The organism is Sphingomonas sp. (assembly GCF_023266535.1).
GTDB lineage: Bacteria > Pseudomonadota > Alphaproteobacteria > Sphingomonadales > Sphingomonadaceae > Sphingomicrobium.
Genome location: NZ_JAHFPY010000012.1, coordinates 1 through 40,889 on the forward strand (window position 1 = coordinate 1; position 40,889 = coordinate 40,889).

Annotated in this window: 38 protein-coding genes, 1 pseudogene and 1 riboswitch; of the genes and pseudogenes, 15 read left to right on the forward strand and 24 right to left on the reverse strand. The window is 65.2% G+C overall.

What is annotated here, in order from left to right; genetic code table 11:
- The 3 genes and pseudogenes from Q0C64_RS02980 to Q0C64_RS02990 form a co-directional block, all read right to left on the reverse strand.
- A pseudogene (locus Q0C64_RS02980) lies at window positions 1-1,656 on the reverse strand (hypothetical protein); the annotation flags it as partial.
- The gene (locus tag Q0C64_RS02985; RefSeq protein ID WP_294120704.1) at window positions 1,619-2,128 is read right to left on the reverse strand and encodes a hypothetical protein; all 510 of its coding nucleotides are present in this window, start codon (window positions 2,126-2,128) and stop codon (window positions 1,619-1,621) included. The gene Q0C64_RS02985 and the pseudogene Q0C64_RS02980, both read right to left, overlap by 38 nt.
- A gap of 38 nt (window positions 2,129-2,166) precedes the next feature.
- A complete protein-coding gene (locus Q0C64_RS02990; RefSeq protein WP_294120705.1) occupies window positions 2,167-4,314 on the reverse strand; it encodes a toll/interleukin-1 receptor domain-containing protein in 2,148 nt (715 codons plus the stop codon).
- A gap of 111 nt (window positions 4,315-4,425) precedes the next feature.
- On the opposite strand from Q0C64_RS02990, the gene ispG reads away from it, so the two are divergent.
- From ispG to Q0C64_RS03005, 3 genes are read left to right on the forward strand one after another with little or no spacing between them, the layout of a single operon-like run.
- The gene (ispG, locus tag Q0C64_RS02995) at window positions 4,426-5,553 is read left to right on the forward strand and encodes a flavodoxin-dependent (E)-4-hydroxy-3-methylbut-2-enyl-diphosphate synthase (RefSeq protein WP_294120707.1); all 1,128 of its coding nucleotides are present in this window, start codon (window positions 4,426-4,428) and stop codon (window positions 5,551-5,553) included.
- Window positions 5,554-5,604: 51 nt separating this feature from the next.
- On the forward strand, window positions 5,605-6,120 hold the full coding sequence (locus Q0C64_RS03000; protein WP_294120709.1) for a TIGR02281 family clan AA aspartic protease: 516 nt from the start codon (window positions 5,605-5,607) through the stop codon (window positions 6,118-6,120).
- A 51-nt stretch (window positions 6,121-6,171) separates the two neighbouring features.
- The gene (locus Q0C64_RS03005) at window positions 6,172-7,071 is read left to right on the forward strand and encodes a DMT family transporter (RefSeq protein ID WP_294120711.1); all 900 of its coding nucleotides are present in this window, start codon (window positions 6,172-6,174) and stop codon (window positions 7,069-7,071) included.
- A gap of 1 nt (window position 7,072) precedes the next feature.
- Here the strand turns inward: Q0C64_RS03005 and Q0C64_RS03010 are convergent, their stop codons facing one another.
- Entirely contained in the window at window positions 7,073-7,717 is a 645-nt protein-coding gene (locus Q0C64_RS03010) for a DUF1345 domain-containing protein (protein ID WP_294120713.1), read from the reverse strand.
- A gap of 60 nt (window positions 7,718-7,777) precedes the next feature.
- Here Q0C64_RS03010 and Q0C64_RS03015 point away from each other — a divergent pair, with 60 nt between their 5' ends.
- Window positions 7,778-8,092, forward strand: coding sequence for a multidrug efflux SMR transporter (locus tag Q0C64_RS03015; RefSeq protein ID WP_294120715.1), 315 nt, complete (start codon window positions 7,778-7,780; stop codon window positions 8,090-8,092).
- Here the strand turns inward: Q0C64_RS03015 and Q0C64_RS03020 are convergent.
- Window positions 8,082-9,584: an amidase gene (locus Q0C64_RS03020; protein WP_294120717.1), complete on the reverse strand. Its 1,503-nt coding sequence runs from the start codon at window positions 9,582-9,584 to the stop codon at window positions 8,082-8,084. The two genes, Q0C64_RS03015 and Q0C64_RS03020, sit on opposite strands and share 11 nt — an antisense overlap.
- Before the next feature lie 286 nt (window positions 9,585-9,870).
- On the opposite strand from Q0C64_RS03020, the gene Q0C64_RS03025 reads away from it, so the two are divergent.
- Window positions 9,871-10,620, forward strand: a complete 750-nt coding sequence (locus Q0C64_RS03025; protein WP_294120719.1) for a transglutaminase-like cysteine peptidase — start codon at window positions 9,871-9,873, stop codon at window positions 10,618-10,620.
- A 24-nt stretch (window positions 10,621-10,644) separates the two neighbouring features.
- The gene (locus Q0C64_RS03030) at window positions 10,645-11,043 is read left to right on the forward strand and encodes a DUF1810 domain-containing protein (RefSeq protein ID WP_294120721.1); all 399 of its coding nucleotides are present in this window, start codon (window positions 10,645-10,647) and stop codon (window positions 11,041-11,043) included.
- Between the two features lie 257 nt (window positions 11,044-11,300).
- Here Q0C64_RS03030 and Q0C64_RS03035 read toward each other — a convergent pair whose 3' ends face one another.
- The 3 genes from Q0C64_RS03035 to Q0C64_RS03045 are packed head-to-tail and all read right to left on the reverse strand — an operon-like array spanning window position 11,301 to window position 12,365.
- On the reverse strand, window positions 11,301-11,657 hold the full coding sequence (locus tag Q0C64_RS03035; protein ID WP_294120723.1) for a gamma-glutamylcyclotransferase family protein: 357 nt from the start codon (window positions 11,655-11,657) through the stop codon (window positions 11,301-11,303).
- A complete protein-coding gene (locus Q0C64_RS03040) occupies window positions 11,644-12,057 on the reverse strand; it encodes a GFA family protein (protein WP_294120725.1) in 414 nt (137 codons plus the stop codon). The genes Q0C64_RS03035 and Q0C64_RS03040 overlap by 14 nt, the downstream gene beginning before the upstream one ends.
- Window positions 12,054-12,365, reverse strand: a complete 312-nt coding sequence (locus Q0C64_RS03045; RefSeq protein WP_294120727.1) for a YciI-like protein — start codon at window positions 12,363-12,365, stop codon at window positions 12,054-12,056. Before Q0C64_RS03045 ends, Q0C64_RS03040 begins: the two co-directional genes overlap by 4 nt.
- Window positions 12,366-12,608: 243 nt before the next feature.
- Between Q0C64_RS03045 and Q0C64_RS03050 the strand changes: the two genes are divergently transcribed.
- On the forward strand, window positions 12,609-12,827 hold the full coding sequence (locus Q0C64_RS03050; RefSeq protein ID WP_294120728.1) for a hypothetical protein: 219 nt from the start codon (window positions 12,609-12,611) through the stop codon (window positions 12,825-12,827).
- Window positions 12,828-12,942: 115 nt separating this feature from the next.
- Here Q0C64_RS03050 and Q0C64_RS03055 read toward each other — a convergent pair whose 3' ends face one another.
- Window positions 12,943-14,175: a TCR/Tet family MFS transporter gene (locus Q0C64_RS03055; RefSeq protein WP_294120729.1), complete on the reverse strand. Its 1,233-nt coding sequence runs from the start codon at window positions 14,173-14,175 to the stop codon at window positions 12,943-12,945.
- 117 nt (window positions 14,176-14,292) lie between these two features.
- Here Q0C64_RS03055 and Q0C64_RS03060 point away from each other — a divergent pair, with 117 nt between their 5' ends.
- On the forward strand, window positions 14,293-15,864 hold the full coding sequence (locus Q0C64_RS03060) for a hypothetical protein (protein ID WP_294120730.1): 1,572 nt from the start codon (window positions 14,293-14,295) through the stop codon (window positions 15,862-15,864).
- A gap of 22 nt (window positions 15,865-15,886) precedes the next feature.
- On the opposite strand, the gene Q0C64_RS03065 is transcribed toward Q0C64_RS03060, so the two are convergent.
- Together Q0C64_RS03065 and Q0C64_RS03070 are read right to left on the reverse strand one after the other, a co-directional pair.
- Window positions 15,887-16,360, reverse strand: coding sequence for a PilZ domain-containing protein (locus tag Q0C64_RS03065; protein ID WP_294120731.1), 474 nt, complete (start codon window positions 16,358-16,360; stop codon window positions 15,887-15,889).
- 52 nt (window positions 16,361-16,412) lie between these two features.
- Window positions 16,413-16,802 carry a MerR family transcriptional regulator gene (locus tag Q0C64_RS03070; RefSeq protein ID WP_294120732.1) on the reverse strand — a complete coding sequence of 130 codons (390 nt, stop codon included), beginning with the start codon at window positions 16,800-16,802 and terminating at the stop codon, window positions 16,413-16,415.
- A 573-nt stretch (window positions 16,803-17,375) separates the two neighbouring features.
- Here Q0C64_RS03070 and Q0C64_RS03075 point away from each other — a divergent pair.
- The gene (locus Q0C64_RS03075) at window positions 17,376-17,504 is read left to right on the forward strand and encodes a hypothetical protein (RefSeq protein WP_294120733.1); all 129 of its coding nucleotides are present in this window, start codon (window positions 17,376-17,378) and stop codon (window positions 17,502-17,504) included.
- 218 nt (window positions 17,505-17,722) lie between these two features.
- Here the strand turns inward: Q0C64_RS03075 and Q0C64_RS03080 are convergent, their stop codons facing one another.
- The 3 genes from Q0C64_RS03080 to Q0C64_RS03090 form a co-directional block, all read right to left on the reverse strand.
- Window positions 17,723-18,256 (reverse strand): hypothetical protein, encoded by a 534-nt coding sequence (locus tag Q0C64_RS03080; protein ID WP_294120734.1) that lies wholly within the window; start codon window positions 18,254-18,256, stop codon window positions 17,723-17,725.
- A gap of 87 nt (window positions 18,257-18,343) precedes the next feature.
- On the reverse strand, window positions 18,344-20,251 hold the full coding sequence (gene thiC / locus Q0C64_RS03085; protein WP_294120738.1) for a phosphomethylpyrimidine synthase ThiC: 1,908 nt from the start codon (window positions 20,249-20,251) through the stop codon (window positions 18,344-18,346).
- Window positions 20,246-20,353: riboswitch (TPP riboswitch) on the reverse strand. It overlaps the preceding gene by 6 nt.
- Window positions 20,354-20,380: 27 nt before the next feature.
- Entirely contained in the window at window positions 20,381-20,953 is a 573-nt protein-coding gene (locus tag Q0C64_RS03090) for an EF-hand domain-containing protein (protein WP_294120739.1), read from the reverse strand.
- Window positions 20,954-21,093: 140 nt separating this feature from the next.
- Between Q0C64_RS03090 and cysD the strand changes: the two genes are divergently transcribed.
- Both cysD and cysN read left to right on the forward strand, forming a co-directional pair.
- Window positions 21,094-21,996 (forward strand): sulfate adenylyltransferase subunit CysD, encoded by a 903-nt coding sequence (gene cysD, locus Q0C64_RS03095; protein ID WP_294120740.1) that lies wholly within the window; start codon window positions 21,094-21,096, stop codon window positions 21,994-21,996.
- Window positions 21,996-23,930 carry a sulfate adenylyltransferase subunit CysN gene (cysN, locus tag Q0C64_RS03100; RefSeq protein WP_294120741.1) on the forward strand — a complete coding sequence of 645 codons (1,935 nt, stop codon included), beginning with the start codon at window positions 21,996-21,998 and terminating at the stop codon, window positions 23,928-23,930. Before cysD ends, cysN begins: the two co-directional genes overlap by 1 nt.
- 24 nt (window positions 23,931-23,954) lie before the next feature.
- Here cysN and Q0C64_RS03105 read toward each other — a convergent pair whose 3' ends face one another.
- From Q0C64_RS03105 to Q0C64_RS03120, 4 genes are all read right to left on the reverse strand, one after another.
- Window positions 23,955-24,791 (reverse strand): MipA/OmpV family protein, encoded by an 837-nt coding sequence (locus Q0C64_RS03105; protein ID WP_294120743.1) that lies wholly within the window; start codon window positions 24,789-24,791, stop codon window positions 23,955-23,957.
- 68 nt (window positions 24,792-24,859) lie between these two features.
- A complete protein-coding gene (fdxA, locus tag Q0C64_RS03110; RefSeq protein ID WP_294120745.1) occupies window positions 24,860-25,201 on the reverse strand; it encodes a ferredoxin FdxA in 342 nt (113 codons plus the stop codon).
- A gap of 55 nt (window positions 25,202-25,256) precedes the next feature.
- Window positions 25,257-25,514, reverse strand: coding sequence for an RNA-binding S4 domain-containing protein (locus Q0C64_RS03115; protein ID WP_294120746.1), 258 nt, complete (start codon window positions 25,512-25,514; stop codon window positions 25,257-25,259).
- A 9-nt stretch (window positions 25,515-25,523) separates the two neighbouring features.
- Window positions 25,524-28,046: a helicase-related protein gene (locus tag Q0C64_RS03120; RefSeq protein WP_294120747.1), complete on the reverse strand. Its 2,523-nt coding sequence runs from the start codon at window positions 28,044-28,046 to the stop codon at window positions 25,524-25,526.
- 139 nt (window positions 28,047-28,185) lie between these two features.
- Here Q0C64_RS03120 and Q0C64_RS03125 point away from each other — a divergent pair, with 139 nt between their 5' ends.
- The 3 genes from Q0C64_RS03125 to Q0C64_RS03135 all read left to right on the forward strand — a co-directional run bounded on the left by Q0C64_RS03125 (window position 28,186) and on the right by Q0C64_RS03135 (window position 31,925).
- Entirely contained in the window at window positions 28,186-29,637 is a 1,452-nt protein-coding gene (locus Q0C64_RS03125; protein WP_294120748.1) for a M23 family metallopeptidase, read from the forward strand.
- 74 nt (window positions 29,638-29,711) lie between these two features.
- Complete coding sequence (locus Q0C64_RS03130) at window positions 29,712-31,646, forward strand: TIR domain-containing protein (RefSeq protein ID WP_294120749.1); 1,935 nt, start codon at window positions 29,712-29,714, stop codon at window positions 31,644-31,646.
- Window positions 31,647-31,688: 42 nt separating this feature from the next.
- On the forward strand, window positions 31,689-31,925 hold the full coding sequence (locus tag Q0C64_RS03135; RefSeq protein ID WP_294120752.1) for a hypothetical protein: 237 nt from the start codon (window positions 31,689-31,691) through the stop codon (window positions 31,923-31,925).
- A 4-nt stretch (window positions 31,926-31,929) separates the two neighbouring features.
- On the opposite strand, the gene Q0C64_RS03140 is transcribed toward Q0C64_RS03135, so the two are convergent.
- The 6 genes from Q0C64_RS03140 to Q0C64_RS03165 form a co-directional block, all read right to left on the reverse strand.
- Window positions 31,930-33,726 (reverse strand): serine protease, encoded by a 1,797-nt coding sequence (locus tag Q0C64_RS03140; RefSeq protein WP_294120754.1) that lies wholly within the window; start codon window positions 33,724-33,726, stop codon window positions 31,930-31,932.
- A 126-nt stretch (window positions 33,727-33,852) separates the two neighbouring features.
- Window positions 33,853-35,385: a DUF87 domain-containing protein gene (locus Q0C64_RS03145; protein ID WP_294120764.1), complete on the reverse strand. Its 1,533-nt coding sequence runs from the start codon at window positions 35,383-35,385 to the stop codon at window positions 33,853-33,855.
- Between the two features lie 217 nt (window positions 35,386-35,602).
- Window positions 35,603-36,367: a TIGR02186 family protein gene (locus Q0C64_RS03150; protein WP_294120766.1), complete on the reverse strand. Its 765-nt coding sequence runs from the start codon at window positions 36,365-36,367 to the stop codon at window positions 35,603-35,605.
- Window positions 36,358-37,266 (reverse strand): sulfite exporter TauE/SafE family protein, encoded by a 909-nt coding sequence (locus tag Q0C64_RS03155; protein WP_294120756.1) that lies wholly within the window; start codon window positions 37,264-37,266, stop codon window positions 36,358-36,360. Before Q0C64_RS03155 ends, Q0C64_RS03150 begins: the two co-directional genes overlap by 10 nt.
- Before the next feature lie 62 nt (window positions 37,267-37,328).
- A complete protein-coding gene (locus tag Q0C64_RS03160; protein WP_294120758.1) occupies window positions 37,329-38,438 on the reverse strand; it encodes a hypothetical protein in 1,110 nt (369 codons plus the stop codon).
- A complete protein-coding gene (locus Q0C64_RS03165; protein ID WP_294120760.1) occupies window positions 38,435-39,811 on the reverse strand; it encodes a glycosyl transferase family protein in 1,377 nt (458 codons plus the stop codon). Before Q0C64_RS03165 ends, Q0C64_RS03160 begins: the two co-directional genes overlap by 4 nt.
- Before the next feature lie 158 nt (window positions 39,812-39,969).
- On the opposite strand from Q0C64_RS03165, the gene Q0C64_RS03170 reads away from it, so the two are divergent.
- Window positions 39,970-40,889: IS1595 family transposase (locus tag Q0C64_RS03170; RefSeq protein WP_294120762.1), on the forward strand; the 920-nt coding region annotated here is incomplete at its 3' end.

The following is a 40,889-nucleotide window of genomic DNA, read 5'->3' on the forward strand; positions in this document are numbered from 1 at the left end:
GCCGATCGTCGGTAGCCCTGCCGAAATCAGCGTCAGCCAATGCTGCCATTTGTCGATCCAGCCCGGCGCCCAGGCGAGCGCGGCGATGGTCCCGGCTGAGGCAATCATGGTTGTCCAGAAGGCCGCCGCGCTGATCTTTTCCAGCCGGTGGTCGAGCAGCATCACCTGGCGGCTGCTGGCCCGGTGATAGGCGACCTGCGGGTCGACCTCGTGGATCGCGATCGATTCCGCCAGCGCCGGGACATTGTCGACGCTGATCTTGCCGCCGGGGAGCCCGGTCGCCCGCCACACCGCCGCGGCATACCATTCGACCCAGCGCCGCGGCACCGGATTGGTGTCGGTCCCGGGCGGGTCGGGCGCGGCAATCGCCAATAGCTTGAGGCTCCGCAGCGGCCTGAGGCGCTCGGCCAGCTGGCGATAGTCGAGCCAGCGGCGGTGCCATTCATGGGCCACGCCGAAGCGCGTGTTGAGGATGATCACCAGCGCCAGGACGAATTCGATCGCCGCCAGCACCAGTTTCGATCCCGGCAGCAGGAATCCTGCCAGGCCGATGATCACGGCGATCGCCGCCAGCACGAAATTCAAGACATGCCCGCTGCGGTAATTCTGCGCGAAATGGGTGGCGAGTTCGCCGGTCCAGCCATGGGACTCTCCCAGCAGGTCGAGCGGCAGGCTGACTCCGTGCCGGCCGGCACATCCTTCGCGATAGCGCCGCCAATCGGCCTCGCGCAGCGCCGCCGCCTCGGTCGTCTGGAAGTCCTTGGCCCCGAACCGGCTGATCCCGGCGGTCGCCAGCAGCAACGGATATTCGACCCGCGCCCGGTATCGCCGCGGCCGTTCGTTGCAGAATTTGGTGAGGTAGGCGCGCTCGCGCTCGTCGGCGGGTGGACTCAAAAGCCGCGCCAGCAGTTCCGACAGGTGCCGCTGGTCGAACGGCCGGCGGTCGATATCGTCGCTATGCATGGTTACGACCGCGGGGTCGTAAGCGCTCCACAGCAGGGTCACCGGCCGCGCCGGATCGACGGGCACATGGACGATCGGGATGCCCCGGCCGAGCGCGAACTCGACCACTTCGCCGGTCCCGCCGCGCCCGCGCGGGACCTGCCCGTCCCACACCGCAATCAGCACATCGCTATGCGCAATCGTCGCGCGGCCGGCCATGACATAGGCCTCCAGCGGATCGTCCTGCCTGCCGGGCAATTCGATCAGGCAGCTGGCGGCGTCGGCCAGTCGGTCGAAATCGGCCTTGAACGGCTCCGAAATCTCGGCCCGGGTCTGTTCGCGCGGGAAGGGCAGGACGACCTGCAGCCCATAGCCATTGGCGATGGCGGCATCGGCGGCAAACTGGTCGGCGCCGTCGGCCAGCGGTGAGACCATCATCAGCTGCGGCGGCAGCGGCGCGAACCAGTCCCGGCTGGCGGCGAACTGCTCCAGCGCGGCGGCAGTGATCGCGCCGACCGCATCGGTGATGCGGTCCGCCACCGCCTGCGCCTGGTCGCCGAGCCCGCCCGCCCGATGGCCGGTGATCCCCAGGCTGAAGGCGAAGGGCGGGCGCGGGGGCGAGCAGGACCGCTGGTGGACGCTTTCCCCCGGTTCGAGATCCGCGACTGGTTTCAGCTCATCCCCCGTACATGCTGGTGTAGAGGATAGCGCCAAATGCCGCCACGCCAATGCCAATGGTCGCAGCTTCTGCCAGGCTGATCCCGCCGCCACCGCCATTCTGGTTGTTCATGATCGGGTCGTAGTCGTGGCCGTTACCCGATGAATCGACCATCCGCAGGGCGAAATACATCTCCTCGATCTTGGCATTGTAGTTGATGACGGTCAGCTCCGTGGCATCGGGGGAAATGAATATGGGCTCGACGACGCCCGGCATCGCGGCGCCGGCCGGATTGGTCGGACAGCCCATTGCAATCGGCTGAATCCAGAACGGTGAATCCGCCAGCACGCTGGTTATCGGCCGGAAGCGCAGGCCAAGATTGGTCTTGTCGTCCAGGACGAAGGTGATGAAGTGGTAGTCGCCGCTATTGTCGTTGCTGACGTCGACTTTGGTAATGCCGCTGAAGTCGACGACGCCGCTCTTCATCTTGGCCTTAAAGCCGACGGCCCTGGTTTTCACTTTGGTCATATTTGCCTCCTCCGCTGTCCGCGCCCCTGTTGTTGATCCTAGATGCTTGCCCGGTTGCTGAGCGAACGGCGATAGCCTTTGGCCGCCAGCTCGGCGGCGATCCTCGACCCCTCGGCCCGCTCGCCGATGCCGCGCAGCAATTCGCCGCGCGCTGCCATCTGCACCGGTGTTTCGGCGATGCCTTTCGGCCAGGCAGCCAGCCCCGCCTTCCACGCGCCAACCGCCCCGGCGCGATCACCCGTACGATACAGCATATCGCCGACCAGCTTTTGCGCCTGCGCGACCGCAAATGGATCGCTTGAACTGTCGACTGACCGGACGCCCGCCAGCACCTGGTTGGCCAGCGCCAGCGCTTCGCCTTTCGACCCGCCATTCGCGGCCAGTTCCGCCTTGACCCTGAGGCAGCTGAGCCCGGCATCGCGCCAGGCGACCACCGTCGGGTCGCGGGCGATCAGGCCGTCGGCAATGCCGCAGCCCTCATCGGTTGCCACTCGGGCCTCGGCCAGCTTGCCGGAGCGAAGCATGATCTGCGCCTGGTCGAGCAGGGCACTGGAGCTTTGCGTCGCCCATTCGGTGTTGCTCGGTTCCAGCGCAACCAGCCGCCGGCCAATGCCGACGGCTGCTTCGGCATGACTCAGGGCCAGCGCCGTGTCGCCGCGCCGGAAGCGGTAATGGGCCAGCTGGCGATTGGCGATCATCGCCTTTTCCTCGAGTGCGGCATCGGGCCGGTCGACCGCCAGGTAGGGCGCCAGCAGCGACAATTGCCGTTCGCGCTGCTGGATGGCGAGGTCGAGCTGGCCGGCGCCGTCGAGCGCCTGGGCGTAAAAGGCCAGCGCCTCCATCTGCAGCTTGCGATAGTCGAGGTTGGCGGGCTCGGCCGAGGTCAGCCGGTCGGTCGCGGCGACCGAGGCGCGGAAGGTCTGCGCGGCTTCGGCGTAACGCGCCTGCCGCACCTCGACATTGCCGAGGTTGATCGCCGAATAGACGCCCTCCAACTGGTATTTGGGATTGTCGGGCTGCTTGGCCATCATCCGCTCGGCCAGCCGGCGATATTCGCTGAACCGCTTAGCGGCGTCGTCGACCTGCCCGCGGTTCATGGCGATGGTGCCGATGTAGAAAACGCTCTGCGCATGGTCGAACATGCGGTCCGGATCGTCGGCATGGCGGCGAAGCGCCTCGGCGGTGCCGGCATAGGCCTCGCGATAGCGGCGCAGCGCTCCGTCCATGTCGCCGCGCTGGGTGGCGATCTCGCCCATCAGGGTCAGCGCCTTCCACTGCTGGGCGAGCGCCTCGTCCGACAGTTGCGACTTGTCCTGTTTTTCGAAGTAAGCGAGCGCGCGCGATCCGACCGCGTCGAGCACGTCCAGCCGCCCGACCGGTTCGAGCTTCTGGCGCAAATCGCCGAGCATGAAACCGATCAGCCCCTCGGCTTCGCGCCGCTGGTCGCGTGCCTGGTCGCGCGCGTCGATCGCGGTGTAGGCGAGCCCGCTGGTGAACAGCATGCCCAGCACCGACGCGGCGGTGATCGCGTACAGCCGGCGGTGCCGCCGCTGCGCCTCGCGCTGGGCAAGGTCGTCGAGCCCGACCCCGATCATCCCCGCGGCGAGCTTGAGCAGCCCCATCTTGCGGCCGTCGCCCTGTTCGCGAAGGTCGGCGGCAATCGGCTCGGCGCGCTGGGCGGTCGGTTTTCCGCGCCGGTCGAAATGGACGCGCAGCGCGGACGGGAAGCATTCCTCGGCCGCGCAATCGGGATCGTCGCTGGCGAAGGGCGCGCCGTCGATGATCGCGGCCAGGATCCGGTCCTCGCGGTGCAGCCGCTTGAAGCATGCGATTTCCTTATCGATCCATTTGGAGCGCGCTGCAGCCGGCGAGCAGAGCACCACCAGGAAGCGCGATCCGGCGATGGCCTCCTCGATTTCCTCGGTAAGGTCGGATGCGGCGGCCAGTTCCTGGCGGTCGCGGAAGATCGGCGCCAGCCGCTTGGGCACCGGGCCATGCTCGGTCAGCTTGCCGATCAGCCGCGGCGGGACGCGGAATTCCTCGAGCGCCTCATGCAGCCAGTCGGCGATGGCCGTGTCCTGGTGGCTGTAGCTCAAAAAAGCCATGTAGCGCCGGTCGGGCGCAACGCGGCGCGCGCGGAATGCTGCCCCACGGATGGTACGCGCCAGTTGGGCAAGCTCGGCCATTCAGCCACCCCGCCAGTTACCCTTTTGCGACGCCCCCATAACATGGGGCGTAAACGACGGCGAATCCCCGTTTTCCTTGGCCCGGGGCGTCGGCGCGACTATATGGCCGCCATGTCCTCAATTCGCCCGTGGCGCGACATATCGCGCCGCCAGTCCCGCCAGATCATGGTCGGCAGTGTTGCCGTCGGCGGCGACGCGCCGGTCACCGTCCAGACCATGACCAACACGCCGACCTCCGACGCCAAGGCGACGATCGACCAGATCCGCCGCTGCGAGGAAGCCGGAGTGGACATCATCCGCGTCTCCTGCCCCGACGTCGAAAGCACCGCGGCGCTGAAGGAAATCGTCCGCGCGGCGAGTGTGCCGATCGTCGCCGACATCCACTTCCACTACAAGCGCGCGCTCGAGGCCGCCGGCGCCGGCGCCGCTTGCCTCCGCATCAATCCTGGCAACATCGGCTCGGAAGAGCGCGTGCGCGAGGTGATCAGCGCCGCCAAGGCCAATGGCTGCGCGATCCGCATCGGCGTCAACGCCGGCAGCCTCGAAAAGGATTTGCTCGAAAAATATGGCGAGCCCTGCCCCGAGGCGCTGGTCGAAAGCGCGCTCGACCATATCAGGATCCTCGAGGACCATGATTTCCGCCAATATAAGGTGGCGGTGAAGGCGTCGGACGTGTTCCTCGCCGTTGCCGCCTACCAGCAGCTCGCCGACCAGGTCGATTGTCCGCTCCACCTTGGCGTGACCGAGGCGGGCGGGCTGATCGGCGGGACCGTCAAATCCGCTTTAGGCATCGGTTCGCTGCTGTGGGCCGGGATCGGCGACACCATCCGCGTTTCGCTCTCGGCCGAGCCGGAAGAGGAAGTGCGGGTCGGCTACGAAATCCTGAAGTCGCTCGGCATCCGCAACCGCGGGGTGCGCGTCGTCTCATGCCCCAGCTGTGCGCGGCAGGGCTTCGACGTCATCCGTACGGTCGAAAAGCTCGAGGAGCGACTGCAGCACATCAAGACGCCGATGTCGCTCTCGGTGCTCGGCTGCGTCGTCAACGGGCCGGGCGAGGCACGCGAAACCGACATCGGCATCACCGGCGGCGGCCAGGGCAAGCATATGGTCTATCTGTCGGGCGTGACCGACCACCATGTCCAGGACGCCGACATGATCGATCATATCGTCAAGCTGGTCGAGCAGAAGGCGGCGGAGATCGAAGCCTCTACCGCAGCCGCGGCGGAAGCCGCCGAATAGGCGTTCAACCCCTCTTTACCTTCCTCGCCTAAGCTTCGCGCCATGTGGCGAATGGCGATCCTGATCATATTCGCGGCGACGATGGTCGGCGCGCTGATGCCGTCGTTCGAGCCGACCGCGCCGGCGATCGACGAGCGCGAGCGAGTGATCCAGGTCGATTCCATGGAGGAACGCGGGTCCTTCGAACCCTCGAACGATGCCGGGACCGGCACGGTCACGCTGGAGCGCTCGTCCGACGGTCATTTCTACGCCGATGCCCAGGTCAATGCCGCGACCATTCACTTTCTGGTCGACACCGGCGCCACCGGAATCGCGCTTTCGACCGACGATGCGCGGCGGGCCGGGCTGGCGTTCGATGCCGCTGGTTTCGAGCAGGTCGGCACCGGCGCGTCGGGCGCGGTGATGGGCCATTGGGTCGAATTGAACCGCGTCCAGCTGGGACTGAAAACCGTCACGGGCACGCCGGCGGTGATCCTCGAAGGCGGCGACCGCTCGCTGCTCGGCCAGAGCTTCCTCAGCAAGTTTGGCTCGGTCGAAATCCACGGCAATATGATGGTGCTTCGTTAGGGCCCGAACCGGGGGTGGATTGAGCCGCCGCATCGGCTAAAGGCGGGGCCGATGAGCGCCCCGCACAGCCCGGTCCCTGCCTATGCCGCCGCGGTCCTCGGCATCGCGCTCTTTTCGATCATGGACATGGTGATGAAGGGGCTGACGCTGGCGATCGGCACCTTTCCGACTCTGATGTGGCGATCGATGGTCGGCATCGCCCTGGCCGCCATCCCGTTCCTGATCGCCCGCAATCCCTGGCCGCGCGGCGTGGCGCTCCGCCTGCACCTGCTCAGGGGCACGATGATGGTGCCGATGGCGGTCTTCTTCTTCTGGGGCCTGGCGCGGGTGCCGATGGCCCAGGCGGTGGCGCTGACCTTCATCGCCCCGCTGCTCGCGCTGGTGCTGGCGGCGGTGATCCTCAAGGAACCGATCGGCAAGCGCACCGTCAGCGGCTCGCTCGCCGCCTTCGCCGGCGTCATCATCATCTTCATCGGCCAGGCCCAGGCCGACCTTGGCCAAACTGCCCTAATGGGCAGCTTCGCCATCCTTGCTTCGGCGGTGATCTACGCCTTCAACATCATCGTCATGCGCCGCCAGGCGCAGCATGCCGGCCCGATCGAAATCGCCTTCTTCCAGAATCTGGTGATCGGCGGGACCTTGCTGCTGTGGGCGGCGGTCAGTTCATGGCCGCCATTGCCGACTGGCCATTGGGCCGAGCTGGTGCTCGCCGCTGGCCTCGCGATCGGCTCGCTGATGCTCTTGGGCTGGGGCTATGCCAGGGCCGGCGCCGCCTATCTCTCGACCACCGAATATACCGCCTTCCTGTGGGCGATGCTGCTCGGCTGGCTGCGGTTTGGCGAGCATGTCTCGCTGTTCACTTTGGTCGGCGCCAGCCTGATCGTCGCCGGTTGCCTGATCGCTGCCCGCACCCGCAAGGTCGACCATCCGGCGCTCGAAGCGACCGCCTAACTCAACCCGTCAATATGCTGATCGCCATGGCCAACACGCCGGTGTTGAAGATGAAGGCTTCCAGGCAGTGGATGATGACGATCCGCCGCACTGCCGGCGAAGTGACCATCACGTCGGAGGTCTGCAGCGCCACCCCAAGCGTGAAGGCAAAATAGACGAAGTCGCTATAGTCGGGTTCCGGCCGCTCCCCCGGAAATTCCAGCCCGCCCCGGTCCTTCCTGGCAACGTCGCTGGAATAATAGAGGTGGGCGTAATGGAGCGTGTAGACCATGTTGGTCCCGATCCACGCCATGGCCAGCGTCACCACGATCAGCAGCTTGTCGGTGAAGGTCGGGCCGGTCTGTTTGACCAATTCGCCGGCAATGGTGACCAGGATCACCAGCGACACGACGATCGACGCGATCAGCAGGGTCAGGCGGTTGGCGTCATTTTCGCGTGCCGCCTGGCGCATTGCGTCGGCGTGATACCGAAACAGGGGAATGCACATCAGCAGGAAGACAGCGGCCGCAACATCGAAGCTGATCATGATGGCCAGGGCGCGCTCCATATGGGCTTGGCCGTATGCGATGCCCGCGAACAGTATCACGAAGAAGGCGATGAACTTGGGCGGGGCGAGGCGATTGCCGATGGTGCGCGGCGCTGTCATGAGGCGGCAGGATAATCGAAAGGCGCGGCCGGTCCAGCCGCTTGGATTTGGAGGTGCGGCATGGCCTGGTTCTGGCTGATTCTGGGGGGCCTGTTCGAAGTCGGCTTCACCACCTCGCTGCGGTTCGTCGAGGGCTTCCGCAATGTCCCCTGGACGCTCGCCTTCCTGGTGTCGGTCGCGATCAGCATGGCGCTGCTCGAACTGGCCTCGCGCAATATCCCGATGGGCACTGCCTATGCCGTCTGGGGCGGGATCGGCGCGGTCGGCACGGTGATGGTCGGCATGGCCTTCTTCGACGAGCCGACCACCACGCTCCGCCTGCTGCTGATCCTTGGCATCGTCGCCTGCATCGCCGCGCTCAAGCTTAGCGCCTGACCGGTTTCTCCAGCAGCGGCGCGATTTCCGGCGCCTGCTCGATCGACGGCAGGAAGCGGGGACCGGGGAAGGGCCCGCGCGCCTGCTCATAGGCATAGCCCAAGCGCAGCAACTCCGCCTCCGACCATTTCGGGCCGATGAAGCTCAATCCCACCGGCAGGCCCTTGACCAAGCCCATCGGGACGGTGAGGTGCGGATAGCCGGCAATCGCCGCCAGATAACCCGCGCCGCCACCCGGATATTGGTCGCCATGGACCGCGTCGATCAGCCAGGCCGCCGATTCGGTCGGGCCGATCAGCGCGTCGACCTTGTTGTCCCGTAGCAACCGGTCGATGCCGTTGATGCCGGCATAGGCGATGCCCTCGTCGCGAGCCTTGATATAGTCCGGATCGCTCAGGCCCTTGGTCGCCTCGGCCTTCTCGAACAGATCCTGCCCGAACAGCGCCAGCTCGCGCGGGTCGGCCTTGTTGAAGGCGATGACGTCGGCCAGCGTCCGCGTCTTCACAGCTGGCGGGGTGGTGGCGAGATAGGCGTTGAGGCCCACCTTGAACTCGGTCAGCAGCACGGGAAGCTGCTTGGGCTCTTCCTTGGCCCCGCCCAATTCCTTGATCTCGACGATCTCGGCGCCCTGTGCGCGCAGCACCGCCAGCGCCTGGTCCAACGCCTTGTCCGTGCCGAAGCCCGAGGCGAAGCGCATCAGGCCGAGCCGCTTGCCCTTCAAGCTCGCGCCAATGAGCGCGGTGGCATAATCGACCTTGCGGCTATCCGCTTCCACCGTTGCCGGGTCGGCGGGATCGGTGCCGGCAATCGCGGTCAGCAGCTCGGCGGCCTCGCGCACGGTCCTGGTCATTGGTCCGGCGGTGTCCTGGGTGACGCTGATCGGGACGATGCGGGTGCGGCTGACCAGCCCGACGCTGGGCTTCAGGCCGACGATGCCGTTGATCGACGCGGGGCAGGTGATCGACCCGTTGGTCTCGGTGCCGATGGCATAGTTGGTGATCCCCGCCGCCACCGCTGCGCCCGACCCGGACGAGCTGCCGCACGGGTCGCGGTCGAGCGCGTAAGGGTTGCGGGTCTGGCCGCCGACCGCGCTCCAGCCGGAGATGCTGGCGTTGTCACGGATGTTGGCCCACTCGCTGAGATTGGTCTTGCCGACGATCACCATTCCCGCAGCGCGCAGGCGCGTTATCAGAGGCGCATCGCGGCCGGTGTTGTTATCCTTCAGCGCCAGGCTGCCGGCGGTGGTCGGCATTCCGGCCACCTCGATGTTGTCTTTGATCAGGATGTGCTTCCCAACCAAACGCCCGCGCATTCCAGACGCTGCTACGTTGGCCTCTTGCTCCGTCGCCGTCGGGTCGATTGCCAAGATGGCATTGGTGCGGTCGCCGGGGACCTGAGCGCCTGGAGCAAATATGGTCCAGCCTTGTCCGGCTGCGGCTGTGGTTGCCGTGACGACAAGCGAACAGGCAAACAGGGATCGGGAAATTTTCATGTTGGGCCCCTCCGACTCGGCAGCATGCGGCAGGCCGCCATTAAGTTTCAAGCGCCACCGCCACCCTTAACCAAAGTTAATGGTTTTGAGCCAAATCGGTAAATGTTCCGCCTGCGAAAAAATATTTTGTATGTTGGAACTTGGCGGCTTTCCTGACGTTTCCGCACCTTTCGTAGCGAATCGAGCACATTTTGTCGGTTAACTTTCAAGGACTTCCGTTAACCGCTTCCGTTAACGAACCAATCAAGTCATTCTACTTGGTGTTGGGTGGGAGGAATCTAGGGTCATGATTCGAGCGATAGGAGCAGCCGTCATCGGCGCCAGTTTGGCGGCCGCGACGCCCGCGTTCGCGACGAGCGCGGAAGCCGCGGCCAACCCGTCCCGGCCCGATCCGCTGCGCCCGCTGATCCTCGATCGCTCGGCTCAGCCCGTTCGCCAGAACACCGCACTTATCCTGGCTCGTCCCGCCAGCCCTGACGCGTTCGGTACGGTCGCGCTCAATGCCGGCGTGACGATGTATGACGCGCGTTTCCGGCGGGTGGCATCGACCGATGCGAGGGACCCGCTGGTAATGAGGCTGGCGGCGGGGGCCGCCAACCTCGATCCCGTGGCCAAGCTCCGGCTGGTCCAGCAGGAAATCAGTGAAAGCGTCCACTGGAGCCACGATCTCGACAATATGGGCGTCGCCGATTTCTGGGCCAACGCCGGCGAAACGCTGCGCCGCGGCACCGGCGATGCCGAGGATATCGCCATCGCCAAGATGCAGGTGCTGAAGGCCGCCGGCTTCGATCCCAAGGATCTCTATATCAGCATCGGCCGCCATTCCTCGCGCGGCGCGCACATCTTGCTGCTGGCCCGCACTGCCAGCGGCTTCTTCGCGCTCGACGACAAGGACGGCATGATCCCGGCCGCGCAAGACACCAAATTCACCCCGATCATGACCATCGGTCAGGGGATGAGCTGGGTCCATGGCCGCCGCATCAGCGGCAACCCCCGTCTCGCCAGCGCCGCAGCCCGGACTACACGGGCGAAGTAGTCCGTATCGCGCTATAAGCGCGGCATGGCGGACGATACTGATGATCTGGAGCGGTTCGTCACAGCTCAGGCTGGCGGCGTCTACGAACAGGCGCTGGCCGAGCTCGCAGCCGGCCGCAAGCACAGCCACTGGATGTGGTTCATCTTCCCCCAGCACCGCAACCTCGGCCACAGCCCGACGGCAAAATATTACGGGCTAAGCGGTATCGACGAAGCGCGCGCTTATGCCGCGCACCCGCTGCTAGGCGGGCGGCTGAGAGCCTGCTGCCGGGCGATCCTGCCCCACCTGGCAATTGACAAGCCGGAAGATATTCTCGGCCCGATCGACGCGCTCAAATTGCGCTCGTCGATGCAGATCTTCGCCGCGGCGGCCCCGGACGAACCCTTGTTCGGCCAGGTCCTGGCTAGCGCATCGGCACCCTGATCAGCAGCCGGCGCAGGTGCCGGGCCACTGGCTCAGCATCAGTTCAGGCGCGCTTGCGGTCCGGCTGGACGTCGCGGTCCTTGTCATTGGCCGGCTGGGCGGGCCTGGCCGGCGAGGAAGCACTGCGCACGGCATTGAAGATGGTGAGGCTGATCATCATAAGCTCCATTGGGGGGTGTGCCCGTGGCGCATGCGAGCCGCTTGCGCTCGCCCGGTTCGATCAACCTACTGCTTTATTCGACTAACACACGTGTTGGTCATCCACCTTCGTGGGGCTCGACATAGACCAGCGCCTGCCGGCCGGATTCCAGCACCAGCTCGGCCCGTCCATAGTCGCTGCCTTCGTAAGCGTCGGTTCGCGCCAGCTCTTCGGCGGTCAGCCAATAAACCATGCCCGGGACGCGGTCGGCGGGATCGCCGGTCGGCTGAACGATGAAATGGGTCTTGGCTCCGCTGATCCGTACCGCATTGGGGTCGCGGTCGGGGACGACCGCCAGGCGATACCCGATCAGCGCATCGGGCGATCCTTCCAGTTCCCGGCCATAATTGGCCAGCTGGACCTCGCGCAGCTGCAGCGTGCCATAGGAGAAGAGGGCGATGTCAGCCTGGCTCATTGAGGCTGCTTTTCTCGCGCTTGGGAAGGTCGGGGTGAAGCGGCTCCCAGCCGATCTTGTCCTTGACCCAGATTTCGACGTCGGGCGGGTATCGGTCCGGCTCGTCGAGCGTGCCAGTGGTAATGTCCATGTGTTGCGGCCGCTCCGACCGCCGGTAGCCGACCGTGCTGCCACAGTCTTTGCAGAATAGCCAATGGATGCCGGGCGAGCTCGAATAATCTTCGGGCTCGTCGCCCAGCCACGCAAAGTCGCCACGGTCGAACACCGCCCAGGCGATGTTGGTGCCGCCGCTCGCCTTGCGGCAATCGCCGCAATGGCACAGCGTCGCAGCGACCGCTTCGCCCGTCACGCGATAGCGGATCCTGCCGCACAGGCAGCCACCCTCCGCAGCTTCGTTCATACGTTGGCCGGATAAACGGGATTGGCCGACAGCTCGCCAACCACAGTAGTCCATTCACGGACATGCCAACGCGCAACGAGCCCATTCAACACATAGGGATCGGCGCGGGCGAATTCCTCGGCCACGCTCTTGTCGTCGCCGACGAACGCCAGGACGGCGCCATCGACCGGGTCGGCCAGCGGGCCGGCGATCAGCAGGTCACCCCGATCGGCCGCCGCCCAGGCGTAGGTCAGATGCTCGGCCCGAAACTGCGGCCGGCGCTCGAGATAATCGGGCGCGCCTTCGTAAAAGAGTAGGAAGTGCTTCATATGCCATGCCTTTCGCTGGCCCGCTCTTAGCCTCTCCGCGCTGGCCGCGCGAACCATGGTTCGTCGGGCCAAGTCAAAAGCCACGCTTATTCCCGACTGATCTAGATTGATGCAGCGGCGCAACGGTTGCGGTCTTCGCAAGCCATTGCGGGGAATGTCGAATAGTGACAAATTGTTTGCAGGGCCTTCACCATAACGAGGGAGGCGACTGTTTGGGGGGACGCGTTGCTGCCCGTTCGGCTCGTGCTCTTGGTGCTTGAAGGTCCGCGCGAAGGCGAGAACGACTTTCTGGAGTTCCCGTCGATCGAGGATGCCGTGTCCTATGGCCGCGAGCTTTGCGGCGGCCGGCGCTTCCAGCTTGAAGCGATCGAGGACGGCCATGGTAGGTCCGTCATCTCCTACGATTATCTGAACGAGCTTTGCCGGACAGCCGAAGCTTTTCCCCAACGCCGCTACGCGTAAGCAGAGTGCCGCCGAGCGCAGGTGAGAGATTGCAAAGCAATCGTGGCCAGCGCGTAGAGACGGTGCGACACGGACGGCCTGCGCGCGTTAGCGCGGCAGGACCGACGGCGCAGATTCACTCCGCGCCGGCTGCATCCACCTCGGCTTGGCCCGCCGGGCGCCTGATTACGCCGAACACAATCACCGACAATCCCAGCGCCACCAGCGTCGCCGCGGCAAGGAAGGCGGCGCCGGCGAAGCCCTGCTCGGCGCCGGCGGCCAGCGTCTGGGTCATCAGCAGCGGTCCAACGATCGCCCCGACGCTGGAGACCGAGGCCATCCCGCCCTGCAGCGCGCCCTGGTTGGAGGCGTCGGTCATCTGCGACAGCAAGGCGTTGGTCGACGGATAGACGAGGCCCTGCAACGCGCTGAAGAAGATGATCGGATAGACCATCCAGCCGATCGGCACGAAGGCGTAGAGGGCGAAGCTGGTGCCCCCGACCAGCATGCCGATGACGATTGCGCGCTCCTCGCCGAACCTGGCCACGGCGCGGCCGGTGATCAGCGCCTGGGCGATGGCCATCGACAGGCCTGCGGCGGCCAGCGACCAGCCGATCTGGGCCGGGGTCCAGTCGAACTTGAGCGAGGCCCAGAAGGCCCAGGTCGAGGGATAGACCTGGTGCGCGACCTGCCACAGCAGCGAGGCGAGGATCAGCAGCACCGCCCGCGACTGGTGGAGCAGGGGCGCGAAGGTGCCGAACGCATTGGCCCGCCGCCAGTCGAACCTGCGCCGGTCTTCGGTCTTCAGCGTTTCCGGCAGGCTGGTGAGGATCCACAAAAAGTTGAGGCCGGTCAGCGCGGCGGCGGCGATGAACGGCGCACGCGTGCCAAACCCGGCCAGCAGCCCGCCCAGCGCCGGCCCGAGGATAAATCCGCCGCCGAACGCCGCGCCCATCAGCCCGAACACTTTCGCCCGCTCCTCCGGCTTGGTGACGTCGGCCAGCACGGCATTGGCCGGGCCATAGGTCGCGCCGGCGATCCCCGCGACCAGCCGGCCGAGGAACAGCCAGCCGATGGTCGGTGCCGCCGCCATCAGCGCATAGTCGATGGTGAAGGCGAGGGCGCACAGCAGCAGCACCGGGCGCCGGCCGAAGCGGTCGCCGAGGTTGCCCATGATCGGCCCTGCCAAAAACTGCATCAGCGCATAGGCGACCAGCATATAGCCGGCGATGCGGGTCGCTTCGGCCATCGGCACATGCGCCAGATGGACCACCAGGCTGGGCAGGACCGGCAGGACGATGCCGAAGCCGATCGCGTCGAGCAGCAGTACGGTGAGGACGATCGGCACGGCGCGATGGCGGCGGGTCATGACGTCGAGGCTTCACCAAATCGTGCCGCCAATCAAGGCGAGCAAAGTTAGTCGGAAATTAGCCTTGTATTAAGGAGAGCGGCGCAGACTTCCCCGCGCACAAAAGCGGAGGAAGTTATGGGAGCGCCCGAGTCGGGCATGAAGGCGGGCGACCAGCCTACCGCGGAAACGCTGCTGACGGCGTTCCGGACCATCAAGGACGACGATCGCGCGCGGCACGCTGCCGTGCTTGACTATTGGCTGTCGATCCGCGCCGACAAGGAATTCCCGCCGCTGCACGACCTCGATCCGCTCGAAATCTCCGACGCGGCATCGCATTCGATCCTGTTCGAGCTATTGAGCGGCGGCCAGGACGCGGAAATCCGCCATCTCGGCGACGGCCTGGAAAAGGAGATCACGGTCAAGCGGCTGATCGACGCGCCGAGCCCGTCGCTGGCGTCGAGCATCGCCCGCAAGCTGCCGATCGTCGGCATTTCGCGCGATTTCCTGTCGTTCGAGGACAATTTCACCAACGCCGACGGGCTGACCCGCTGCTGGATCACGCTGCTGCCGCTGTCGAGCTGCGGCTCGTGGGTCGATTATGTCTATGCCTTCGTCAGCCTCGACAAGGGATCGGTCAAGGCGGCCAAGCCGGTCGCCGAACCGGAACCGGAGGTAGTGGAAGAAACCGCGGTCGAGGAACCAGTGACCGAGGAAGCGGTCGTGGTCGAGGAATCCGTCGCTGTCGAAGAGCCTGAAACCGAGACTGAAGCGGTCAAGGAAGAAGCTCCAGAAGCAGTCGAAGAAGCAACTGTCGAGGCCGAACCCGAACCCGAACCGGTCGCGGAGATCGAACCCGAACCGGAACCCGAACCCGATCCGGTCGCCGAGGTTGAGCCTGAGCCGGTCGCCGAGGTTGAGCCCGAACCGGTCGCCATCGTCGATCCTGAGCCGGTCGCCGAGGTTGAGCCCGAGCCCGAGCCCGAACCGCTGCCCGAACCGGAAGCGGTCGAGGAAACGCCGCCCGCCAAGAGCGCGGGCTTCTCCAAGATCCTCGACGGCCTGTCGCAGCTGACCGGCTTCTATGGCCAGGGCGTCAAGGTCGACGAGCCGGTGGTCGAGGTCGATCTGCCGGAGGCCGAACCGCTCGCGGCCGTCGAACCGGTCGAACCCGTCGCTATGGAGCCAGCGGAAGAACCGCTCGAGCTTGAGGAAGTCGCCGCCGCGCCCGAACCCGAGCCCGCGCCCGCGCCCGCGCCCGCGCCGGTCGCCGAAGCCGCGCCCGAACCCGAACCGCTTGAACTCGAAGAAGCAGCCGTCGCCCCAGCGTTGGAGGGAACATTGCAAAGCAAACTCGCCGAAGTGCAGGCCAAGGCCGACGAGGCCCGCGAAGCCCAGGTCCGCGCCACCGCGGCGCTCCATGAAGGGCTCAGCGCCGCCTATGATTTCGCGCTCGATGCCGAAACCGCGCCGGAGGAATATCTCCGCCTGGTCGAGGCGCAGGGCCTCAAGATCCAGCTGCGCGCGCCGATGGCGCCGGTCGCCAAGCTGGCGTTCGACGGCATTTGCGATGCCGCCACCATCCGTCAGTTCGAGGCGGTGCTGGCCTGGGCGCTGAAGGTGGAGCTGCCGCGCGGCACGCTCCTCGAGCGGATCCAGGGCGCGGGCGGGATCCCGCAGCTGCTCGACGAATTCGCGAAAGCGGCCTGAACCGCCTGATCGATCTGGCCGCCTAGCCCTTCTTGGGCTTGCTCAGCCTCATTCCCTCGACCACCGCATTTTCGGCGCATTGGCGCGAAATGTCGGCGAGAATGGCGATATCGTCATCGGCCGCCTGCCGCGCCAGCCAGTGGGTCCGGCTGGCGATGCTGCGCAGCTCCTTGATTTCCTTTTCGGGAAGCTGGCGCTGCTGCGCCACCAGCCGCTCGAACACCGCCTCGTTGAGCGGCGTCTCGAACTCCAGGCCGATGAATTCCTCGCAATGCCAGGCGACGCGGGCGCGCTGGCTCTCCAGCCCCTCGAACACCAGCCACACCATATGATCGTCGGCGACCACGGTCGAACAGGCGATGCGGCAACCATGCGTCGACATGTCGATCACCCGCGCCGGCGCCTTGCGGTTGCCGTCGCGAAAAGTCGCGTTGAGGTGCAGCGCGGTGCGATCCGCACGCCGCCGCTCCGGCTGGAAAGGAACGGTTACGGTCATGTCCGAGTCTCCAGCCAAGGATTGTGAGCCCGAAATCATGAAGATTTGGTCACTATTTCGGATCGAAAGCCCTGAGGATCGGGCAGGGGCCTTTCTTCTTCGACGCGCAATCGCTCGCCAGCCCGGCCAGCGCATCCCGCGCTTCCCTAAGCTCGGCGATCTTGCCGTCGATCGCCGCCACCCGGCTCTGCGCCAGCTCGCGCGCCCGCGCCCGGTCGTCGGAGGCGTCGAGCGCGATCAGCTCGCCGATCTCGCTCAAGGTAAATCCCGCCGCCTGGGCCGAGCGGATGAACTTCAGCCGCTTGACGTCCGTCTCGCCATAGCGGCGGACCTCGCCCGGCGGCCGCGCCGGTTTGGGCAGCAGCCCGCGCCGCTGGTAATAGCGGACCGTTTCGACCCCCACCCCCGCGGCCTGAGCCAACCCGGAAATAGTATCCCTCATCGTGCACCGCCGAGCACAAGGGAGGCTTTGCGAAGCAAAGGGGAGCTTGTGTCGAAGAGACGGTGCCGAGCGGACGGCGGGTGGCCGCAGGCCAGCCCGACCGACGGCGCGAATTTACTTCGCGCTCCGCCTTCAAAAATAATCGCTTGATTCCGTACCATGGTACGGACCGTATAAGCCCTTTGTCCGCTCTTGGACAGAAGGAGAATCACCATGGTTTCGGTTACCCCGCTCGCGCCGCAGCGCGCCTGCACCTGCAAGCCGTGCACCTGCAAGTGCTGCAGCTGCTAGGCTGAGCACCGCCGAGCGCAGGTGAGGGATTGCCCGGCAATCTCGAGCCAGCGCGAAGAGCCAGTGCCAGCCGGCCGACCGGCCCCCGGACTCGATCCGGGGGACCGGATCGACGTCACGAAGGGAGCGTTAGCCATGCGCCAGCATGGCGAGAGCGAAGCGCCAGTGACGACCAACAACGGGCCGCATCGGTCACGCGGTGCGGCCCCTTTGTGCTGTCGCGGTCTGCGGCTATGATGGCCTCCATGTGGCGCGTCCCGCGCCGCCCGAGGGAGACCAGCCATGGCCAAGGGCCAAGTCAGGAAGAACAAGGAAGCCCGCAAGCCCAAGAAGGAAAAGCCGAAGTCCATCGCGGCCAATCCGTCGATGAAGAGCGGCCAGCGGGGCCTGGAGAATCTGAAGAACAGCTAGGCGCCACCGAGCGCAGCGACGCCGGCGCTTTGCGCCGCCGGAGCAGCGCGAAGTGCTGGCGCCAGCCGGCCGGCGGGTCGGCATGGCCGAACCCGATCGACGTCACGAAGTGAGCGTCAACTATGCGCCAGCATGGTGGGAGCGAAGCGCTAGTGACGGCCCCTCAATCGTAAATTGCATCCTCGCCGCGCCCCAGGTCGCCAACACGCAAATGGGCCTCAGTGCCGTGGTAGAAGATGGTGCCGGGCGGGACGTCTTTGGCGTAAATCGTGGCCTGGAGCGTCAGAGGCCGAGCCCGGCAAGAAGAGTATCGATCGCCTCAGCCTTTTTGCGTGCCACATCTTTACGATATTGCGCGACCAATTTGCCCCCATTGATTTGCCCCAATTGGGACTCTTGAGCTGAGCTTTGTAGTCGAACGCGGGGTCCTGAAGTTCGCCAGCGATCTCCGCATTCAGGTCTTGAGCGGTCGTCTTTGCGATTCCGGCGCAAATCGCCACGAAATCATCTAACCGCTTACTTTCAATCAGCTTTCTAAACGACGCCAATGCCGCCTGACCAAGAACTCCCTCACGTAGGATGATCGAGACGGAATATGCCAGAAGGTACTTCGTCAAAGTGTAGCTTCCGAAAGACTCGTCATCAATCTGATCAGTATGACTACGGATTTCCTGAAATAGTTTGTTGTAACCGACAATCTGCCAGCCATCGACGCTCGGCCTACTGAAGATGTCGGAGTGGAGCTCGTCCATAACCTTATACCGTTGGTGGCATGACCAAGGCTCTCCCAAATCCATCGCTAGCAGGACCAAGCCGGCGTCTTCGTTGACGATTACAGCTTAGTCATGTTCGCGCCCGTTCGCGCCAATGTAAATCTCTCCACCCTCGTCGTGGAAACGCTTGGACATCTCCTCCATGCCTTCCTGAGCGTCAGCTTCGCTGCCGGCAAACTCTCTCAGGTCCGACCGTGAACCATCCCCCGGATGGTCCTCGGACAACTTCGCCTGCTTCGCAGCGAAGTCTCGGACCTCCTGCGTAATCTTCATCGAGCAGAATTTCGGCCCGCACATCGAGCAGAAATGCGCCGTCTTCGCGCCTTCCGCCGGCAGCGTCTGGTCGTGATATTCCTCGGCCGTATCCGGGTCCAACGACAGGTTGAACTGGTCGCGCCAGCGGAACTCGAACCGCGCCTTGCTTAGCGCGTCGTCGCGCACCTTCGCCGCCGGATGCCCCTTGGCCAGGTCGGCCGCATGCGCCGCCAGCTTGTAGGTCACCACGCCCACCTTCACATCGTCGCGGTCGGGCAGGCCGAGATGCTCCTTGGGCGTGACGTAGCAAAGCATCGCCGTCCCGAACCAGCCGATCATCGCCGCGCCGATGCCGCTGGTGATATGGTCATATCCCGGCGCGATGTCGGTGGTCAGCGGCCCCAGCGTGTAGAAGGGCGCCTCGCCGCACACCTCCAGCTGCTTGTCCATATTCTCCTTGATCTTGTGCATCGGCACATGGCCGGGGCCCTCGATCATCACCTGCACATCCTGCGCCCAGGCGCGCTTGGTCAGCTCGCCCAGCGTGTAGAGCTCGGCGAACTGCGCCTCGTCATTGGCGTCGGCGATGCTGCCGGGGCGAAGGCCATCGCCCAGCGAGTAAGCGATGTCATAGGCCTTCATGATCTCGCTGATCTCGTCGAACCGCTCGTAGAGGAAGCTCTCGCGGTGATGGGCCAGGCACCATTTGGCCATGATCGATCCGCCGCGGCTGACGATACCGGTGACCCGCTTGGCGGTCAGCGGCACATAGGGCAGCCGCACGCCGGCGTGGATGGTGAAATAGTCGACGCCCTGCTCGGCCTGCTCGATCAGCGTATCGCGGAAGATTTCCCAGGTCAGGTCCTCAGCCACGCCGCCGACCTTCTCCAGCGCCTGGTAGATCGGCACGGTGCCGATCGGCACCGGCGCGTTGCGGATGATCCATTCGCGCGTGTCGTGGATGTTGCGGCCGGTCGAAAGGTCCATGACCGTGTCGGCGCCCCAGCGGATCGCCCACACCATCTTGTCGACTTCGTTGGCGACGTCGCTGGCCACCGCGCTGTTGCCGATGTTGGCGTTGATCTTGACCAGGAAATTGCGGCCGATCGCCATCGGCTCGCTTTCGGGGTGGTTGATGTTGTTGGGGATGATCGCCCGGCCGCGCGCTACCTCGTCGCGGACGAATTCAGGGGTAACGAAATCGGGGATAGCGGCGCCGAAACTTTCGCCGTCGCGCACATGATCGCGGGCCATCTCGCGGCCGAGGTTCTCCCGGATCGCGACATATTCCATCTCGGGCGTGATGATGCCGCGCCGGGCATAATGCATTTGGCTGACATTGGCGCCGGCCCGTGCCCTAAGAACTCTACGTCGCACATTGGGGAAGGGCGCGACGCCACCCGAGCGGTCGGGCCCCAGCTGGCCATTATCCTCGGGCCGGACCTCGCGCTGGGCGACTTCCTCGACATCGCCGCGACCGCGGATCCAGTCGCGGCGCAGCTCAGGCAGCCCGGCCATGATGTCGATCCGCGCCTCGGGGTCGGTGTAGGGCCCGCTGGTGTCGTACAGCGTCACCGGCGGCTCGCCGCTCGACGGCTCCAACTCCACCTGCCGCATCGCGACGCGTAGGCCATCGCGGCCTTCGACCCAGATCTTGCGGCTGCCGCGGATCGGGCCGGTGGTGACTTTCAATTCGGTGCGTGCGGGGACATCCGCCATTTGAGTTCTCCTCCCTACGCCGGTGTGAGCCGGATCAGGTTCAACGGGTCCCGGCGTCCGACGCCGATCTCAGCTGCTCAAGCAGCTCCCCAGGGAAGAGTCGTCTCTAAGCTTGGCCTGCCGGCCCGTCTACCGCGTAATCGACGGCGTGTTCTTGAAGGTCGGCTTCTTGGTCGGGCCCTGGGTCACCGCCGACGTCGCTGCGCGGTTGGCCTCGGCCGGTGTCACCGTGCCGTCGTGGTTGATGTCCATCCTGGTGAAATTGGCCAGCGTCGGGGTGCGGAACTCTTCGAGCGTGATCTCGCCGTCCTTGTTGGCGTCGAATTCGGCCATGAACGGCGCCGCGTCGGGCTGTTTGATCGTCGGCAGCTTGGCCTTCTCGTCGAATTCGGCGCGGGTAATGGTGCCGTCGCCGTTGACGTCGAGCCGGGCGAAGGCCGCGTCGCGCTCCTTCTTGATCGCATCCAATTTGGCTTCCGCGCTCTTGACCAGCCGGGCGTCGATTTCGGCCGCATCGACCTTGCCGTCATGATTGGCGTCCATGTCGGCGAAGTCGGCATCGAGCTTGCTGCTGATTTCCACCCGCGTCACCGGCTTCTCGACATCGCTCTTGTCCGCCGCCGCCTTGGCTTCGGGCTGCGCCGCCATCGCCGCCACCGGCATCGCGGCCAGCATCAGCGCGGCAAATCCTGCAAGCTTCATGTCCTATTTCCTCGAAATCGCGATTTTGGAAACCATAGCATGGTCCAATGTTCCTGCGGCAAGCCGGATTGCGGCAGGATGAACCCCCAAGGCCGATGGGTGGCTTGACGTTTCGGCGCTGGACCGCTTGGTGACGCTCGATGAGCGGGCTGACCCATCTCGACCGGCTGGAGGCCGAGAGCATTCACATCATGCGTGAGACGGTGGCCGAGGCCGCCCGTCCGGTAATGCTCTATTCGATCGGCAAGGACTCGGCGGTGATGCTGCACCTGGCGCGAAAGGCCTTCTACCCCGCGCCGCTGCCCTTCCCTTTGCTCCACGTCGATACGACCTGGAAGTTCCAGGACATGTATGCCCTCCGCGACAAGATCGGCGCCGAGCCGGGCATCGAACTGCTCGTCTACAAGAACCCCGAGGCCGAGGCGAAGGGCATCAACCCGTTCGACCATGGTCCACTCCACACCGACCTGTGGAAGACCGAAGGCCTCAGGCAGGCGCTCGACATGTACGGTTTCGACGCCGCGTTCGGCGGCGCGCGCCGCGACGAGGAAAAGAGCCGGGCCAAGGAGCGGATTTTCTCCTTCCGCACCGCCAGCCACCGCTGGGACCCGAAGCGGCAGCGCCCCGAACTCTGGTCGCTCTACAATGTCCGGAAGAATCCCGGGGAATCGATGCGGGTGTTCCCGCTGTCGAACTGGACCGAGCTCGATATCTGGACCTACATCCTGCGCGAGCGGATCGAGATCGTGCCGCTCTACCTCGCCGCGCCGCGGCCGGTGGTGGAACGCGACGGCCTGCTCATCATGGTCGACGACGACCGCTTCCGGCTGAAGGATGGCGAACAGGTCGAAACCCGCTCGGTCCGTTTCCGCACCCTCGGCTGCTACCCGCTGTCGGGCGCGATCGAGAGCGAGGCCGACACCATCGAGCAGGTAGTCCAGGAAATGCTGCTTGCTACCACCAGCGAGCGGCAGGGGCGGATCATCGACCGCGACGCCGGCGACGGCTCGATGGAGAAGAAGAAGCAGGAGGGGTACTTCTGATGGCCCTCCCCCACGCTGACGAGCGCGACCTCATCGCGACCGACATTTCCGCTTATTTGGCCAAGCAAACGTCGAAGGAATTGCTGCGATTCATCACCTGCGGCAGCGTCGATGACGGCAAATCGACCCTGATTGGCCGCCTTTTGTACGAAACCAGGCAGATTTTCGACGACCAGATGGCGGCGCTGGAGGCCGACAGCAAGCGCGTCGGGACGCAGGGCTCAAACATCGATTTCGCGCTCCTCGTCGACGGCCTCACCGCCGAGCGCGAGCAGGGCATCACCATCGACGTCGCCTATCGCTTCTTCGCCACCGCCAAGCGGAAGTTCATTGTCGCCGATACGCCCGGCCACGAGCAATATACCCGCAACATGGTGACCGGCGCCTCGACCGCCGACCTCGCCCTGCTGCTGGTCGATGCGCGCAAGGGGATTCTCGAACAAACCCGAAGACATTCAATACTTTGCAACCTGGTCGGAATCCGGCGCATGGTGCTTGCAGTGACCAAGATGGACCTCGTCGACTTCGACATTCGTGTCTTCGACTCAATCATCTCGGACTATCGCATTTTCGCCGATGAGGTCGGCATCACCGACTGGGTCGCGATCCCGGTCTCGGGCCTCACTGGCGACAATGTCGCGAGCCATGGCGAGGCGATGGCCTGGTATGAAGGTCCCTCGCTGCTGGATCATCTGGAAAGCGTGCCGATCGACAGCGCCGCAGCCGAGGCGAGGCCGTTCCGCCTGCCGGTGCAATGGGTCAGCCGGCCCGACCAGCATTTCCGCGGCTTTGCCGGCCAGGTCTCCGGCGGCGCCATTGCTCCGGGCGATGAAGTGCGCATCCTGCCTTCGGGCCGCACCACCAGGGTCGCGCGGATCGTGACCATGGACGGCGATCTCGATCGAGCGGTTGCCGGCCGGTCGGTCACCCTGGCCCTGACAGATGAGGTCGACTGTTCGCGCGGCGACGTGATTGCCGCGGCCAAGGACCCCCCTCACGCCGCCGACCAGTTCGAAGCGACGATCGTGTGGATGGCCGACGAACCGATGACTGCCGGCCGAGGCTATTGGCTGAAGCTTGGAACGCAGACGGTGACCGCGACGGTCGCCCAGCCCAAGCATCAGCTCAACGTCAACAGCCTCGAGGAGCTGGCGGCCAAGACGCTTGAGCTCAACGCGATCGGCGTCGCCGAGCTGACCACCGACCGGCCGATCGTGTTCGAGCCCTATCGCGATGCCCACGGCGGCCCGCCCAACCGCGCGCTCGGCGGCTTCATCCTGATCGACAAGCACAGCAACGCCACGGTCGCCGCCGGCATGCTTCACTTCGCCCTGCGCCGGGCCGAGAATGTCCATTGGCAAGCGCTCGACGTCAGTCGCGAAACCCATGCCAAGCTCAAAGGACAGAAGCCGGCGGTATTGTGGTTCACCGGGCTTAGCGGCGCCGGCAAATCGACCATTGCCAACCTCGTCGAGAAGAAGCTGGCGGCAATGGGCCGGCATACCTTCCTGCTTGACGGCGACAATGTCCGCCACGGGCTCAACAAGGATCTGGGCTTCACCGAGACGGACCGGATCGAGAATATCCGGCGGGTCGGGGAAGTCGCCAAGCTGATGGCTGATGCCGGCCTGATTGTGCTGACCGCCTTCATCTCGCCGTTCCGCGCCGAGCGGCAGATGGTTCGGCGCATGATGGCGGAAGGCGAGTTTATCGAGATCTACGTCGATACGCCGCTGGCCGAGGCCGAGAAGCGCGACGTCAAAGGCCTCTATGCCAAGGCGCGGGCCGGCGAGCTGCCCAACTTCACCGGCATCGACAGCCCCTATGAGGCGCCCGAAGATCCCGAACTGTGGATCGACACGACCGAGCTCAGCGCGGAGGCCGCGGCGGAGAAAATCGTCACCGCCATCCTGGAATTCGAGCGCCGCTCCTAGCGAGGCGCGAAGGACGCCACTCGCCTACCAGGTGTAGGCGAGACCGATCGCACCGAGCCACTGGCTGGCGCTGCCGCGCAGGTCGACGATCGGCGAATCCTTGAAGTCGCCGTTGAGGTGCGAATAGGCGCCGGTGGCGAAGATCGACACGCCATGGGTAAGGTCGCCGCTGACGCTCTGGTTGAGCAGTAGGCCCAATCGCCAATTCTTGAAGCCGCCGTCGGCGTCGAACACCGGCAGCCCGCTGGCGATCGAGTCGGCCGGAGTGATCGAATAATAATAGTCGGCATATTTGCCGCCGGCCCATTCGGCACTGAGCGACAGACCGACATAGGTGGTGCGCGAAAGCGGCGTGCCGAAATCGATCGTGGGCGTGAAGATGGTCGATTTGTGCGCCCCGGCGACGTCCTTGACCACGTCGAGCCGGAAGCTCAGCGCGTCGTATGGGTTGGTGAGGCCATGATAGGTGAAGCCGACAAAGCCGCCGACCTCGATCGCCGTGTCGCGATCGGGCAGGGCATCGACGAAGTCGTCGTGGATATGACCGGTACGGTTGAAGCGGGCACCGACGATCGGCCCTACGTCGAGCTCAAGCGCATTGTCGCCCCGCCCGACAAAATCGACATAGAGGTAGGTCGAGCGGGTAAAGAAGCTGATGCCGCTGACCCGGCCGCGCACCGCGAGGGCGGGAATGATCCGATAATCGTCCGACCCCTCGTAATCGGGGATCCAGGCGGCACCGCCGGCGATCGTATAGGTATCGCTGTTGTCATTGGGGTCGGGCAGCTGGTCGCCCGTGGCCTGGGCAAGCGCGGGCGTGGCGGCGAGCAGCGCGACGGCGGCAAAGGCGGATTTCAGCATGGCGGGCCCCCTGTAGTTTCGCCCGCGATATTAACCAAAGTCAGGACAAGGGCAATCTTGCCGGTATCTCAGTCGCCTTTGCCCGGCTCCGGCGAGAAATATTTGTCGTACTTGCCTTCCTCGCCCTTGTGCTCATCGGCATCGGCCGGGGTCTGGTCGTTCTTGCGGGTGACGTTGGGCCATTGCGCGGAGAATGTCGTGTTGAGCTCAAGCCATTTTTCCAACCCGCCCTCGGTATCGGGCAGGATCGCCTCGGCCGGGCATTCCGGCTCGCACACGCCGCAATCGATGCACTCGTTGGGGTTGATGGCGAGCATATTCTCGCCCTCGTAAAAGCAATCGACCGGACAGACCTCGACGCAATCCATATATTTGCACCGGATGCAGGCGTCGGTGACGACATAGGTCATGGCGGTTCGAACTCCCTTTTCGACAGATTGTCGCTAAGTCGCGGCGGTTCCCCAGTCAACGCTCGGCTTCAATCTCCTCATAATGCCGCCGCGCTTCCGTGGCCGGCCCACGGCGCAGCGGCAGGGCGGTGACGCGGATCACGCGCACATTACCGTGCAGGGGTAGCGCGATGATCTGGCCGACATGGATATCCTCCGAAGTCTTGCCGGCCTGCTTGCCATCCACGCGGACATGGCCTTGCTCGATCAGCGCCTGCGCCAGCGTGCGGCTTTTCAGCAACCGGATGAAGAACAGGTAGCGGTCCAGCCGCACTTAGGGCTTTCACCGCTTCAAGCGGGCGAGCACCGCGAACGCATTTTCCGGCCTCGGTCCTTGCGGCATTCGGCGGCGCGGGCGGCGATGACCGCGCCATGACCAGGCCTCGCCCGCGGGCACGAAACCGATCTCGGCCATCAGGTGACGGATGGTCGCATCTTCAAGTCCGAGGCTGGTCGCCAGCGCCCGGTCGACCGGGTCCTGGCCGCCGTGCTGGCGAACCTGGTGGGCATGGCTAGCCAGTCGGTCAGCAAGGTCGATCCTCAGCCAGTCGGTGCCGATGCGACGGAAGGCTAGCACCGCGCCGCGCGGATCGGCACTACCGTCGAGCGTTGCCGCCGATGGCAGGGGCAAACGCGGCATCGGCTGGTTGGATCGCACCGCCAGCAGCGCCGCCCGCCATTGCTGGGCGGCGGGCTTCAGCAGGGACTGAACATAAACGTCGAGCGCGCCGAGCCTCACACGTTGCCGGTGCAGGGCATGGCGGTCGGCTTTGTCGAGCTGGGCCAGCTGGGCGGCGATCGAGCGACGCGGCAGATGGCCGCCGGCGTCGACCAGCATGGCCGACAGGGCGCGGATTCCCGGGCTAGCACCGCGGTCGGCCGCGGCCCTGGCCAGCGACTTCAGCGCCGGCAAGTGGCGATTGATCTGTCCCTCGACCCAGCGCTCCATCCGGCCCCGCAGCTTGGCCCGCCGGTCGACCGACAGCCGGTCGAGGGCGCGCGCTGTCCTTACCGCCGGCTCGAGCAGGGAACGGCCGGGCGCGAGGCGAGCGAGCACATGGCCGTCCCAGCCGATAGCGAGACCGGCTCCGCCCTCCTCGACCAGTTGGAACTCGGCGTCCGGAGCCTCGCACAGTTTGGCCGCGCGGCGATCCAGTTCCTCGCCCAGGCGGCGCTCGGCCGCGGCCAGCAGCAGCCTTTTGTCAGCCAGCCGGGCGGTCGGATCGACCCGGAATTCGAAGCCGGCGAGGTGGCCGATCGGCTCGGGCCCGACGCTGACCTCGCCATCGGCGGCGACCGTCACGGGCAGCGCGTCGGCGCCGCGCGCACCAATGTCGCGGACCAGCACGGCGGTACGACGGTCGACGAAGCGCTGGGTCAGCCGCTCGTGCAGCGCATCACTCAATCTCGATTCTACGGCGCGGGTTCGTTCGGCCCATTTGGCAGGGTCGGCCAACCAATCCGAGCGCTGGGCGATATAGGCCCAGCTGCGAATGCCTGCGAGCCGGTCGGCCAGCGCCTCGATGTCGCCGGCAACATTGTCGAGCCGGGCGACTTCGGCGGCAAACCATTCGTGCGGGATATGCCCGCCCTCACCGATGTAGGAAAAGAGGCGGCGAACCATCCGGGCGTGGTGCATCGGCCCCACTTTCCGGAAATCGGGCAGGCCGCACACCGCCCACAGCTTGCGCGCCTTGCTGCCCTTGGTTGCGGCGATCACCGGGTCTTCCGCCAGCAGCTTCAGGACGGCGAGGTCGATCGCCAGCGGCGCTGGCCTGAGCAGCGGATCGTCGCTGCGGACTTCGAGGCTGGCGATCAGGTCGGTGACATTGGTGTAGTCTAGCTCGGCGCTCCGCCAGTAAAGATGATCGAGCGGGCGGAAGCGATGCTCTTCGATCGCATTGACTTCCTCCTCGCTGAGCTCGGGGGCGTTCTCGCCGCCCAGGCCAAGCGTGCCGAAGCTGCCGTCGCGCTGGTGGCGCCCGGCGCGGCCGGCGATCTGGGCCATTTCGGCAATCGTCAATCGCCGGTCGCGGCGGCCGTCGAACTTTTCCAGGCCGGCGAAGGCGACATGGGCGACATCCATGTTGAGCCCCATGCCGATGGCATCGGTCGCGACGAGATAATCGACCTCACCGCGCTGGAACATGGCGACCTGGGAATTGCGGGTAGCTGGCGACAGTGCGCCCATCACCACCGCCGCGCCGCCTTTGAACCGGCGCAGCATCTCGGCCAGCGCGTAGACCTGCTCGGCCGAGAAGGCGACCACCGCCGATCGCGGCGGCAGGCGCGACAGCTTGGCCGCGCCGGCATAGCGCAAGGTCGAAAAGCGCGGCCGGCTGACAATTTCGGCTTCGGGCAGCAACTCGCGGATCAGCGGCTTCAACGTGTCGGAACCGAGGATCAGCGTTTCCTCGCGGCCCCGCGCGCGCAGCATCCGGTCGGTGAACACATGGCCGCGCTCGGGATCGATGCCGAGCTGGGCCTCGTCGATCGCGGCAAAGGCGAAATCGCGGCCGGAATCGGGATCGTCGCCCCGGTCGCCCTGCACGGGCATGCTTTCGGCGGTGCACAGGAAATAGCGCGCGCCCTGCGGCACGATCCGTTCCTCGCCGGTGATCAACGCGACCTGGTTGGCACCCTTCAATCCAACGACGCGATCATAGACCTCGCGGGCCAGCAGCCGGAGCGGGAAGCCGATAACGCCTGACGAATGGGCGCACATCCGCTCGATCGCCAAGTAGGTCTTGCCGGTGTTGGTGGGACCAAGGATGGCCCGGACAAGGCCGTCACCGCGCGCTGCCATGCTCACCAGTTTGGCATTTCGGCGCGGAAGCGCAAGCGGCTTTGCGGCCAGTTGAGTCCCATTCTGTTTATTGGACCTTAACCTCTTTTAACCATGACGGGAGCCGGGAAACCCAAGGCCGGGGGCAGAGTTGCTCGACATGCGTGCACAATGGCGGAACGAGGCGGCATTCGCCGTCGCGGAGCCGGTTGCGCCCAGCTTCGGCCGCCGTCGCAAGCGCTGGCACGAATTCGACCTCGTCGTCGACCTGGCCGAGGAACCCTTGTCGCGGCGCTGGTGGCGCGGGCTGGCAACGCTCAGCCTGATGTGCGCGACGGTCGCATTCATTGCCCCCAATCCGTTTGAGCCTTTGCCCGCTATTCCCGCCGACCGGGTCAGCGCGGCGGAGGCCGAGCAATATCGCGAAATGGGAATTGCGCCGCTCGGCTCGGGATCGGGCACCGGTGGCCGGATGGCGGCCAACGCATTAGTCCAGCCCCTGGCCGAAGCGCCCGACCGTCCAACCATCGACCTGTTCGCCCGGTTCGGGACCGGCGACAATATGGCTGCGCTGCTGACGCGATCGGGAGCGACCTATGCCGAAGCCGGCGAAGCGGCGCGGATCATCTCTTCCGCGCTGCCCGGCGGCATCGCACCCGGAACGAGCATCGCCCTCACGCTTGGCCGCCGCTCGCCCAGTGGCGTCCGGCCGATCGAACGGCTCGCGTTTCGCGCCGGACTGGACCTCAACATCGTGGTCACGGGCAGCGCGGACGGTTTGCAGCTTTCGACCAGCCGGATCGCGATCGACAGCCGTCCCATCCGCATTCGTGGACGGGTCGGGGACGGCCTCTATTGGGCGCTGAGGGCATCCGGGGTCTCGCCGCAATCGGCTGGCGAATATCTGCGTGCGCTGGCGACCCAGATCGACGTCGGCGAGCAGGTCGGGCCTGACGACAGGTTCGACCTGATCATCGCCAACCGCCGCGCGGCCACCGGCGAAAGCGAGGAAGGACCGCTGCTCTACGCCGCGATCAACCGCTCCGGGGGCGCAGCCGTCCAGCTGATGAAATGGACGGTCGGCGGTCGCACCGACTGGATCGATACCAACGGCGCGGGCCGGCAGGTGGCGACCATGGCCTGGCCGGTGGCGGCCCCGATCACATCCGGTTTCGGCATCCGCTTCCACCCGATCCTTCACTTTGCGCGCATGCACAAAGGCATTGATTTCGGCGCCCATTACGGCGCGCCGATCGTCGCCGCTGCCGATGGCCAGGTGATCCGAGCCGGCTGGTCCGGGGGTTATGGCGAGCAGGTCCGCCTGGCGCATGCCGCCGGCATGGGCACCAGCTACAGCCATATGAGCCGGATCGTGGTCGCGCCGGGCAGTTTCGTCCGGCAGGGGCAGTTGATCGGCTATGTCGGCTCATCCGGCCTGTCGACCGGGCCGCACCTCCATTATGAAGTCTATCGCGGCGGCGTTGCGGTTAATCCGATGGGCGTTCGCTTCGCCAGCCAGGCGCTGCTGGCGGGTGAGGAACTGGCACGTTTCAAGGCGCGCCTCGCGCAACTCATGGCAATCGGAAAGCCGGCAACTCCGCCCAACGGATGACAATAGGTTAGGCTGTGCGTAGGATTGCCGCGCTTTCGGCCATAGTAAGGGTCGGAGCGGGGGGCGCTGCCGGCATGGACCCGAACGCGATCGAACAGGGTGAGGACGCGGGTGATACTGTGTTCGTCAGCTATGCGCGGGACGACGAAAAGTCGGCCCGGACGATCATCGAATTGCTGGAACGCGCCGGCTACCGCGTCTGGTGGGACGGGCTGATCCCCGGGGGCGAGCGCTTCGGGGCGGAAATCACCAAGGCGCTCGAAAGCGCCAGCGCGGTGGTAGTCCTGTGGTCGGAAAATGCCTGCGAGTCCCATTGGGTGCAGGACGAGGCAAGTTGGGCGCGCGACCGGCACAAGCTGGTACCTCTGTCGCTCGACGGCACCAGGCCACCGCTCGGATTCCGTCAATTCCAGTGCATCGACGTGTCGCGGGGCGGCCTCAAGGCAAGCAACCCGGCGATGCAGCGGGCCATGAAAGCAATCGCCGACATCATTGGCCGCGATCCGGTCGGGATGCCCAGGGCACGGACCGGGCCGCGCTTCACGCGCCGGTCGGCAATCGCCGCCGGTACTGCCGTCGCGGTCGCCGGCGGCGGGCTGGTCGTCTGGAAGATATTGCTCGCGCCGGGTGCTGCGGCCGCCAACAGCATCGCCGTCCTGCCGTTCGAAAATCTGAGCGGCGATCCCCGCCAGCAATATCTGTCAGACGGGCTGGCAGCGGAACTCCGTTCCAAGCTGGCCCGCAACTCGCTGTTGAATGTGGTCGGGCAGGCCTCATCGAACAGTTTTCGCGACCGCGGCGACAGCGCGCCAACGATCGCCCGCAGGCTCAAGGTCGCCAATGTCCTCGATGGAAACATTCGCGCCGCCCAGGGCCAGCTCAGGATCGCGGTGGAGCTGATCGACGGCAAGAGCGGCTTCAGCAAATGGACCCAGACCTTTGACCGGCCGATGGCCAATTTGCTCGAATTGCAGGCCGAAGTGGCGGACGCGGTCAGCGCCGCCCTCGAAATCCGGCTTAGCGGTCAGGGCGAGGAATCGAAGGCGCGCAGCGGCGGCACCGGCAGCGTGGCGGCGTTCGATGCCTATCTGCGCGGCAAGGAATTGTTCGAATCCCAGCGCGACGAAGCCAGTGACCGCGCTGCCCTGGCCGAATTTTCCAATGCCGTCCGAATCGATCCGGCCTATGCTGCGGCACTCGCCGCGCGGTCGCGGGCGCTGGCGGTCATCGCCAATCAATACGCCCAGGCCGGGGAACGCCGTACTCTCTTCGGCCAGGCGGTCGAACAGGCCCGGCAGGCAATCGTTCATGCCGGCCAATATCCCGAGGGCCATGCCGCGCTCGGCTATGCCCTCTTCTATGGATTGCTCGACGTGACCGCGGCTGATGCGCCTTACCAGCAAGCGCAGCAATTGGGCGGCGGCAATGCGGATGTGTTGAGCCTGTGCGCGCTTTACCGCGCGCGCCGCCGACAGTTCGATCGCGCATTTCCGGCAATCGAGCGAGCGCAGGCGCTCGACCCGCTCAACGCCAGCCTGGCCAAGACGGAGGGCCGCATTCGTTTTGCCTCGGGCGGCTATGAGGGTGCGATCGCCGCTGCCCGGCGCGCGCTCGAGCTCAACTCGAAGCTCAGCGGGGCTCATGGGGATATCGGCAACGCCATGCTGATGATGAGCCGAGTCGACCAAGCCGCGAAGGAATTTGAGGCCGAGGCGATCGACTTGCTGGCGATTCCCGGCCGGGCGATAGTTGCCCTGCGGCGCAAGGATGAGGCGGGGGCGCAACATGAGCTGGACGCGCTCCGTCAGCAGGAAGGTGACAATGGCCTCTACCAGCAAGCGCAAATATTGGCCCAATGGAACAAGCCGGCCGAAGCCATGGATGCCCTCGAAAAAGCGGTGGATGAGCGGGATTCTGGACTGGTCTATCTGCTCAGCGACCCCTTCCTCCAGCCCCTTCGCGACGAACCGCGATTCAAATCGCTTCTAAGCCGGCTTCATTTCGTCTAACGAACGGTCAGGGGATCGACCCCGTGAAACAGGGAGGGGACTATGCGCAAACTATTGATTGGTGTGGCTGCTGTCGCGATCAGCATGTCGATGACGGCCTGTAAGAAGACCGAGGACGCCGCTGCCAATGAGGCAGTCGCCGAAGAACCGATGGCGAATGAAGCAATGGACGCCAATGCGGCCATGGATGCGAACGCCACTGCGACCGACGCAAATGCGACGATGGACGCCAATGCGGCCGACGCCAATGCCACGGAGCAAGGCTCGACCGACCATTAATCGATCAATTTGATTGGCGGCGCTCTCCGACCCCGGAGGGCGCCGCTTTTTCGTCGACGGGCTGCGTGAATTTGGGCTTCAGCTGCTCCGTCGCTGCAGTAATCCAGCGCCGGTATTTGGTGACGTCGGTATAGACCGACGGCATATTCCTGTAGCCGCAGCCCATTGACCAGCTGGTCACGCCGACCAATTCCTCGACATCGCCGTCCTTGCGCACCAACGGGCCGCCGCTGTCGCCGCGGCAGCTGAATACATTCTTGTCCGGCACCGCTCCTGTTTCGCCGCCCGGTGCAACCAGGCAGACCATGCCAGGGCCGAGCTTGGCCTTGAGCCGCTGGCGGCAGGCGTCCCAGGCCAACGCCCGCATCATCCCATATTGCAGCTGATCGGGATTGCGCTGCAACTCGTCGGCGATGTTGAACAGCGCGTTCGCGCCCGGCGCCACAACCCCGGTATAGCCCCAGCCGAAGGCGGTGACGTCCGTCCCGGCCGAAATCGGCTTCTGGCCCAAGGGGATGAAGGTGTCGTCATATGGCCTGGAGTCGCGATCGGGCCTGAGCAGCAACAGGGCAATGTCATCCTGTTGGCGGCCGGGCACATAGCTGGCCGGCACCGTCACGCCGGCGATCGCCATGGTCCAGCCGCCCCGGCCGAGCCGCTTGCTGCCAAGGCGGACGCGGCGGTCGGTCAGCACCTGGTTCATGGTGGCGGGTGTGAACGGCGAGTTGGCCACGCAATGAGCGGCCGTGATGAGGAGATTGGGGGCGATCAGCGAGCCGCCGCAGCGATGGTCGCGCTCCTGCGGCCTGCGTTGGGCGAGAAACTTCCGCTTGCCCTCCGGTGCCTGCGCGTCATCGGCGATTTCCTGCGCGGTGAACGGCAGGGTCGAATAGATTTCCGCCATCCACGGTGCCATTCCCTCGGTCACCGGAAACCCGCCGCCGATCCCGACCAGCGTGTGCGCATAATGATGATATTCTGCGACCGACATCGACCAATCGGCTGGAATGGTCATGGCCGGCCGCGCGCAGCCCGCCGCGGCGGACAGGCAATCGTCCCAGGCGGCATCGTCGATCGGCGCCTGCTCGACTGCGCTGGTATCAATCGGTCGGTCCGAAGTGATGGTGACCAGCGCGACGATCCCGGATGAACTGCCGAAGCGCGGCCTCAAGCCGGTCGCGGTGGCACCGGGCGCCAGCGGCTGCGTGGTTCCGTTGCGGGGCGCGATGAGGCTGATCCCGGCCGAGGGATCGATCGCCAGCAAGGCGAAGTAGAGCGGGCGCGTCGACCGGTTGCGGAGGCTGGCGGACGGGTAGCCGTCACCGAGAAGGTCGTCCGGAGGCGGCTGGTCGCCGCTGGCCATGCGGATCCGGCGGCGATGGCAATTCGCCGGCTCCGACGAGTCCGTGTCCGCGGCCAGGCAGGTCTCGACCTCGGTCTGGCGCGTCGACATCGCCAGGTTCATCAGCCGGTTGGCCCGGTCGCGCCGGTCGATCAACAACCGCAGGCGGCCGCGGAAATTGCCGAGCCCAAGATTTCCCAGTTCGGCCCGCCGCGGCGCAGGTCGAACCGGTTCCCGGGTGAAGTCATTCTGCCATTCTTCGCGCGGCTGCCGGGCGTCGTTGGCAATCAGGGTCAGCGGATAATCGCGCTTGGTGGTGAGCTCATAATCGGCCGGCTCGGCAATCCGCACCGCCGGCAGGCCGAGCAGCGCCGCCCGCACAGCAGGCACCGCATCGCCAAGGTCGGGACTAAGGCGGAGATTGACCGTCTGCGGCCACGGCCCGGGTTGCTGCGCCATCGCCGCGGACGCGAACAGCGCCGCAACAGCCGGCAAAGCAACTTTTTGGCCAGAAATGCGCATGACACATGCCCCCAACCCCAAGGGGGAAGCATGCGGCCAAGCCCGCTACGCGGTCAATGGATACTACTTGCCGTGGCCGCGCCAGCGCTTGACGGTGCGCTGGATGATGCCTTCCTCGTCGCCATGCTCGCGCCATGACGTGGCGAAGCTCGGGTCGGACGACGCCGGGCGCTTTTCCGGCTCAAGGTCGTCGAAACGAACCCGGATCGGGATAGCGACACCTTCGCCGCAAACGATGCATTCGCGATTGCGCAGCGCCGGGATCGCATCGAGGAAGCCACGCGCGCCTTCCGGCATCGCGGCCCGGACGCAGGCCTGGTCGCGGTCGTTGTTCAAACGCATCGAGATGATCGTGCCGCACTGCGACAGCACGCCTTCGGCAAGGTCGGACGGACGCTGCGTGATCAGCCCCAGCGACACGCCGTATTTACGGCCTTCCTTGGCGATACGCTCGAGGATCTTGCGCACCGCCTGGCCGCCCGAAGTCTCGTCCTTGGGGACGTAGCGGTGCGCCTCTTCGCAGACCAGCAGGATCGGGCGTTGCGCCTCGGTCCGCGACCAGATCGCATAGTCGAACACCATGCGGGCGAGCACCGAGACCACCACCGAGGTGACTTCGGACGGAACGCCCGACACGTCGACGATCGAGATCGGCCGGCCGTGGCTGGGCAGGCGGAACAGCTTGGCAATAAAGCTCGCCATCGAATCGCTGACCAGCATGCCCGAGAACATGAAAGTGTAGCGCGGGTCGGCGCGGATCTCGTCGAGCTTGTTCTTGAGCCGCTGGTAGGGCGTGGTGTCGCCGGCGCGGTCGAGCTTGCCCATTTCGGTCGTGATGACGCTCACCAGATCGGTCAACAGGTACGGAATCGGCGAGTCCACCGTCACCTTGCCGAATTGCTCGCTCTGCTTGGACTTGGTCCGGGCGGCGAGCAGGCATTTGGCGAGAATGTCGGCGTCGCGCTGCCGCTCTGAGCCGTCAGTGGTGAGCAGCACCTCGCAATGTTCTTCGAAGTTCATCAGCCAGTAGGGCAGCTGGAGATTGTCGACGTTGAACAGCTCGCCGCAGCTCTTGAACGCGGCCGAATATTCGCCGTGCGGGTCGATCATCACGATGTGACCCTCGGGGCTATATTGCGAAATGCGGTGGAGAATCAGAGAGACCGAGGTCGATTTACCGGTACCGGTCGATCCCAGCACCGCGAAGTGTTTCGACAGCATCGGGTCGATATAGAGTGTGCCGCGAATGTCGTCGGTCGGATAGACCGTACCGATTTCGACGTGCGGATCGTCGGCCGCGGCGAAGATCGCGCGCATGTCGTCGGTGGTGACGGGCAACACCTCGCAACCCGGAATCGGGTAGCGGGTGACGCCGCGGCGGAAGTTGGACATGCGCCCGTTGGCGCCGCTCTGGCCTTCGCCGAGGAAATCGATCTGGCCGAGCACCTTGCCGTCATTGCCGGTCTGCAGGGTGCGGACGTTGGCGATCAGCCAGGACGAACCGACCATCATCTTCACCTGGCTGCCGACCTGGCCGGACATGGCGACCGACGGATCGGCATGGCTGACCAGCATCTGCAGCCGCTCGAAATCCATCCAGATTTTTGAGCCCGAGCCCGCAATTTCGAGCACCCGGCCGATGGGCGGCACGGATACCTGCCCGGACGAGGCCGAAGCGGCTTCATCCGCCTCGCTGTAATTGCTCAGCTCATCGAGGAACTGCTTCAGGCTCGGTTGCTCGGTCATCGACGCAATTACCCCACTTAGAAATTACGGTTGAAGCGGGATTAGCCGAGACGGGTTAAAATACGCTTTAGAAGCGGCGGCGGAACGCCAAGGCGGCTGCCCAGCCAAGCCCCAGCGATAGTGCGACAGCAGCGAGGCCATAGAGGAAGCCGTGGCGGCGGGCGGCAAGGGCTACGAACCGTTCGAAGCCGGACTTGTCGATCTCGATTTCCCTGGTCGCCGCGGCAATCACCTTGCCGTCGGACACCAGAAAGGTCTCGGCGGTATAGGTGCCGACCGGCACCTGGCTGGGGATGCCGATGCGGGCGCGATAGAGCACGCCCTCGCTGATCTCCACGCCGTGAGGGTGTTCGGCGTAAAGCCCTTCCCGCTCCCTGAGGTCGAGCAGCCCCGCTTCGAAGCGGCGCTCCTTGTCCGGCAGGGCGCCGCCGCCCGGCGACAGCTGCAGGTCCTGCAGGCCGAGTTCGTAAATCGCCGCGGTCCGTTCATCGACCAGCTGGCGCACCGGTGCGGAGGAGGCGACCGCATAGAAACTTGGCGCCGAGCGGAAGCTATTCTTGTCTGCGTTCATCCAGATGAAGCCGATTTTCTCCTTCTCGCGGACCAGGATCGGTTCGACTGGGCCCTTCAGCACGACAATCACATCGGCCGGCCGCCTTGGAACGCGCCCGCCTGGATAAAGGATCGCCCCGAACAGCAACAGCTGGGCTCCGGAAAAGCTGTAGCGGATCTCGATTGATCGTGAACTGATGTCGGGCACCAGCTTGGGCTCGGCCTGGGCCATGATCAGCGGCGCCAGGCCGAGCAGGAGCAATGCCCGCCTCACAGATATTCGATCGTGAATATTTCGTCGGGCTGCCAGGTCAGCCCGAGCAGCATGCGCAGCGCCACCGCCAGGATGATCCCGGCCAGGGCGAGGCGCAGCAGGTCGGGCTTCATCCGGGTGGTGAGCAGCGCGCCATATTGGGCGCCGACCACGCCGCCGACCAGCAGCAGCCCTGCCAGCACGATATCGACCGCCTGGGTGGTGGTGGCATGGATCATGGTAGTGACGGCGCTCACCGCCAGGATCATCACCAGGCTGGTGCCAACCACCACGCGCGGCGCCATGCCCAGTATATAGATCATCGCCGGGACCAGGATGAAGCCGCCGCCGACCCCGAGCAGCACGGTCATAATCCCGGCAAGAAAGCCGAGTGCCATCGGCGCGATCGGCGAAAGGTAGAGTCCCGATGCATAGAAGCGCCAGCGAAGTGGCAGGCTGGCTACCCAGCGATTGTGGCGTGGCCGCTCCTCGGGCTGTTCCACATTGACCCAGCCGAGCGCGACCAGCGCATCCTTCAGCATCAGTCCGCCGATCCCGCCGAGCAGAACGACGTAAAGAATACCGATTACCAGGTCGATCTGGCCCGATGCCTGGAGCACGCGGAACAGGCCGGCTCCGACCAGGCTGCCAATGGCGCCGCCGACGGTCATCACCGCGCCCATCTTCAGGTCGACGCCGCCGCGGCGCATATGGGCGTAGACGCCCGACACCGATGCACCGGTGATCTGGGTGGTGGCGGAGGCGACTGCCACCGTCGGCGGGATGCCATAGAAGATCAGCAACGGGGTCGTGAGGAAGCCGCCGCCGACCCCGAACAAGCCCGACAACACGCCAACCAGACCGCCCAGCGCGATGATCAGCACCGCGTTGACCGCCTGGCCGGCAATGGGAAGGTAAATGTCCATGAATGCCCTGTCGGCACGCTAGCCGCAAAAGGGCGTCAAAACCAAGGCGGGCGTGGGGATTTCTAAAAGTCGCCGGCCAGCGTCACCACGCCGCCCGAACCGGGGATGGCGTTGCCGATCAGTTTGTATCGATAATCGAGGTGCACGCGCATTCGCGTGCCGAGGCGCAGGGTGGCGCGAGGCCCGATGTCCAATCGGCCGAGGCCCGGCTGGGCCCCGCCCCAAATGCCAAGTCCCGCAGACAGGTTGCGCCACACCGGACGGCTCACCGCCGCCTGCCCATCGACGAACCAATCGGGGTGGTTGAAATCCACCACACCCGCCTGAAGATAGGTATCCAACGTCGAGTTCCACGGCATCGGCCGGCCGTAAAAGCCGCCCTCGGCGAACAAGGCAAAGGCGCTCTGCCCATAATCACGGAAGGCATGACGCCGTTCGAGCGTGATGGCGACCGGAAGGCTGGTCATTGGCTGGTAGCGTAACCCTAGGGCGGCTTCGACCCCGCGCTGGCTGTTGATCGGGGCACTGGTTCGCAAGCTGGCCGAAAGATGCGGATCGAACCGCCACAGCAACCGTGCGCCCGCCTGACTTCCGCCGAGCATCCCGCCGCTGGCGAGGCTGTCAGATCCGGCGCGGTTGCGCATCGTTGCCCAGCTGCTGATCGACAGGCGGTCAGGCAGACTGGGCAACTTCAACTCGCCGAACGATGGTGTTGATTGGCGTGCGGGTACCGCCGGTGGTGGTGGTGCCGCTTCGGCCGGCTGGTTTATCCCGCCGATCGGCGGCGCTGCGCCATACACATTGATCTCCGCAGGAAGTCCCTGCGGCCGGTCCAGATAGACAATCTGCGGCGGGCTGTAGCGCGCGCCCGAAGGCGCCCGAACCGGCACGTAGACCGGATAGGGAGCGTAGGCGGGATAGCCGCCGTAACCGGCATAGGCGACTTGCGGCCCATAAGACGCGGCGGGCGAAGATAGCGGATAAGGCTGGGCGATTGGTTCAATCGGCGGCAACTGCGACGGCTGGATTGCCGGCAGGCGCGGCTTGGGCGGCTGCGCGGCTTCGGCATCAAATGCGAGCGCTTGGGTGCCCGGAATGAGGCCAAGGCTGACGGCGCGCACTGCCGCCCATGCCAGGATCGCCGCGCCAAGAAAGCGGATCGAATTGCTCATGGCCGGGGAATCTCCGCGGGAAAGATATGATGGGTCTTGTCCCACTGGCGCGCCCCGCCGGCCGAATGGAGCATGAGCGCTCGCCGCGCGGCGAGGACTGCGACGACGTTGGCGACGACCATCCGCGGCAGTGAGCGCAGGCCTTCTTTCCAACCATAGGCTGCGGTCGTGAAGGACGCGCGCATCAGCATCCGCCAGCCAAGCAGCCAGCCGTTGATCCACATCAGCGTCGCCAGTGGTGTCGACACCGGGACCGCGATTGGTGCGCCTAATGCCGCGGCCAGCGCCACTTCCGCCCACAAGACGGCGGCAGAATAGCCAGCGAGCAGCAGCAGCGCCGCCAAGGGGCCGCGCCGGTCGCGCATCCGCATCCAGCGCTCACCAGGCCCGCCGCGCCAGCCGAGCTGGTCCCAGCCGGCGAAGGCAATGCCGCCAATCCATCGCGCCTTCTGGCGAACCGCTGCATTGATGGTCGATGGAAAATGGCCGCGGCTGGCAACGACCGCGCGGCTACCCGGTTCGGCCGGGATGCGCACGAACATCGTCTTTACTCCGATTGCGCCGAGGCGAAGCCCCATTTCATAATCCTCGGTCATGCTGGAGCCGGCGAATGGGCGGCCGTCATGGCGGGAGGCCAGTCGCGACAACGCAACGCGTTCGATTGCGCAGCCGACCCCGGCCAGCGGGATGGCGGCGCCAACTGCCTCTCGCACCACCAGCTCCTTCATATGCGCTTCGGCGAACTCGTCGGCGTAGTGGCCGCCCACCCAACGCGAATCCGGATCAATCAGCGGGACGACAGGCAGCTGAACCAGACCGGCATATTCGACCAGCCGGTCAAACAGCTTGAGCTCGAGTGGATGGACCGGGTCTTCCGCGTCATGCAGGACGATTGCCTTGGCGGTGCGTCCAACCGCCTTTTCATAGGCGACCAGTGCGGCATAAAGGCGGTTGAGGCAGTCGGCCTTGGTAGTCGGACCGTCGACGTCAATTTCGACCGCAATCACGCGCGGATCCCGGACGCTGTCGATTGCCGCCTGCGTAGCCGGGTCATTGCGATAGTGGCCGACGAACAGCCAATATTCGCCGTGGTCGAAGCGGGCGAGGGTGGACCGCAGCATCGGCGCGATAACGGACGCTTCGTCCCACGCTGGAATCAGGACCGCCATCCACCCCGGCCGCATCGGTGTCGGCAACGCATTGGCGGACATTTTGGGAAAGCGCGAATAGATCGCCAGCGCCCGCCAGCTCCGGCGGACGAAGTAAATCAGGTCGACGGCCAAGTCATCGATTGCGAACAACAGGAAACCGACAGCAGCGAACAACGCCAACTCGGCGGTGAGTTCGGTCAGGATCAACGCAACCAGCGACATTGCCAGTCAAGCGCAGCCGAATTGGACGGGATAATTGGCTCGATTCACCATGGGGTGTCCCCAAACGCGAGTACCGAGCGGGCGAATGCATGTCATAGGCGTTATTATACTTGACATACCCACTCCTTCCGCTAGTGTGAGCGGACAGGAGCAAGACAATGGCAAGCGCACTATCAGCCCCGCACTTTCACGATGAAGACGCAGCCTTTGCGTTCGTCGAAGCGCGGGTATGGCCGGAAGGCCCGACTTGCCCGCATTGTGGCGGCGTGGATCGCATCTCCAAGATGGGCGGCGCATCGACCCGCAAGGGCCTCTACAAGTGCTACCAGTGCCGTAAGCCGTTCACTGTCCGCATGGGGACCATCTTTGAAAGCAGCCACGTTCCGCTGAATATCTGGCTCCAGGCTATGTATCTCGTTGCTGGTTCAAAGAAGGGCATCAGCTCCAACCAGCTTCACCGCACCCTTGGCGTTACCCTAAAGACCGCCTGGTTCATGTCGCATCGTATCCGCGAAGCTATGCGCTCGGGCGATCTGCTTCCGATGGGCGGCGCGGGCCAGACTGTTGAAGCCGACGAAACCTATATCGGCCACAAGAAGGGCGTCGATAAGCCGCAGGGCGGCTATCGTCACAAGCTGTGCGTCGTGTCGCTGGTCAATCGTGACACTGGCGAGGCCCGCTCGATCTTCACTGACAAGACTTCCACCCAGTTCGTTGCCGGGATAGTTCGCGCCAATGTGGACCGTGAAAGCCGCCTAGTGACCGACGACGCGCAGCTCTACTGGAAAGTCGGCAAAGAGTTCATCGGCGGTCACAAGCGCGTCCGTCACAGCATCAGCGAATATGTTGTCGGCGACATTCACACCAACACCATCGAAGGCTTCTTTTCGATCTTCAAACGCGGGATGCGCGGCGTCTATCAGTTCTGCGCCGAAAAGCACTTGCACCGCTATCTGGCAGAGTTCGATTTCCGCTACAGCAACCGCGTTGCGCTCGGCTACAACGACGCCGATCGCGCCGACCAACTGCTTCGCGGTATCGTCGGCAAGCGCCTAACCTATCAAACAATTGGTGCGAG

Excerpts from the sequence above, each read along its gene's own strand:
- Q0C64_RS02985 (WP_294120704.1), bottom strand. The coding sequence starts at position 2,128 with ATGACCAAAGTGAAAACCAGGGCCGTCGGCTTTAAGGCCAAGATGAAG.
- Q0C64_RS02990 (WP_294120705.1), bottom strand. The coding sequence starts at position 4,314 with ATGGCCGAGCTTGCCCAACTGGCGCGTACCATCCGTGGGGCAGCATTC.
- ispG (WP_294120707.1), top strand. The coding sequence starts at position 4,426 with ATGTCCTCAATTCGCCCGTGGCGCGACATATCGCGCCGCCAGTCCCGC.
- Q0C64_RS03000 (WP_294120709.1), top strand. The coding sequence starts at position 5,605 with ATGGCGATCCTGATCATATTCGCGGCGACGATGGTCGGCGCGCTGATG.
- Q0C64_RS03005 (WP_294120711.1), top strand. The coding sequence starts at position 6,172 with ATGAGCGCCCCGCACAGCCCGGTCCCTGCCTATGCCGCCGCGGTCCTC.
- Q0C64_RS03010 (WP_294120713.1), bottom strand. The coding sequence starts at position 7,717 with ATGACAGCGCCGCGCACCATCGGCAATCGCCTCGCCCCGCCCAAGTTC.
- Q0C64_RS03015 (WP_294120715.1), top strand. The coding sequence starts at position 7,778 with ATGGCCTGGTTCTGGCTGATTCTGGGGGGCCTGTTCGAAGTCGGCTTC.
- Q0C64_RS03020 (WP_294120717.1), bottom strand. The coding sequence starts at position 9,584 with ATGAAAATTTCCCGATCCCTGTTTGCCTGTTCGCTTGTCGTCACGGCA.
- Q0C64_RS03025 (WP_294120719.1), top strand. The coding sequence starts at position 9,871 with ATGATTCGAGCGATAGGAGCAGCCGTCATCGGCGCCAGTTTGGCGGCC.
- Q0C64_RS03030 (WP_294120721.1), top strand. The coding sequence starts at position 10,645 with ATGGCGGACGATACTGATGATCTGGAGCGGTTCGTCACAGCTCAGGCT.
- Q0C64_RS03035 (WP_294120723.1), bottom strand. The coding sequence starts at position 11,657 with ATGAGCCAGGCTGACATCGCCCTCTTCTCCTATGGCACGCTGCAGCTG.
- Q0C64_RS03040 (WP_294120725.1), bottom strand. The coding sequence starts at position 12,057 with ATGAACGAAGCTGCGGAGGGTGGCTGCCTGTGCGGCAGGATCCGCTAT.
- Q0C64_RS03045 (WP_294120727.1), bottom strand. The coding sequence starts at position 12,365 with ATGAAGCACTTCCTACTCTTTTACGAAGGCGCGCCCGATTATCTCGAG.
- Q0C64_RS03055 (WP_294120729.1), bottom strand. The coding sequence starts at position 14,175 with ATGACCCGCCGCCATCGCGCCGTGCCGATCGTCCTCACCGTACTGCTG.
- Q0C64_RS03060 (WP_294120730.1), top strand. The coding sequence starts at position 14,293 with ATGGGAGCGCCCGAGTCGGGCATGAAGGCGGGCGACCAGCCTACCGCG.
- Q0C64_RS03065 (WP_294120731.1), bottom strand. The coding sequence starts at position 16,360 with ATGACCGTAACCGTTCCTTTCCAGCCGGAGCGGCGGCGTGCGGATCGC.
- Q0C64_RS03070 (WP_294120732.1), bottom strand. The coding sequence starts at position 16,802 with ATGAGGGATACTATTTCCGGGTTGGCTCAGGCCGCGGGGGTGGGGGTC.
- Q0C64_RS03075 (WP_294120733.1), top strand. The coding sequence starts at position 17,376 with ATGGCCAAGGGCCAAGTCAGGAAGAACAAGGAAGCCCGCAAGCCCAAG.
- Q0C64_RS03080 (WP_294120734.1), bottom strand. The coding sequence starts at position 18,256 with ATGGACGAGCTCCACTCCGACATCTTCAGTAGGCCGAGCGTCGATGGC.
- thiC (WP_294120738.1), bottom strand. The coding sequence starts at position 20,251 with ATGGCGGATGTCCCCGCACGCACCGAATTGAAAGTCACCACCGGCCCG.
- Q0C64_RS03090 (WP_294120739.1), bottom strand. The coding sequence starts at position 20,953 with ATGAAGCTTGCAGGATTTGCCGCGCTGATGCTGGCCGCGATGCCGGTG.
- cysD (WP_294120740.1), top strand. The coding sequence starts at position 21,094 with ATGAGCGGGCTGACCCATCTCGACCGGCTGGAGGCCGAGAGCATTCAC.
- cysN (WP_294120741.1), top strand. The coding sequence starts at position 21,996 with ATGGCCCTCCCCCACGCTGACGAGCGCGACCTCATCGCGACCGACATT.
- Q0C64_RS03105 (WP_294120743.1), bottom strand. The coding sequence starts at position 24,791 with ATGCTGAAATCCGCCTTTGCCGCCGTCGCGCTGCTCGCCGCCACGCCC.
- fdxA (WP_294120745.1), bottom strand. The coding sequence starts at position 25,201 with ATGACCTATGTCGTCACCGACGCCTGCATCCGGTGCAAATATATGGAT.
- Q0C64_RS03120 (WP_294120747.1), bottom strand. The coding sequence starts at position 28,046 with ATGGCAGCGCGCGGTGACGGCCTTGTCCGGGCCATCCTTGGTCCCACC.
- Q0C64_RS03125 (WP_294120748.1), top strand. The coding sequence starts at position 28,186 with ATGCGTGCACAATGGCGGAACGAGGCGGCATTCGCCGTCGCGGAGCCG.
- Q0C64_RS03130 (WP_294120749.1), top strand. The coding sequence starts at position 29,712 with ATGGACCCGAACGCGATCGAACAGGGTGAGGACGCGGGTGATACTGTG.
- Q0C64_RS03135 (WP_294120752.1), top strand. The coding sequence starts at position 31,689 with ATGCGCAAACTATTGATTGGTGTGGCTGCTGTCGCGATCAGCATGTCG.
- Q0C64_RS03140 (WP_294120754.1), bottom strand. The coding sequence starts at position 33,726 with ATGGCGCAGCAACCCGGGCCGTGGCCGCAGACGGTCAATCTCCGCCTT.
- Q0C64_RS03145 (WP_294120764.1), bottom strand. The coding sequence starts at position 35,385 with ATGGATTTCGAGCGGCTGCAGATGCTGGTCAGCCATGCCGATCCGTCG.
- Q0C64_RS03155 (WP_294120756.1), bottom strand. The coding sequence starts at position 37,266 with ATGGACATTTACCTTCCCATTGCCGGCCAGGCGGTCAACGCGGTGCTG.
- Q0C64_RS03160 (WP_294120758.1), bottom strand. The coding sequence starts at position 38,438 with ATGAGCAATTCGATCCGCTTTCTTGGCGCGGCGATCCTGGCATGGGCG.
- Q0C64_RS03165 (WP_294120760.1), bottom strand. The coding sequence starts at position 39,811 with ATGTCGCTGGTTGCGTTGATCCTGACCGAACTCACCGCCGAGTTGGCG.